This window comes from Pseudomonas sp. NPDC087615 (assembly GCF_044743445.1).
Taxonomy (GTDB): domain Bacteria; phylum Pseudomonadota; class Gammaproteobacteria; order Pseudomonadales; family Pseudomonadaceae; genus Aquipseudomonas; species Aquipseudomonas baetica_A.
In genome coordinates, this window is the sequence record NZ_JBIUWM010000041.1 from 1 (window position 1) to 50,645 (window position 50,645).

45 protein-coding genes and 2 pseudogenes are annotated in these 50,645 nt (G+C 58.9%); 23 read left to right on the forward strand and 24 right to left on the reverse strand.

Features of this window, described 5'->3' with window-relative positions:
- Positions 1-198: 198 nt before the first annotated feature.
- The gene (gene tyrS / locus ACIOU6_RS19470; RefSeq protein ID WP_401138656.1) at positions 199-1,404 is read right to left on the reverse strand and encodes a tyrosine--tRNA ligase; all 1,206 of its coding nucleotides are present in this window, start codon (positions 1,402-1,404) and stop codon (positions 199-201) included.
- A gap of 212 nt (positions 1,405-1,616) precedes the next feature.
- On the opposite strand from tyrS, the gene ACIOU6_RS19475 reads away from it, so the two are divergent.
- Together ACIOU6_RS19475 and ACIOU6_RS19480 are read left to right on the forward strand one after the other, a co-directional pair.
- Positions 1,617-3,032 carry a peptidoglycan DD-metalloendopeptidase family protein gene (locus ACIOU6_RS19475; protein ID WP_401138657.1) on the forward strand — a complete coding sequence of 472 codons (1,416 nt, stop codon included), beginning with the start codon at positions 1,617-1,619 and terminating at the stop codon, positions 3,030-3,032.
- Between the two features lie 3 nt (positions 3,033-3,035).
- The gene (locus tag ACIOU6_RS19480) at positions 3,036-4,127 is read left to right on the forward strand and encodes an anhydro-N-acetylmuramic acid kinase (protein ID WP_221734394.1); all 1,092 of its coding nucleotides are present in this window, start codon (positions 3,036-3,038) and stop codon (positions 4,125-4,127) included.
- 74 nt (positions 4,128-4,201) lie between these two features.
- Here ACIOU6_RS19480 and erpA read toward each other — a convergent pair whose 3' ends face one another.
- On the reverse strand, positions 4,202-4,552 hold the full coding sequence (erpA, locus tag ACIOU6_RS19485; protein ID WP_060541601.1) for an iron-sulfur cluster insertion protein ErpA: 351 nt from the start codon (positions 4,550-4,552) through the stop codon (positions 4,202-4,204).
- A 167-nt stretch (positions 4,553-4,719) separates the two neighbouring features.
- A complete protein-coding gene (argC, locus tag ACIOU6_RS19490) occupies positions 4,720-5,754 on the reverse strand; it encodes an N-acetyl-gamma-glutamyl-phosphate reductase (protein WP_221731073.1) in 1,035 nt (344 codons plus the stop codon).
- A 135-nt stretch (positions 5,755-5,889) separates the two neighbouring features.
- Between argC and hemJ the strand changes: the two genes are divergently transcribed.
- The 6 genes and pseudogenes from hemJ to coq7 all read left to right on the forward strand — a co-directional run bounded on the left by hemJ (position 5,890) and on the right by coq7 (position 10,466).
- Positions 5,890-6,318 (forward strand): protoporphyrinogen oxidase HemJ, encoded by a 429-nt coding sequence (gene hemJ, locus ACIOU6_RS19495; RefSeq protein ID WP_221731074.1) that lies wholly within the window; start codon positions 5,890-5,892, stop codon positions 6,316-6,318.
- Positions 6,319-6,351: 33 nt separating this feature from the next.
- Positions 6,352-7,320 (forward strand): nitronate monooxygenase family protein, encoded by a 969-nt coding sequence (locus ACIOU6_RS19500; protein ID WP_221731075.1) that lies wholly within the window; start codon positions 6,352-6,354, stop codon positions 7,318-7,320.
- Positions 7,321-7,398: 78 nt separating this feature from the next.
- Positions 7,399-8,350: pseudogene (locus ACIOU6_RS19505) on the forward strand (DUF805 domain-containing protein).
- Positions 8,351-8,411: 61 nt separating this feature from the next.
- A complete protein-coding gene (locus ACIOU6_RS19510) occupies positions 8,412-9,200 on the forward strand; it encodes an SDR family oxidoreductase (protein WP_221731077.1) in 789 nt (262 codons plus the stop codon).
- Positions 9,201-9,280: 80 nt separating this feature from the next.
- Positions 9,281-9,619 (forward strand): histidine triad nucleotide-binding protein, encoded by a 339-nt coding sequence (locus tag ACIOU6_RS19515; protein ID WP_401138658.1) that lies wholly within the window; start codon positions 9,281-9,283, stop codon positions 9,617-9,619.
- Positions 9,620-9,818: 199 nt separating this feature from the next.
- Positions 9,819-10,466, forward strand: a complete 648-nt coding sequence (gene coq7 / locus ACIOU6_RS19520) for a 2-polyprenyl-3-methyl-6-methoxy-1,4-benzoquinone monooxygenase (RefSeq protein WP_221731078.1) — start codon at positions 9,819-9,821, stop codon at positions 10,464-10,466.
- 215 nt (positions 10,467-10,681) lie between these two features.
- Here coq7 and ACIOU6_RS19525 read toward each other — a convergent pair whose 3' ends face one another.
- Entirely contained in the window at positions 10,682-11,104 is a 423-nt protein-coding gene (locus ACIOU6_RS19525; protein ID WP_221731079.1) for an OsmC family protein, read from the reverse strand.
- A 235-nt stretch (positions 11,105-11,339) separates the two neighbouring features.
- Here ACIOU6_RS19525 and crp point away from each other — a divergent pair, with 235 nt between their 5' ends.
- Positions 11,340-11,984, forward strand: coding sequence for a cAMP-activated global transcriptional regulator CRP (crp, locus tag ACIOU6_RS19530; protein WP_339433325.1), 645 nt, complete (start codon positions 11,340-11,342; stop codon positions 11,982-11,984).
- Here crp and ACIOU6_RS19535 read toward each other — a convergent pair.
- The 4 genes from ACIOU6_RS19535 to ACIOU6_RS19550 all read right to left on the reverse strand — a co-directional run bounded on the left by ACIOU6_RS19535 (position 11,981) and on the right by ACIOU6_RS19550 (position 15,270).
- The gene (locus tag ACIOU6_RS19535) at positions 11,981-12,688 is read right to left on the reverse strand and encodes a lipoyl protein ligase domain-containing protein (RefSeq protein ID WP_401138659.1); all 708 of its coding nucleotides are present in this window, start codon (positions 12,686-12,688) and stop codon (positions 11,981-11,983) included. The genes crp and ACIOU6_RS19535 overlap by 4 nt on opposite strands.
- A 96-nt stretch (positions 12,689-12,784) precedes the next feature.
- On the reverse strand, positions 12,785-13,621 hold the full coding sequence (gene trpC / locus ACIOU6_RS19540) for an indole-3-glycerol phosphate synthase TrpC (RefSeq protein WP_221731082.1): 837 nt from the start codon (positions 13,619-13,621) through the stop codon (positions 12,785-12,787).
- Positions 13,618-14,667 (reverse strand): anthranilate phosphoribosyltransferase, encoded by a 1,050-nt coding sequence (gene trpD, locus ACIOU6_RS19545; RefSeq protein ID WP_123532375.1) that lies wholly within the window; start codon positions 14,665-14,667, stop codon positions 13,618-13,620. Before trpD ends, trpC begins: the two co-directional genes overlap by 4 nt.
- Before the next feature lie 9 nt (positions 14,668-14,676).
- Complete coding sequence (locus ACIOU6_RS19550) at positions 14,677-15,270, reverse strand: aminodeoxychorismate/anthranilate synthase component II (protein WP_221731083.1); 594 nt, start codon at positions 15,268-15,270, stop codon at positions 14,677-14,679.
- A 407-nt stretch (positions 15,271-15,677) separates the two neighbouring features.
- On the opposite strand from ACIOU6_RS19550, the gene estP reads away from it, so the two are divergent.
- Entirely contained in the window at positions 15,678-17,585 is a 1,908-nt protein-coding gene (estP, locus tag ACIOU6_RS19555) for an esterase EstP (RefSeq protein WP_401138660.1), read from the forward strand.
- A 109-nt stretch (positions 17,586-17,694) separates the two neighbouring features.
- On the opposite strand, the gene trpE is transcribed toward estP, so the two are convergent.
- The 10 genes from trpE to ACIOU6_RS19605 form a co-directional block, all read right to left on the reverse strand.
- Positions 17,695-19,176, reverse strand: coding sequence for an anthranilate synthase component I (trpE, locus tag ACIOU6_RS19560; protein ID WP_401138661.1), 1,482 nt, complete (start codon positions 19,174-19,176; stop codon positions 17,695-17,697).
- A gap of 70 nt (positions 19,177-19,246) precedes the next feature.
- Positions 19,247-20,065, reverse strand: coding sequence for a phosphoglycolate phosphatase (locus ACIOU6_RS19565; protein ID WP_221731086.1), 819 nt, complete (start codon positions 20,063-20,065; stop codon positions 19,247-19,249).
- Positions 20,062-20,736, reverse strand: a complete 675-nt coding sequence (gene rpe / locus ACIOU6_RS19570; protein ID WP_401138662.1) for a ribulose-phosphate 3-epimerase — start codon at positions 20,734-20,736, stop codon at positions 20,062-20,064. The genes ACIOU6_RS19565 and rpe overlap by 4 nt, the downstream gene beginning before the upstream one ends.
- Before the next feature lie 80 nt (positions 20,737-20,816).
- Positions 20,817-21,965: an iron-containing alcohol dehydrogenase gene (locus ACIOU6_RS19575; RefSeq protein WP_221731087.1), complete on the reverse strand. Its 1,149-nt coding sequence runs from the start codon at positions 21,963-21,965 to the stop codon at positions 20,817-20,819.
- A gap of 161 nt (positions 21,966-22,126) precedes the next feature.
- Positions 22,127-22,951 carry an ABC transporter permease gene (locus tag ACIOU6_RS19580; RefSeq protein WP_221731088.1) on the reverse strand — a complete coding sequence of 275 codons (825 nt, stop codon included), beginning with the start codon at positions 22,949-22,951 and terminating at the stop codon, positions 22,127-22,129.
- A 12-nt stretch (positions 22,952-22,963) separates the two neighbouring features.
- Positions 22,964-24,211, reverse strand: coding sequence for an ABC transporter permease (locus ACIOU6_RS19585; protein WP_401138663.1), 1,248 nt, complete (start codon positions 24,209-24,211; stop codon positions 22,964-22,966).
- 196 nt (positions 24,212-24,407) lie between these two features.
- Positions 24,408-25,451 (reverse strand): ABC transporter substrate-binding protein, encoded by a 1,044-nt coding sequence (locus ACIOU6_RS19590; protein ID WP_221731090.1) that lies wholly within the window; start codon positions 25,449-25,451, stop codon positions 24,408-24,410.
- A 48-nt stretch (positions 25,452-25,499) separates the two neighbouring features.
- Positions 25,500-26,624: an ABC transporter ATP-binding protein gene (locus ACIOU6_RS19595; RefSeq protein WP_221731091.1), complete on the reverse strand. Its 1,125-nt coding sequence runs from the start codon at positions 26,622-26,624 to the stop codon at positions 25,500-25,502.
- Between the two features lie 354 nt (positions 26,625-26,978).
- On the reverse strand, positions 26,979-27,608 hold the full coding sequence (locus ACIOU6_RS19600; RefSeq protein WP_008085218.1) for a response regulator transcription factor: 630 nt from the start codon (positions 27,606-27,608) through the stop codon (positions 26,979-26,981).
- Positions 27,609-27,626: 18 nt separating this feature from the next.
- Positions 27,627-30,023 carry a PAS domain S-box protein gene (locus tag ACIOU6_RS19605; protein WP_401138664.1) on the reverse strand — a complete coding sequence of 799 codons (2,397 nt, stop codon included), beginning with the start codon at positions 30,021-30,023 and terminating at the stop codon, positions 27,627-27,629.
- Positions 30,024-30,096: 73 nt separating this feature from the next.
- On the opposite strand from ACIOU6_RS19605, the gene ACIOU6_RS19610 reads away from it, so the two are divergent.
- The gene (locus ACIOU6_RS19610; RefSeq protein WP_401138665.1) at positions 30,097-31,086 is read left to right on the forward strand and encodes an alpha/beta hydrolase family protein; all 990 of its coding nucleotides are present in this window, start codon (positions 30,097-30,099) and stop codon (positions 31,084-31,086) included.
- 134 nt (positions 31,087-31,220) lie between these two features.
- Here the strand turns inward: ACIOU6_RS19610 and ACIOU6_RS19615 are convergent, their stop codons facing one another.
- Genes ACIOU6_RS19615 through ACIOU6_RS19625 form a run of 3 tightly spaced genes read right to left on the reverse strand, consistent with a single transcriptional unit; the run spans position 31,221 to position 33,677 of the window.
- The gene (locus ACIOU6_RS19615) at positions 31,221-31,988 is read right to left on the reverse strand and encodes a TerB family tellurite resistance protein (protein WP_401138666.1); all 768 of its coding nucleotides are present in this window, start codon (positions 31,986-31,988) and stop codon (positions 31,221-31,223) included.
- A 1-nt stretch (position 31,989) separates the two neighbouring features.
- Positions 31,990-32,661 (reverse strand): N-acetylmuramate alpha-1-phosphate uridylyltransferase MurU, encoded by a 672-nt coding sequence (gene murU, locus ACIOU6_RS19620; RefSeq protein ID WP_401138667.1) that lies wholly within the window; start codon positions 32,659-32,661, stop codon positions 31,990-31,992.
- Positions 32,658-33,677, reverse strand: coding sequence for an aminoglycoside phosphotransferase family protein (locus tag ACIOU6_RS19625; RefSeq protein WP_401138668.1), 1,020 nt, complete (start codon positions 33,675-33,677; stop codon positions 32,658-32,660). Before ACIOU6_RS19625 ends, murU begins: the two co-directional genes overlap by 4 nt.
- A gap of 130 nt (positions 33,678-33,807) precedes the next feature.
- Here ACIOU6_RS19625 and ACIOU6_RS19630 point away from each other — a divergent pair, with 130 nt between their 5' ends.
- The 11 genes from ACIOU6_RS19630 (at position 33,808) to ACIOU6_RS19680 (ending at position 47,907) form a co-directional block, all read left to right on the forward strand.
- Entirely contained in the window at positions 33,808-36,609 is a 2,802-nt protein-coding gene (locus tag ACIOU6_RS19630; RefSeq protein WP_401138669.1) for an LPS-assembly protein LptD, read from the forward strand.
- Positions 36,590-37,906: a peptidylprolyl isomerase SurA gene (surA, locus tag ACIOU6_RS19635; protein ID WP_401138670.1), complete on the forward strand. Its 1,317-nt coding sequence runs from the start codon at positions 36,590-36,592 to the stop codon at positions 37,904-37,906. Before ACIOU6_RS19630 ends, surA begins: the two co-directional genes overlap by 20 nt.
- Positions 37,903-38,892, forward strand: coding sequence for a 4-hydroxythreonine-4-phosphate dehydrogenase PdxA (gene pdxA / locus ACIOU6_RS19640; RefSeq protein ID WP_221731099.1), 990 nt, complete (start codon positions 37,903-37,905; stop codon positions 38,890-38,892). The genes surA and pdxA overlap by 4 nt, the downstream gene beginning before the upstream one ends.
- On the forward strand, positions 38,889-39,707 hold the full coding sequence (rsmA, locus tag ACIOU6_RS19645; RefSeq protein WP_401138671.1) for a 16S rRNA (adenine(1518)-N(6)/adenine(1519)-N(6))-dimethyltransferase RsmA: 819 nt from the start codon (positions 38,889-38,891) through the stop codon (positions 39,705-39,707). Before pdxA ends, rsmA begins: the two co-directional genes overlap by 4 nt.
- Positions 39,708-39,820: 113 nt before the next feature.
- Entirely contained in the window at positions 39,821-40,201 is a 381-nt protein-coding gene (gene apaG, locus ACIOU6_RS19650; RefSeq protein WP_221731101.1) for a Co2+/Mg2+ efflux protein ApaG, read from the forward strand.
- The gene (locus ACIOU6_RS19655; protein ID WP_401138672.1) at positions 40,201-41,082 is read left to right on the forward strand and encodes a symmetrical bis(5'-nucleosyl)-tetraphosphatase; all 882 of its coding nucleotides are present in this window, start codon (positions 40,201-40,203) and stop codon (positions 41,080-41,082) included. Before apaG ends, ACIOU6_RS19655 begins: the two co-directional genes overlap by 1 nt.
- A 33-nt stretch (positions 41,083-41,115) precedes the next feature.
- Complete coding sequence (glpE, locus tag ACIOU6_RS19660; protein ID WP_221731103.1) at positions 41,116-41,445, forward strand: thiosulfate sulfurtransferase GlpE; 330 nt, start codon at positions 41,116-41,118, stop codon at positions 41,443-41,445.
- Positions 41,446-41,739: 294 nt separating this feature from the next.
- Positions 41,740-43,662, forward strand: coding sequence for a PrkA family serine protein kinase (locus ACIOU6_RS19665; RefSeq protein WP_221731104.1), 1,923 nt, complete (start codon positions 41,740-41,742; stop codon positions 43,660-43,662).
- Positions 43,663-43,783: 121 nt separating this feature from the next.
- A complete protein-coding gene (locus ACIOU6_RS19670; protein ID WP_221731105.1) occupies positions 43,784-45,055 on the forward strand; it encodes a YeaH/YhbH family protein in 1,272 nt (423 codons plus the stop codon).
- Positions 45,052-46,614, forward strand: a complete 1,563-nt coding sequence (locus ACIOU6_RS19675) for a SpoVR family protein (RefSeq protein ID WP_221731106.1) — start codon at positions 45,052-45,054, stop codon at positions 46,612-46,614. Before ACIOU6_RS19670 ends, ACIOU6_RS19675 begins: the two co-directional genes overlap by 4 nt.
- A 63-nt stretch (positions 46,615-46,677) precedes the next feature.
- Entirely contained in the window at positions 46,678-47,907 is a 1,230-nt protein-coding gene (locus ACIOU6_RS19680) for a multifunctional CCA addition/repair protein (protein ID WP_401138673.1), read from the forward strand.
- Positions 47,908-47,990: 83 nt separating this feature from the next.
- On the opposite strand, the gene folK is transcribed toward ACIOU6_RS19680, so the two are convergent.
- Together folK and folB are read right to left on the reverse strand one after the other, a co-directional pair.
- Complete coding sequence (gene folK, locus ACIOU6_RS19685) at positions 47,991-48,509, reverse strand: 2-amino-4-hydroxy-6-hydroxymethyldihydropteridine diphosphokinase (RefSeq protein WP_401138674.1); 519 nt, start codon at positions 48,507-48,509, stop codon at positions 47,991-47,993.
- Positions 48,500-48,855, reverse strand: a pseudogene (gene folB / locus ACIOU6_RS19690) (dihydroneopterin aldolase). Before folB ends, folK begins: the two are co-directional and overlap by 10 nt.
- A gap of 74 nt (positions 48,856-48,929) precedes the next feature.
- On the opposite strand from folB, the gene plsY reads away from it, so the two are divergent.
- On the forward strand, positions 48,930-49,499 hold the full coding sequence (gene plsY, locus ACIOU6_RS19695; RefSeq protein WP_221731109.1) for a glycerol-3-phosphate 1-O-acyltransferase PlsY: 570 nt from the start codon (positions 48,930-48,932) through the stop codon (positions 49,497-49,499).
- Positions 49,500-49,522: 23 nt separating this feature from the next.
- On the opposite strand, the gene tsaD is transcribed toward plsY, so the two are convergent.
- A complete protein-coding gene (gene tsaD, locus ACIOU6_RS19700) occupies positions 49,523-50,548 on the reverse strand; it encodes a tRNA (adenosine(37)-N6)-threonylcarbamoyltransferase complex transferase subunit TsaD (RefSeq protein WP_401138675.1) in 1,026 nt (341 codons plus the stop codon).
- Positions 50,549-50,645 lie beyond the last annotated feature (97 nt).

The window sequence follows — 50,645 nt, forward strand, 5'->3', positions numbered from 1 at the left end:
GTCAGCGGGAGGCGAATTCTACAGCGTTACACGCTGCTGTCAACACCTCTTTTTCAACTTCTTTCTGGCTTCGATAACCTGAAGCAACCCACCGCCGAAAACATCATAACTCATTGAATCTCAAGGAGTTTTCCGTTTCGACTGCGCCGGAAGTGGGGCGAATTATAGACGTCTGGAATTCGCCGTCAACACCTATTTTCAATCCCCCTCAGATTTCAACGAAATACGCGCGAATGCCTTCTTACCAGCCTGACAAACGTGAGTCGCCCCCAGTACGTATACAAAGGAGCGATCAACCACCTCACCATCAACCCGCACACCACCAGAAGCCAGCAGATCTCGTGCAGCAGCGGAGTTCTTCACCAGGCCTGCCTTATTAAGGACAGCAGCAATCGGCATATCCTCAGCAGAAGCGAGCTTGATCTCCGGCAGATCATCCGGCAACTCGCCATCCTTCATACGATTACCCGCCGCACGGTGAGCATTCGCAGCTGCCTCTTCACCATGGAAGCGCGCAACGATCTCTTCAGCCAGTTTGATTTTGATATCGCGCGGATTGGCTCCAGCCTCTACATCAGCACGGAACGCACCAATCTCATCCATGGTACGGAAACTGAGCAACTCGAAGTAGCGCCACATAAGCGCATCTGGAATAGAAACCAGTTTGCCGTACATGACACCGGGCGCCTCCTGGATGCCGACGTAATTGCCCAGCGACTTGGACATTTTCTTCACGCCATCCAGCCCTTCCAGCAGCGGCATAGTCAGAATGCACTGAGCCTCTTGACCATAACCACGCTGTAGCTCACGCCCCATCAATAGATTGAACTTCTGATCGGTACCACCCAACTCGACATCCGCACGCAGAGCAACAGAGTCATAACCCTGAACCAACGGATAGAGAAACTCGTGAATCGCGATCGGCTGATTGGTGGTGTATCGCTTATCGAAGTCATCGCGCTCAAGCATGCGAGCAACGGTGTACTGCGAAGTCAGACGAATGAAATCTGCCGGCCCCATCTGATCCATCCAGGTGGAGTTGAACGCGACTTCGGTCTTCGCCGGATCAAGAATCTTGAACACCTGAGTTTTGTAAGTCTCGGCATTTTCCAGAACCTGCTCACGAGTCAGCGGCGGCCGCGTTGCGCTCTTGCCGCTCGGATCACCGATCATCCCGGTGAAGTCACCTATAAGGAAGATCACCTGATGCCCCAGCTCCTGGAACTGGCGCAGCTTATTAATAAGCACAGTGTGACCCAAGTGCAGATCGGGAGCGGTTGGATCGAAACCAGCCTTAATACGCAGCGGCTGGCCACGCTTGAGCTTCTCGATCAGCTCGGACTCGACCAACAGTTCTTCCGCACCACGTTTAATCAGCGCTAGCTGCTCTTCAACCGACTTCATAACAGACCCGCAAGGCTCAGATTCAAAGGGAACCAACCATACAAGATCGCGCACCAATTACAAGTTTTGCCCGGCGCACGGACACCAATCCACAGACGCAAGGTCTGTAGACTTGCTTCAGAGATGATTTGGTTATATTTTATACAGTTATTTCATCTTCATCATGTCATTCATCTTTTCCAATTCATCACTATTCAAAGTCAAAATTACTTATGACCACAGAACCGTCTAAAGCGCCGCCGCTTTACCCGAAGACCCACCTGCTCGCCGCAAGTGGAATCGCCGCCCTTCTCAGCCTGGCGCTCCTGGTATTTCCTTCCAGTGATGTTGAAGCCAAAAAGACAACGCTGAGCCTTGAACTGGAAAGTCCTGCTGATCAACTGGCACAAGATCAAGACGCCGCTGACGCGGCTCAAGCCACAAACGAGCCAGTAGCTTCGCCATTTGCACAGATAGAAAACAGTAGCGAAAACACTACTGAAGCCGCGTCCGCGACAGTTCAGGCCGACGAAAAACCAAAAGACCCCTGGCACCGCGAAATCGTCGTCGCCAAGGGCGATACGCTGTCCACATTGTTCGAAAAGGTGGGGCTGCCAGCTGCGGCCGTGCATGAAGTACTGGCCAGTGACAAGCAAGCCAAGCAATTCAGCCAGCTCAAACACGGCCAGAAACTCGAATTCGATCTGAACCCGGAAGGGCAACTGACCAGCCTTCACAGCAAGGTCAGTGATGTCGAAACCATCACCCTGACCAAGAATGACAAAGGTTATTCCTTCAACCGTGTTATCGCGAAACCAACCGTTCGCACTGCTTATGCCCACGGCGTCATCAACAGTTCGCTGTCGCAGTCGGCTGCGCGTGCTGGCCTGTCTCACAGCCTGACCATGGATATGGCCAATGTATTCGGCTATGACATCGACTTTGCGCAGGACATCCGCCAGGGTGATGATTTCGACGTTATCTACGAGCAGAAAGTGGTTAACGGCAAAGCTGTCGGCAACGGTCCGATCCTGTCCGCGCGGTTCACTAACCGAGGCAAGACCTATACCGCTGTTCGTTACACCAACAAACAGGGCAACAGCAGTTATTACACGGCTGACGGCAACAGCATGCGCAAGGCGTTTATCCGTACCCCGGTGGACTTCGCCCGCATCAGCTCGAAGTTCTCCATGGGCCGTAAACATCCTATCCTCAACAAGATCCGTGCTCATAAAGGTGTCGATTACGCAGCACCACGCGGCACACCAATCAAGGCTGCCGGTGACGGCAAAGTGCTGTTGGCCGGTCGTCGCGGCGGCTACGGCAACACAGTGATCATCCAGCACGGTAATACTTACCGTACGCTTTACGGGCACATGCAAGGCTTCGCCAAAGGCGTGAAAACCGGCGGTACCGTCAAGCAGGGCCAAGTGATCGGCTACATCGGCACCACCGGCCTTTCCACCGGTCCGCACTTGCACTATGAATTCCAGGTCAACGGCGTTCACGTCGATCCACTGGGACAAAAGCTGCCAATGGCCGATCCGATCGCCAAATCCGAGCGCTCTCGTTTCATGGCTCAGAGCCAGCCGCTGATGGCACGCATGGATAAAGAGAAGGCCACAATGCTGGCTTCGAGCAAGCGTTAAGCCATGGCCCTGTATATCGGTGTGATGTCTGGAACCAGTCTCGATGGCCTGGACATCGCGCTGATCGAACATACCCCGGCGATCAAACTGATCGCCACGCATTACATCCCTATGCCTGAGTCCCTGCGCGCCGAGCTACTTGGCTTATGCGCCAGCGGCCCTGACGAGATCGCCCGCTCTGCGATTGCACAGCAGAACTGGGTAAAACTCGCCGCTCAGGGCATTCACACCCTCCTTGATCAGCAGAAGCTCCAACCTCAAGCCATACGCGCGATAGGCAGTCACGGCCAGACCATTCGCCATGAGCCCGCACGCGGCTTCACCGTACAGATCGGCAACCCGGCCCTGCTGACCGAGTTGACAGGTATCACAGTGGTCAGTGACTTCCGCAGCCGCGATGTCGCTGCCGGTGGCCAAGGCGCACCACTGGTACCAGCCTTCCATGAAGCTTTGTTCGAAGAGCGTAACGGCAACCAGGCTGTCTTGAATGTCGGCGGTTTCAGCAATCTCAGCCTGATCGAGCCGAACAAGCCTGTAGCCGGTTTCGATTGCGGCCCCGGAAATGTGCTGATGGACGCCTGGATTCAACAACAAGTCGGAGAAAACTACGATCGCAATGGTCAGTGGGCAGCCACCGGCACTGCAGAACCAAGCCTGCTCAAAGCACTGCTCAGCGACCCTTTCTTCGTGACCAAAGGGCCGAAAAGCACGGGGCGGGAAGTGTTCAATCTGCCTTGGCTGCAACAGCACCTCTCCCACCTACCGACGCTTGCTGCTGAAAACGTCCAGGCCACTTTGCTTGAGCTGACCGCGCTGACTATTGTTGAGTCGCTGCAAAGCGCTCAATCCGATACCAGAGAACTGTTGGTCTGCGGTGGCGGCGCGCACAATGCCACGCTTATGAAGCGACTGGCCGATCTGCTGCCGAAGGCGAAAGTCGCCAGCACCGCCACGCGCGGTGTAGACCCGGACTGGGTCGAAGCCATGGCTTTCGCTTGGCTGGCCCATTGCTGTCTAGAAGGCATTGCCGCCAACCGCCCAAGCGTCACCGGCGCCCGCGGCCTGCGAGTACTTGGCGCTATCTACCCCGCCTGACTCAATTTACAGAAAACAAAACGCCGCAGAACCGTGAGGCTCTGCGGCGTTTTGCTGTGTTCAGCGAAGTGCGATCAGATCGAGAACGAAGATCCGCAACCACAGGTCGTGGTGGCGTTCGGGTTTTTGATCACGAAGCGCGAACCTTCCAGACCTTCCTGGTAGTCCACTTCGGCACCCGCGAGGTACTGGAAGCTCATCGGGTCAACCACCAGACTCACGCCTTCACGCTCGACGATGGTGTCGTCCTCTGCCACCTCTTCATCGAAGGTGAAACCGTATTGAAACCCTGAACAACCGCCGCCCGTAACGAATACGCGCAGCTTCAAGCGATCATTCCCCTCTTCATCGACCAGGCTCTTCACCTTGTGCGCGGCACCGTGGGTGAATTGCAAAGCCGTGGGGGTGAAGGATTCGACGCTCATGCTGACTATCTCCCGGCGTTACGCCGCCATAATGCGTGATGACGCGCATTATCCGCTTGTCCGAGAAAATCGGTCAACTATTGTTACGGTATATCAATCAAGCCGATCGGCGGTTCAGAATGCAAAAAGGCCCGTTCAACGGGCCTTTTTACTGTGCAACTGTAAGGTTACGGCAGCATACCGGCGTGGGACAGGCCGAAACGCTCGTCCAGCCCGAACAGGATGTTCATGTTCTGCACCGCCTGCCCCGACGCGCCTTTGACCAGGTTGTCGATCACCGACAAGACCACCACCAGATCGCCATCCTGCGGACGGTGAACCGCAATACGGCAAACGTTGGCGCCACGCACGCTGCGAGTTTCCGGATGACTGCCCGCTGGCATCACATCGACGAACGGTTCATCGGCATAACGCTTTTCGAACAGTGCCTGCAGATCCACCGAGCGATCGACCACGGTGGCGTATAACGTGGAATGAATGCCACGGATCATCGGGGTCAAGTGAGGAACGAAGGTCAGACCGACATCCTCGCCCGCCGCGCGACGCAGCCCCTGGCGAATTTCCGGCAGGTGACGGTGACCTTTCACCGCGTAGGCCTTCATGCTTTCCGACGTCTCGGAGTACAGCGAGCCTACAGCCGCGCCGCGACCTGCACCGCTGACACCGGACTTGCAGTCAGCGATCAAACGCGAGGTGTCGGCCAGACCGGCTTCAAGCAACGGCAGAAAACCCAACTGTGTTGCGGTTGGATAGCAACCCGGCACCGCGATCAGGCGTGCTTTCTTGATTTGCTCGCGATTGACTTCAGGCAAGCCATAGACAGCTTCATCCAGCAACTGCGGAGCACCGTGAGGCTGACCGTACCACTTTGCCCATTCTTCAGCGTCTTGAAGACGGAAGTCCGCGGACAGGTCGATGACCTTGGTGCCTGCGGCCAGCAATTCACCTGCCAGTGCGTGAGCCACACCGTGCGGTGTGGCGAAAAAAACCACATCGCAAGCGCCCAACGTTTTGATATCGGGCACGCTGAACGCCAGGCCGTCGTAGTGTCCGCGCAGGTTCGGGTACATGTCAGCCACGGGCAGACCGGCCTCGGATCGGGAAGTGATCACGACCACTTCTGCCTGCGGATGCTGTGCCAACAGACGCAGCAGTTCGACACCGGTGTAACCCGTGCCGCCGACGATACCGACCTTGACCATAAACCTGCCCTCAACGAACCCACTGGAAAGCCGTCGATAATAGGGGCCACGCGCGCCTGCGACAACCATCAAGGTGACGCGCGGACGCTCAAGCCTCTACTATCCGGCTTACCGTGAATGAGGGAATAACCCAAAATGCTCTATCTGTGGATCAAGGCTTTTCATATCGTCAGCGTCGTTTGCTGGTTTGCCGGGCTGTTTTACCTGCCGCGACTGTTCGTTTATCACGCGCAAAGTGAAGACACCGTCAGCAAGGAACGCTTCAGCGTCATGGAGCGCAAGCTGTATCGCGGCATCATGGGCCCGGCCATGATCGCTACGCTGATCTTTGGCGGCTGGCTGATCTATCTCAACCCGAGCATCTTCAGCATGGGCGGCTGGATACACGCCAAATTGACCCTGGTCGTCTTGCTGATCGGCTACCACCACATGTGCGGCGCGCAGGTAAAACGTTTCGCTCGTGGCGAGAACACCCGCAGCCATGTCTTTTATCGCTGGTTCAATGAAGTGCCGGTTCTGATATTGCTGGCTATCGTAATTCTGGTCGTGGTCAAGCCGTTCTAACTTCAACAAACACAACACTTTGGGGTACTTCCAATGTCGCTGCCCGCTCTGCTCGAACAAACTCTGCGCCTGCCAGTGGTAGCGGCGCCGATGTTTCTGATCTCCAACCCTGAACTGGTGATCGCCTGCTGTCGTAATGGCGTGGTCGGTAGCTTCCCGGCGCTGAACCAACGCGAAAGCAGCGGTTTCAAAGCCTGGCTGGAACAGATCGAAGCGGGATTGGCGACACTGAACAACCCGGCACCGTACGCAGTGAACCTTATTGTTCACAACAGCAACCCGCGCTTGCAGGCGGACCTGAATATTTGCGTCGAGCACAAAGTGCCCATCGTCATCACCAGCCTCGGCGCGGTCAAGGAACTGGTCGACGCCGTGCACAGCTATGGCGGTCTGGTCTTCCACGACGTTACCACCCGCCGTCATGCCGAGAAGGCTGCCCAGGCGGGTGTCGACGGTTTGATCGCAGTGGCGGCCGGCGCCGGCGGTCATGCCGGCACCTGGAGCCCGTTTGCACTGATTGCCGAGATCCGTGAGTTCTTCGACAAAACGTTGTTGCTTGCAGGATGCCTGAACCATGGGCATGAGATTCTCGCTGCACAGATGCTCGGCGCGGATTTGGCCTACTTCGGTACGCGATTTATCGGCACCACTGAAAGTCATGCACCTGACGCCTACAAGCAGATGCTGCTGACAGCCAAAGCGGCAGACATCATTCATACTCCAGCGGTTTCCGGGGTGCCGGCCAGTTTCATGCGTCAAAGCCTGGAGGCAGCCGGTTTCGACATGACCGCGCTACAAGGCAAGGGCGAAGTGAATTTCGGCGATAAGCTCAAACCGATCAGCGACGAAGCCAAAGCCTGGAAAACCGTGTGGTCTGCCGGTCAAGGTGTCGGACAGATTGATGATCTGCCAAGCGTGGATCAGTTGATCGCGCGCCTCGATGCTGAGTACCGCCAGGCCCAGGAGCGCGCAGCGCAGTTGCCGAAACGCTGGCCTCGCTGAGAAAATCGCGCCCGTCCCTTGTGGACAGGCCTTACACTAACGACCTTTCAATCTACTCGCGACAAGGATGCCTCGCCCATGAGCGACACCCGTTACAAGATCGTTTTCGACGGCGCTCTACAGCCCGGTGTTGATATCACCACTGCCAAACTCAATCTGGCGGATCTGTTCAAAACCGAAGTGACCGCCATCGAGCGTCTGTTCAATGGCAGTACAGTGGCACTCAAACGCGACCTGTCCCATGGCGATGCTCATGCTTATTTGCAAGCGTTGAGCAAAACCGGGATCGATGCACGGATCGAAACAGAAACAGCCATCGAGTTGAACCTGTCGGACGTCCACGAACAATCTGCTGGCGTGGCAGAACCGGACTCACCCTATGCACCACCGCGCGCCAGCGTAGGCGAAAGCCTACCGCCATTCGCCACGCTCAAGCCATTCAGCGTCGAAGGCAGGATCGGACGCTTGCGCTTTCTGGCCTGGACAATGGTACTCAGCCTGGTGACGATGCCCATCGTCGGCGTGTTCGCCCTGATCGCCCTGGGGCTTGTCAGCGGCGACTCCACCACCGGACTGATCATCGGCGGCATCTTTGCCTTTTTCCTGTTTCTGGGATTCATGATTGTCAGCATCCTGTTCACCGTTCAACGTCTGCACGACATCGGCTGGTCAGGCTGGCTGTGGTTACTGAACCTTGTACCGTTCGTGGGCAGTTTCTTCCCGCTGGTGATTATGGCCGTCCCCGGCGATACCGTCGCCAATCGCTATGGTCCTCCACCGCCACCAAACACCACCGCAGTGAAAGTGCTCTGCTCCCTGTGGATCGTGTTTGTCGCCCTGATATTCGCGGGCGCAATACTCGGTGGAATCTCGGCAGTTCAGCAGGAATACGAAAGCACCCTGGAAAGCAGCTACGAAAGCGGCTCTGTGACCACCGACGAAATCGATGTCGAAGTCGAGCCGGCCGCAAATTCCGCTGACGAGGCAGCCGAAGCGGCGCAGGCCCCCTGTAGACTCTGCGAACGAATGAGCAGCGCTCCCCGCCGTGACACCCGCGTCGCTGGCGCGGAGTTGTTGCGATGGAGAATTGCATGACCCGTTACGCTCTGATCACTGGCGCCTCCAGCGGTATCGGCTTGGCCATGGCCGAAGCACTGGCGCGGCGCGGCCGCAGCCTGATTCTGGTGGCACGACAGCGTGATCAGTTGGAAAGCATTGCGATCGAACTGACCCAGCGCTTCGGCGTCGAGGTGCTGTTCCGCGCCTGCGATCTGGGCGAGCCGTTGCGCCTGTCCGGTTTTTTGCTGGAACTGGAAGAAGGTGACCGACAGATCGATCTGTTGGTGAACTGCGCTGGCATCGGCACCTGTGGCCCCTTTTTGGCTCAGGACTGGATGACCGAACAAGATCTGATCGAGGTCAACATCCTCGCCCTCACCCGCTTGTGCCATGCGATCGGCAACAGCATGGCACTGCAGGGTGGGGGGCAGATTCTCAACGTCGCCTCGATTGCCGCGTTCAATCCTGGTCCATGGATGAGCACGTACTACGCCAGCAAGGCCTATGTCCTGCATTTTTCCGAAGCGCTGCGCGTGGAGCTCAAGCAGAGCGCAGTAAAAGTTTCGGTTCTGTGCCCTGGCCCGACCCGCACAGCCTTTTTCCGCACCGCGCAGCTCAACAACGAAAAACTCAACGACAGCAAAATGCTGATGAGCCCCGAGGAAGTCGCGCTATACACCGTGCGTGCACTGGAAAAAAACCGCGCGATCATCATTCCAGGACGGCGCAATCGCTGGTTCGCGTTTCTGCCGCGACTCGGTTCGCGCTGGCTCAACCGCACCCTCGTCGGTATGGTCAACAAGGCTTACTGCCCACGCTGAACTGTCCTACGGCAAAAAACTGGGCGGGTCCATTCCCCATGAGTACACTCAGGCCAACCCACACAACGGAGAAAACAGCAGTGGATAGTCTGTTCACCAAGATCATCAACCGGGAAATCCCGGCGAAGATCATTTACGAGGACGACCAGGTTCTGGCGTTCCACGACATCGCCCCTCAGGCACCGGTGCATTTTCTGGTGATCCCGAAGAAACCGGTGCGCACCCTCAATGATCTGACTGAAGACGACAAGGCACTGGCCGGGCACATCCTGTTCACTGCTCAGCGCCTGGCGCTGGAGTTGGGTTGCGAAGAAGGCTTTCGCGTGGTGATGAACTGCAATGAAAAAGGTGGGCAGACCGTCTATCACATTCATATGCACGTACTGGGTCAGCGCCAGATGAACTGGCCTCCGGGCTAAGGCACAATCCCTTCCACTGCGGGGGCGGGCTTGCTCGTGAAGATGTCAGCACATTCGGAGCATCTTCGGCTGACACACCGTTTTCGCGAACAAACTCCGCTCCCACAAAGAAACATGCCCCCATGGCATATGACCCAGCGCAAACCTTCCCTGGCCGATTCGGTTAAACTGGCCATCGAGATTCTTCCCGGAGGTCAGCATGACTACCCAACGTCACTACTCGCCGATTGACCGTCTTCTGCTGCAAGCCGATGCCGCGATGCGTACATTACTGCCATTCAGTGGCCAGCCGTACCGCCCGTCACCGGCCATCCTGCAGCCGGAAACACAAATGAGCGACGAAGACACTCGCCATGTCGCCGGCCTGATGCGCATCAACCATACCGGTGAAGTCTGTGCCCAGGCGCTGTATCAGGGCCAGGCCCTGACCGCCAAATTGCCGCAAGTGCGCGAAGCCATGGAGCACGCCGCGGAAGAAGAGATTGATCACCTGGTGTGGTGCGAACAACGCATTCAGCAACTGGGGAGCCATACCAGCGTGCTCAATCCGCTGTTTTATGGCATGTCGTTCGGCATCGGCGCTGTCGCTGGCTTGATCAGCGACAAGGTCAGCCTGGGGTTTGTTGCGGCCACCGAACATCAGGTGTGCAAACACTTGAATGAGCATCTGGAGCAACTGCCAAATGGGGATGAAAAGTCCCGGGCAATTCTGCAGCAGATGCGTATCGATGAAGAGCATCATGCCGAGAGTGCACTGGAGGCTGGCGGTTTCCGCTTTCCGGCACCGGTTAAGTTCGGGATGAGTCTTTTGGCGAAGGTGATGACCAAGAGCACCTACCGGATCTGAAGACTGTATCCGTACCAGAGGGTTTCATCGCAGGTAAGCCAGCTCCCACAAGCTCTTTACTCCTGCCATAAAAAGGCGACTACCGCTAAGTAGTCGCCTTTTTTGTGTCTCGCCGCCGGCTGACCGATCACGGCCCTGAAAAAGCGGCGCATCATGCAGACGTCAGCGGGGGATCGCCAGAGTCGGCACTGCTTTTATGATAGTTGAATGTCAGTTCAACCGAGTTCGACGATTTCGTAATCGTGGGTGATAGCAACGCCAGCGGCGCCGAGCATGATCGAAGCCGAGCAATATTTTTCGGCAGACAGTTCGATGGCGCGCTTGACCTGGGCTTCTTTCAGGCCACGGCCCTTGACCACGAAGTGCATGTGGATCTTGGTGAACACCTTCGGATCTTCAGTCGCACGCTCGGCTTCAAGGAAGGCTTCGCAGCTTTCAACGTTCTGACGGGACTTCTTCAGAATGCTGACCACGTCGAAGTTGCTGCAACCGCCGACGCCCAGCAGGAGCATTTCCATCGGACGAACCCCCAGATTACGACCACCGGCGTCCGGAGGACCGTCCATGACCACAACATGCCCACTACCGGATTCGCCGAGAAACATGGCTTCGCCAGCCCATTGGATGCGTGCCTTCATCGCCCAGACTCCACTGTAAAAAAAGGGGCGCCAGCTTATCACAGGGCTTTGCTCTGACAGCGAGCAGCGTTCATAGGACGAATGCTCCAGTAGCGTAGGTAATTTCTCGAATTTGCGCGGAAGTGTCTGGTAAGCTGGCGCCAATTCGCTGGCGCTCAGCCAGTTGTGTAGCGACCATCTTCAGCGCCTCATAAAAAAATTAAACATAACCGTGCAGTTTTTTCGGGATACAACCATGGTTGCTATTACCCCCACACCCAAAATCAAGAACCTCGACAAGCTGTTGACGCATTGTCAACGCCGTCGGCATGCGGCCAAGAGCAACATCATTTGTGCTGGCGATCGTTCGGACACGTTGTACTTCATCATCAAGGGGTCGGTGACGATCCTGATCGAGGATGACGACGGCCGCGAGATGATCATTGCGTACCTGAACGCGGGGGACTTCTTCGGCGAACTGGGACTGTTTGAACAGGCCGGCCAGGAACAGCAGCGCAGTGCCTGGGTGCGGGCCAAGGTCGAGTGCGAAACGGCGGAAATCAGCTACGCGAAGTTCCGCGAATTGTCGCAGCAGGATCCGGACATTCTTTACGTCCTCAGCGGACAAATCGCACAACGCCTGCGCAATACCACGCGCAAGGTCGGCGATCTGGCGTTCTTCGACGTCACGGGACGAGTGGCACGCTGCCTGTTGGAGTTGTGCAAGCAACCCGACGCGATGACCCACCCGGACGGCATGCAGATCAAGGTGACCCGTCAGGAAATCGGCCGGATCGTCGGTTGTTCGCGGGAAATGGTCGGTCGCGTGCTCAAGGATCTTGAGGAACGCAACCTGGTCGACGTGAAAGGCAAGACGATGGTGGTCTTCGGTACTCGTTAGAGACCGACGCTGTAGATCTGCGCCAGCATTAAACGAAAGAGCTCATCGAGTCGCGCCAACGCCTGTGGCGCGCTGAATTTCTCGTGCAAGGCGATATGGCTTTCGGCACGCACTCGCGGTTCCAGGCCACAGGCTTGGTTGAAACGATTGACCGCCGCGACCATCGATTCGCGTTCGTTCTCCATCAGCATCGCACCGTGCACCAGGCCCACCGGACGCTGTCCGCCCTGACTCTGGCGCCAGCGCTGGGCGGTGCCAACCATTTTTCGGCCGTCGAGGTTAACGTTGAAACGTCCGTCACAGAACGCTCCTTCGATTTCACCCAAGGACGATGTGCCGCCCAACTCATCAAGCAACTGACAGATCGGATCGCACAAGCGGCGGTAGCCGGTTTCGATGCGGTTCAGATCGCCTTCGTTGCGGGGTGGCGCGTAGACCAGTGCAATGTTGATCGTCGCGGCAGATTGCGGGACGGGTTCGCCGCCAGTTTCGCGCAGGAGCACCGGCCAGCCGGCGGCAGCGGAGACTTCGCAGGCGTGTTCGAAACCGGGGAGACGATTGAGGCGGCGAGGCATGACCAGCGCGTGGTCGCTGGGTTGCCAGATCAGAAGGCCGAATTCCGCATCACCGGCGCAGACTGAGGCGAGCAAGTCCTGCTCGGCTTGCAGGCCGGCTTCAATGGTCAGGGCGGTTGGCTGCGACATGCATGGCTCCGACAGACTTGAAGTCTTTAGAGAATTTGAGGGCCTCTTCGCGAGCAAGCCCGGCCCCAAAGGGGACGCGGGCGCCTGCAAAAAAGATCAGTCGAGGGTCGAGCCGCTGACCGCAGCCCCACGTTCCGGGAAGAACAGACGCTGCAATTCAACACCCGGGCTTTCGGCGCGCATGAACGCTTCGCCGACCAGGAACGCGTAAACGTCGCTGATTTCCATCAGTTCGACATCTGCACGGTTGAGGATGCCGCTCTCGGTAATCACCAGACGATCGCGCGGAATACGCGGCAGCAGGTCGAGGGTGGTTTCCAGACTGACGTCGAAAGTGTGCAGATTACGGTTGTTGACCCCGACCAGTGGCGTATCGAGAGTTTTCAACGCACGTTCCAGCTCATCACCGTCGTGCACTTCCACCAAGACATCAAGACCAACGCCTTTGGCCACCGACGCCAACTCGGCCATTTTCACGTCATCCAGCGCGGAAACGATCAACAGCACGCAGTCGGCGCCCAGCGCACGGGCTTCGACGATCTGGTACGGATCGATCATGAAGTCCTTGCGGATCACCGGCAGTTTGCACGCGGCGCGAGCCTGTTGCAGGTACGCATCGGCGCCTTGGAAGTAATCGATATCGGTCAGTACGGAAAGACAGGTCGCCCCACCCTTCTCGTAACTTTTGGCAATGTCGGCCGGAACGAAGTTTTCGCGGATCACGCCTTTGCTCGGTGAAGCCTTTTTGATCTCGGCAATGACCGCCGGTTGTTTGGTCTTGGCCTGTGCCAGCAACGCCTGGGCGAAACCACGGGGCGCATCGGCCGCTTTGGCCAGGCTTTCCAGCTCGCTCAGGCTCACACGAGCGCTACGCTCGGCGATTTCCTGAACTTTGCGCGCCAGAATGTTTTCCAGAACCGTCGGTACACTCATCCTTCATTCTCCACTTTGAATACCGCGGTAAAGGCACCCAGCTCCTCAAGTTTTTCCCGAGCGAGGCCGGTGTGCAGAGCGTCGTGCGCCAGCTCCACGCCTTGTTTCAAACTGCTGGCCACGTCGGCGGCGTAGAGTGCCGCGCCGGCGTTGAGCACAATCATTTCGGCGGCTTTCTGGCCGTTCTCGGTTTTGCGCTTGCCCAGCGCATCGCGGATCAGCGCCAGCGACGCCTCCGGGCCGTCGACCGACAGGCCGTGCAAGCTCTGGCTCTTCATGCCCAAGTCCTCGGGTTCGACCCAATACTCGGTGATCTCGTTGTTTTTCAGTTCGGCGACAAAGGTCGGTGCAGCGAGGCTGAATTCGTCCAGACCATCCTTCGAATGCACCACCAGCACATGCTTGCTGCCCAAGCGTTGCAAGACTTCCGCCAACGGTCGGCACAACGCCGGGTTGAACACACCCACCACCTGATGTTTAACACCGGCCGGATTCGTAAGCGGGCCAAGCATGTTGAACAGCGTACGCAGGCCGAGATCGCGGCGTGGGCCGGCGGCATACTTCATGGCTTTGTGATGGGTCTGGGCAAACATGAAACCGATGCCGACGTTGTCGATGCAACGGGCGACCTGAACCGGCGTCAGGTTGAGGTAGATACCGGCGGCTTCCAGCAAGTCGGCGCTGCCGCTCTTGCCCGACACCGCGCGGTTGCCGTGTTTGGCCACGGTGCAACCCGCTGCCGCAACAACAAAAGAAGACGCGGTCGATACGTTGAAAATGTTGGCACCGTCACCGCCGGTACCGACCACATCGACCACGCCGTCGAGGGTCTTGAGTTCGACCTGATCGGCCAGCTCACGCATCACCGATACGGCGCCGACGATTTCATCGATGCTTTCGCTCTTCATGCGCATGGCCATCATGAAAGCGCCGATCTGCGCGTCAGTGCATTGGCCGGTCATGATTTCGCGCATCACGTCGCGCATTTCATCGGTGCTGAGGTCGAGGTGATCGACGATACGGCTCAGGGCTGTCTTGATATTCATGGGAAGTCCTTAGCGCGTGCCGCCGGTTTGTTTGAGGAAGTTGGCAAACAGTTCATGGCCCTGCTCAGTCAGGATCGACTCGGGGTGGAACTGTACGCCTTCAATGTTCAGGGTCTTGTGACGCAGGCCCATGATTTCGTCGACAGAGCCGTCATCGTGTTGCGTCCACGCCGTCAGCTCCAGGCAATCGGGCAAGGTTTCGTGCTTGACGATCAGCGAGTGGTATCGGGTGACGGTCAGGGGATGGTTGAGACCTGCGAAAACGCCCTTGTCCTCGTGGAATACCGGACTAGTCTTACCGTGCATCACTTGGCGGGCACGCACCACATTCCCGCCAAAGGCCTGACCGATGGACTGGTGGCCGAGGCAGACGCCGAGAATGGGCAGCTTGCCGGCAAAGTGCTTGATGGCCTCGATGGAGATGCCGGCTTCGGTCGGCGTGCAAGGCCCCGGAGAAACCACGATGCGCTCTGGCTTGAGCGCTTCGATTTCGGCAATGGTCAATTCGTCGTTGCGCACGACTTTGACTTCGGCACCCAGCTCGCCGAGGTACTGCACAACGTTGTAAGTAAAGGAGTCGTAGTTGTCGATCATCAGCAACATGGCGTTTCGAACCTCTTGAATTCTGACTTGAAGACAGCCTTCAGATGACTTGCCCGCAGGGCGCTGCACGATGTCGGACGCACAGATGGCGTCGGCAAAGCGGCATTTCGAACGGGCAAGGAAGGCAAAGCGATACAAATCCGGCCGGGCCGGCAGAAAAGATTCAGGCGCGCCAACGCCAACGGGCGTGTGCCTTGATGACTTGATCCAGAAGTTTGCTGGTGATCAACACGGGGAAGGTCTCGTTCATACGTTCCGGCACAGTAACTTAGCTGGGCAGAGCGTGCAATATGGCGGGGCTTGCAGGGCATAAAACTATGGAGGGGTTCGCGATCGATGGCAAAAGGCCGGAAGTTTTTGGTACTGTCGTTTCGTTCACCTACAACAATAAATAAACGGACTTGCTCATGATCAAACAGACGTTGTTTGTACCGCTGGCCGGTTGCTTGCTCGCCCTGGCCTGCGCCCAGGCGTATGCAGCACCCAATCCTTACTCAAGCTTCATCGTCTTTGGCGACAGCCTCAACGATGCCGGGACATTCACCGACACCGGCGGCCCGGCGGGCGCCACCCAGCGCTACACCAACCGCACTGGCCCGGTTTATCTGGATGGCAGCGGTGAATTGCGCTCGCTGAACTCCACGCAACTGCTGGGCGGACGCCTCGGGTTTACGGCGGATCAAACAGCCTCTTCCAGTTCAGCTGAACGCGCCAATGCAGGCCTGCCGGACGGCAACAACTGGGCGGTGGGGGGTTATCGAACTGACCAGATCCTCGACTCGATCACCACGCAATCTGCCACGGGGGAACGTACCCGCGCCGGCTACTTGCCATCGAACGGCTTGCGCGCCGACCCGAATGCGCTGTACTACATTTCCGGCGGTGGCAATGACTTCCTGCAAGGTCGAATTCTCAGCCTGCCTCAGGCTAACGCGGGTGCCGACCGATTGGCTGACAGCGTACAAGCCCTGCAAACGGCCGGCGCCAAATACGTGATGGTCTGGCTGTTGCCTGATGTCGGTTTGACCCCGGCCATCAACGGTACGCCTTTTCAGGCGCTCAGCAGTCAACTCGCCAGCCAGTTCAACAGCCAACTGGTGACACGTTTAAAGGACATCAACGCTGAAATCATTCCGTTGAATATTCCAGTGCTCCTGTCGGAAGCTTTCGCAGATCCCGGACGTTTTGGCCTGGCCACCGACCAGAACCTGACCGCGACCTGTTTCAGCGGCAGCAGTTGCACGGAGAACGCCCGCTACGGCATCAACAGTGCGACGCCGGATCCGAGCAAGCTGATCTACAACGACGGCGTACACCCGACCGAGGCCGGGCAGAAGCTGATCTCTGATTACGCCTATTCGCTGTTGGCCGCACCGTGGGAGCTGACACTGCTGCCGGAAATGGCCCACGCCACGCTGCGTGCGCACCAGGATGAACTGCGTACTCAATGGAAAGCGGATTGGGAGAACTGGCAACCCGTCGGTCAGTGGCGCGCCATTGTCTCCGCCGGCGGCCAGCATCTGGATGTCGACAGCCAAAGCAGCGGCGCCAGCGCCGACGGCAGTGGTTACAACCTCAACGTGGGGGGCAGCTATCGCCTCAATGATGCTTGGCGCGTGGGCGTAGCGGCAGGTTTCTACCGGCAGAATCTGGAGGCAGGCCACAACGATTCGGACTACAAACTCAACAGCTATCTGGCGACAGCCTTCGCCCAGTTCCAGCAAAATCGCTGGTGGGCTGACGCCGCGCTGACCGGTGGCAAACTCGACTACGACAACCTCAAGCGCAAGTTCGATCTGGGCGTCAGTGAAGGTGCGGAGAAAGGTGATACCGACGGCCACCTGTGGGCGTTCAGTACCCGCATCGGATACGACATTGCCCAACCGGGCAGTGAATGGCATTTGTCGCCGTTCGTCAGCGCCGACTACGCCAGCGTGGATGTCGATGGTTACTCAGAGAAAAGCAACCGGGCCACAGCACTGACCTTCGATGACCAGGCGCGTGATTCGAAACGTCTGGGCCTCGGTATTCAGGGCAAGTACAACATCACCCCACAAACCCAGGTGTTTGGTGAATACGCCCACGAACGTGAGTACGAGGATGACGTGCAGAAGGTCAACATCGCGCTCAATACCCTGCCGGCCAACGACTTCAAACTCGAAGGCTACACACCGCAGAGTCATTTGAACCGTTTGAGCCTGGGCGTCAGCCATAAACTGACGGCAGATCTGGCGCTGCGTGGCGGTTATACGTTGCGCAAGGACGATGACTTTACCCAGCAAGGGGTTAACGTCGGAGTCGTGCTGGACTTCTAAATCCCGCGCATAAAAAAGCGGTGCCCTCGCAGGCGCCGCTTTTTTATTGCCGAACACAAAGCCCACTGTGGGAGCGAGCCTGCTCGCTCCCACAGGGTTTTGTGTTGGCTCAGCTTTCCGGGGTTTGTTCGGCCAGTGCCACGGCACGGAACATCGCCCGGCGCTTGTTCAGGGTTTCTTCCCATTCCAGCGCCGGCACCGAGTCGGCGACGATGCCGCCACCGGCCTGTACGTGCAATTCGCCGTTTTTGATCACCGCGGTACGGATCGCAATCGCGGTGTCCATGTTGCCGTTCCAGGCGAAGTAACCCACCGCGCCGCCATACACACCACGCTTGACCGGTTCGAGTTCGTCGATGATTTCCATCGCACGAATCTTCGGTGCCCCGGACAAGGTGCCCGCCGGCAGAATCGCCCGTAGCGCGTCCATCGCCGTCAGCCCGGATTTCAACTGGCCGGTGACGTTGGAAACAATGTGCATCACGTTGGAATAACGCTCGATGACCATCTTCTCGGTGAGTTTCACCGAACCGATTTCCGAGACACGTCCGGTGTCGTTACGACCCAGATCGATCAGCATCAAGTGCTCGGCGATCTCTTTATCGTCGGACAGCAAGTCTTCTTCCAGCGCCAGATCGGCTTCTTCTGTCGCGCCACGCGGGCGAGTACCGGCAATCGGACGCACCGTGATCAGGTTGTCCTCGACCCGCACCAGCACTTCCGGCGAACTGCCGACGACGTGGAAGTCGCCGAAGTTGAAGAAGTACATGTACGGCGTCGGGTTGAAGCAGCGCAAGGCGCGATACAGATCGATCGGTGCCGCCTTGAAGTCGATCGACATGCGCTGCGACGGCACGACCTGCATGCAGTCACCGGCCAGGATGTATTGCTTGATGGTGTCGACGGCTTTTTCGTAATCGTTCTGGGTGAAACTGGAGCGGAACACCGGGTCAGCGGACTGTTGTTTGCTGAAGTCCAGGCCGCGACGCGGGGTGATCGGCTGGCGCAGTTTTTCCAGCAGTCCCTGCAATTGCGCCTGACCTTGCTCGTAGGCATCCGCCTGCGCAGGGTCGGCCAATACGATGGCGTGCATCTTGCCGGCGAGGTTGTCGAACACCACGACCGCATCGGACACCATCAACAGAATGTCTGGCACGCCCAGCGGATCCGGGTTCGGGCACTTGCCCAGACGTTTCTCGACATAACGCACGCAGTCGTAACCGAAATAACCGACCAGACCGCCGTTAAATCGCGGCAGGCCAGCAATGGTCGGTACGTTGTAGCGGGCCTTGAAGGTTTCGACGAAGGCCAGCGGATCTTCAACGTCGTGGCTTTCAGTCTCGACGCCATCAACGGTGATGCTGACGTGATGATCGTAAACCCGCAGCACGGTGCGGCACGGGAGGCCGATGATCGAGTAACGACCCCATTTCTCGCCGCCCTGCACGGACTCGAGCAGGTAGGAGTTGGGTTGGTCAGCCAGTTTCAGGTAGATCGACAGCGGCGTGTCGAAGTCGGCCAGGGTTTCGCAGGCCAACGGAATGCGGTTATAGCCATCAGCGGCCAAGCGCAGGAATTCTTCGCGAATCATAAGATGCCTCGTGGTGTGAGGTGCTGTCAGTCAGGTGTGCAAACGCGCCGGCAGGCCGGCCAGAAACAAGTCAGGCGCGCCAACGCCAGCGGGCCAGGGCCTTGATGACTTTCATCCAGAGTTTGCGGGTGACCACCACGATGGCGTTTCCAGAAGGGGATTGAGAAGCGTCGGGCAACGTTATCTCAGCGGCCGGATCCAGGCAACCGGGAATTAGCTTGCGCAGGTCGTCGATCACCAGTGCCGGGGATTCCTCGGCAATCGGCCGCCCATGGTTGTAGCCGTAACTCAGCGCCACACATTTGACCCCCGCCGCTTTCGCGGCCAGCACGTCGCTGCGCGAGTCGCCGACAAACAGCGATTGCGAGGCCGGGATGTTGGCCATTTTCATCACGAAGAACAGCGCGGCCGGGTCGGGTTTTTTCTGCGGCAAGGTATCGCCGCCGATGATCCATTTGAAATAGCGGCCGATTTTCATCTGGTCCAACAGCGGCGCGACGAAACGCTCCGGCTTGTTGGTGATCAACGCCATGGCCACGCCTTGCTTTTGCAGCCACTTGAGCGTGTCGCGCACGCCGGGATAGACCACAGTCAGCTCATGGCTGGCGCCGTAGGCCTGCATGAAAATTTCCAGCGCTTGCTCGGCTTCGACGTCATCCACAGAGGCATGATCGATACCGCCGGCCAGCGCACGACGCACCAATACCGGTGCGCCATTGCCAACCCACTCGCGCACCGACTCAATGCCCGCTGGCTGGCGGCCGAGGGTGAGCAGCATGTTGTCCACCGCCGCTGCCAGGTCGGGAACCGAGTCGATCAGCGTGCCATCCAGATCGAACATCACCAACCGTGGCAGTTTGCCCGGGAACAGCTGCTCAAAACCGCTCATGGGCGAGCCAGCGCCAGTTCGGAACGCATCTTGTCGATGACTTCCTGATAGTTCGGTGCATTGAAGATCGCCGAGCCGGCCACAAAGGTGTCGGCGCCAGCGGCGGCGATCTCACGGATGTTGTTGACGTTGACGCCGCCGTCGATTTCCAGACGGATGTCACGCCCCGACGCATCGATGATCGCCCGTGCTTCGCGCAGTTTGTCGAGGGTGCCGGGAATGAACTTCTGCCCGCCAAAGCCTGGGTTGACGCTCATCAGCAGAACCATGTCGACCTTGTCGATCACGTACTTGAGCACGTCCAGCGGGGTCGCCGGGTTGAACACCAGACCGGATTTGCAGCCGCCCTCGCGGATCAGTTGCAACGAGCGATCGACGTGCAGCGTGGCTTCCGGGTGGAAGGTGATGTAGGTGGCGCCGGCCTCGATGAAGTCGCCAACGATGCGATCCACCGGGCTGACCATCAGGTGCGCGTCAATCGGCGCAGTGACGCCGTACTTGCGCAATGCCGCGCAAACCATCGGGCCGATGGTCAGGTTGGGCACGTAGTGGTTGTCCATGACATCGAAGTGAACGAACTCGGCACCAGCGGCGAGGACGTTGTCCACTTCTTCGCCGAGGCGGGCGAAGTCGGCGGAAAGAATCGACGGAGCAATTACGAAGGGCTGCATGACGCACCTTTACTGAGCTAAATCACGATGGCGCGCATTGTATACCTCAAGTTTCCGCGCGCGCACCGTGACGGCGATGATCAGTAGGCGGCGCGGTAGATCTTCTCGATATCGATGGCGCTGAGTTTACGTGGGTTGTTGCGCATCAGACGTTCAATGCCTGCGGCCTCCAACGCCATGGCCGGGATCGCGTCTTGCGGTACACCGAAACTGCGCAACCCGGCGGGAATCTCCACCGCTGCACACAAGTCGGTCATGGCCTGCACGGCTTTATCCGCTGCCTCAATGGCACTCAGATGAGCGGTCTTCACCCCCATGGCTTCGGCAATATCCTGCATCCGCTCGACGCAGGCCATCTTGTTCCAGGTCATGACATAGGGCAGCAGTAGCGCATTGCTGACACCATGGGCAATGTTGAAACGCCCGCCCAGCGGATAGGCCAGCGCATGCACCGCACCGACCCCGGCGTTACCGAATGCCATGCCGGCCATCAGGCTGGCGGTGGCCATGTCTTCCCGCGCTTGCAGGTTGGCGCCGTTGGCGTAGGCCTTGGGCAGGGCCTTGGCGATCAGTTTGATCGCGCCGAGGGCCAGGGAGTCGGTGATCGGCGAGGCGTTGACCGACAGATAGGACTCAATGGCATGCACCAACGCATCGACGCCACTGGCGGCGGTGACACTGCGTGGGCAGGTCAGGGTCATCTGCGGACTGACCAGCGCGACGTCCGGTAATAGATAGTCGCTGACGATGCCTTTCTTCAACTGCGCAACCTTGTCCGAAAGAATGGCGACGTTGGTCACTTCCGAGCCGGTGCCGGCAGTGGTCGGGATGGCGATCAGCGGCGGCCCTTTGCGTGGCACCTGTTCGACGCCGAACAGATCCTCCAGCGCGCCGTGATAACCGGCATACGCGGCAACGCTTTTGGCGATGTCGATAGCACTGCCGCCGCCCAGACCGATCAAGCCGTCATGCCCGCCTTCGCGGTACGCACGCATGCAGTCTTCGACAATGGCGATTTCCGGATCCGGCAGCACGCGGTCGAAAATCTCGTACTCGCGCCCACCCAGTTGCACCAGCGCCAGCTCAACGGTGCCGGATTTGACCAGCGCGGCGTCGGTGACGATCAGCGGGTTGTCGATGTCGAGGCGGGTGAGTTCCGCCGCCAATTGCTCGATGGCGCCGGCGCCGGTGATCAGTTTGTGAGCGATTTTGAACTGAGAAAGACTCATGGTGCGCAGCCTCTTATAGATAGGGGAGCTGGGCACAAGATTAGCTGGGGATTTGAGGTTGTCTGCTATTCAGGTCATGAATAACCCAAGACTTCGCACACAACACAAATCCCTTGTGGGAGGGGGCTTGCTCCCTCCCACAGTTTTGATCGTTTACGGCTTCAGACCTGAGCGGTGCGCAATTTTTCGCTGCGGCCGCGTAGCCATTCAAGGGTCAGCAGCAGGATCACCGAGAAGGCGATCAGCAAGGTCGCGGCGGCCGCAATCGTCGGGCTGAGGTTCTCCCGAATCCCGCTGAACATCTGCCGAGGCAACGTGGCCTGTTCAGGCCCGGCCAGAAACAGCGTCACCACCACTTCGTCGAACGACGTGGCGAACGCAAACAACGCCCCGGAAATCACCCCTGGCGCAATCAGCGGCAAGGTCACACGACGGAACGCGGTCAACGGCGACGCACCGAGGCTGGCGGCAGCACGCACCAGATTGTGGTTAAACCCCTGCAACGTTGCCGACACGGTGATGATCACAAATGGCACACCGAGTACCGCATGCACGACGATCAGCGAGAAGAAGCTGTTGCCCAGGCCCAGCGGCGCAAAGAACAGATAACTGGCCACACCAATGATCACCACCGGCACGACCATCGGCGAAATCACCAGCGCCATGACCAGCGGTTTGCCGGGGAAGTCGCCACGGGTCAGGCCGATCGCTGCCAGCGTGCCGAAGACCATGGCCAGCGCCGTTGCGGCCGGGGCCACGATGATGCTGTTGCGAAGCGCCCGCATCCATTCCGCCGAGGCGAAGAAGTCCTGATACCAGTGCAGCGAAAAACCTTGTAGCGGGTACACCAGAAAACTGCCCGAGTTGAACGACAGCGGCACGATCACCAGCACCGGCAGGATCAGGAACAGCAGAATCAAGCCGCAGAGGATCCGCAAGCTGTAGAACCACACCCGTTCGATGGGCGACATGTAAGGACTCAGCATCTCAAATTCCCCTTAGCTCAGGCGCAGGCGACTGGCGCCCACCAGCCAGCTGTAAATCAGATAAAGCACCACGGTTGCCAGCAGCAGCAAGCCGCCCAGCGCGGTGGCCATGCCCCAGTTGATGCTGGTGTTGGTGTAGAACGCGACGAAGTAGCTGACCATCTGATCGTTCGGGCTGCCGAGCAGCGCCGGGGTGATGTAGTAGCCGATGGCGAGGATGAACACCAACAGGCAACCAGCGCCGATACCGGCGTAGGTCTGTGGGAGGTACACCCGCCAAAAACTGGCGAACGGATGGCAGCCCAGCGAGATCGCGGCACGCATGTAGGTTGGCGAGATGCCTTTCATCACGCTGTAGATCGGCAGAATCATGAACGGCAGCAGGATATGCACCATCGAGATGTAAACGCCGGTGCGGTTGAACACCAACTCCAGCGGTTTATCGATGATGCCCATCGCCATCAGGGCGCCGTTGATCAGACCACCCGATTGCAGCAACACGATCCAGGCGGCGACGCGCACCAGAATCGAGGTCCAGAACGGCAACAGCACCAAAATCATCAGCAGGTTGCTTTGGCGCGATGGCAGGTTCGCCAACAGGTAAGCCAGTGGATAGGCGAGCAGCAGGCAGATCACGGTGATGACCAGGCCCATCCAGAACGTACGGGCGAAGATGTCGAGGTAGATCGCCTGATCGGGGGTGGCCGGGGCGATCTCGCCGAGGTCGTCGATGCGGTGGTCGACCGCCGCCAGCAGGTAATACGGGGTGATGCTACTGGTGTTGCGCTTGACCGCTTGCCAGTAGGCCGGGTCGCCCCAGCGCTCGTCGAGTGTTTCCAGGGCGACTTTATAAGACGCCGGCTCGCTGGCAAATGGCAGCGCCCGGGCCGTTTTGGTCAGCAGGCTGCGATAGCCGGCCAACTCCATGTTCAAGCGCTTGGACAAATCGCCCAGCGTCGAGTTTTTCCGGGCTTCGGCGAGGTCGTCGCTGGCAGCCTTGTAGACCGGTTCGGCGGGTAGACCGCGACCGTCCCAACTGGCGATGGCCGTCACGGTGCGCGGCATGCCGCCGACCACTTCCGGGTTGCCGACGCTTTTGTAGAGCAGCGCCACGATCGGCACCAGGAACACCAACAACAGAAACAACACCAGCGGCGCAATCAACGCCTGGGCCTTCCAGCGGTTGACCCGCTCGGCGTGCTTGAGCTTCTGCTTCAAGGTGGGGCTGGCGCCCTCGTTCAGGGGAACGGCGATGGCCATGACGTACTCCGCAAATCTTTGATCGTTACAGAGGTGGCGAACCACCTCGATCGATTGATGCACACAGATCCAAATGTGGGGGCGACGGTGCGACGATTCGACTTGCTCGCGAAGGCGGCGTGTCAGTCACATCAATGTTGAATGTACTGGCGCTTTCGCGAGCAAGCCTGCTCCCACAGGAGGGCGAGCCCTCGGGTTACTTCGCCGCCCAGGCGTTGAAACGCTGCTCAAGCTGCTCGCCGTTATCAGCCCAGAAGCTGACGTCGATCTGCACCTGGTTGGCGATATTTTCCGGGGTGGTCGGCATGTCTTTCAGAACATCCTTGGACAGCAGCGGTACGGCTTGGGTGTTGGCCGGGCCGTAGGCGATGTTTTCCGAGTACGTCTTCTGCTGCTGCGGCTGCACCGAGTAGGCGATGAACTTCTTCGCCGCTTCGGCACGCTTGGCGTCCAGACCTTTCGGGATGGCCCATGCGTCGAAGTCGTAGATGCCGCCGTTCCAGACCACTTGGAGGTTGGACTCTTTCTGCACGGCAGCGATGCGACCGTTGTAGGCCGAGCTCATGACCACGTCGCCGGAAGCAAGGTATTGCGGCGGTTGAGCGCCGGCTTCCCACCACTGAATGCTGGGTTTGAGCTCATCGAGTTTCTTGAACGCGCGATCCTGACCATCCTTGCCGGCCAGCACTTTGTAGACGTCCTTCGGCGCAACGCCATCGGCCATCAAGGCGAATTCGAGGGTGTACTTGGCACCTTTACGCAGGCCACGCTTGCCCGGGAATTTCTTGGTGTCCCAGAAATCAGCCCAACTGGTTGGCGCGGTTTTCAGCTTGTCGGCGTTGTACGCCAGTACGGTCGACCAAACGAAGAAACCCACGCCGCAAGGCTGGATCGCCCCTTTGACGTAGTCTTCGCTCTTGCCGAACAACGCTGGGTCCAGTGGCTCGAACATGTCTTCGTCGCAACCACGGGACAGTTCTGGCGATTCAACCTCGACCAGGTCCCACGACACGCTCTTGGTATCGACCATGGCTTTGACCTTGGCCATTTCGCCGTTGTACTCGCCGGCAATGATCTTGCCGTTGCCCGCCGCTTCCCACGGTGCATAGAAGGCTTTGACTTGCGCCGCCTTGTTCGCCCCGCCAAACGACACCACGGTCAAATCCGGGCCAGCGGCCATTGCGCTTGCCGCACCCATCAGGCCCAGGGTCAGGGCGGTGAACTTCAGGGATCTCAACATTTATTGTTCTCTCCACGTGCAGGGTTGGTGTTGGTAGTGCCGGGGCGATCAGTTCGCCTCTAAAAGAGGATCAAGCGCGCGTACGTGCTCGACCTGCCAGCCAAGCGGAACCACGTCACCGACAGCGAGCCCGGGATCGAGCTCGGCAATCGGTTGTTTCACGAAGAAGTCGGTCTTACCGCAGACTTCCAGGCGTACTCGGACGTGGTCGCCCAGATAGATGAATTCCGCCACCCTCCCTGAGAAGCGGTTGACGCATTGATCGCTCGAACCGTTGAGGCTGACGCGCTCCGGACGGATCGACAGAGTCACCGGTTCGCCGGTCTGGCCGACGTTGACCGCCAGCGCCTCGACCTTCTCGCCACGACCGAGTTCGACCACGCAACGCTCGCCGTTCTGGCTGAGCAAGCGGCCATTGAGGCGGTTGTTCTCGCCAATGAAGTTGGCGACAAAGGTGTTCTTCGGCTCTTCGTAGAGGGTGCGTGGCGGCGCGATCTGCTGAATTTCGCCCTGATGGAATACCGCAACGCGGTCGGACATGGTCAGGGCTTCGCCCTGGTCGTGGGTCACGTAGACCACGGTCACGCCGAGCCGCTGGTGCAGGTGCTTGATTTCCATCTGCATGTGTTCACGCAGTTGCTTGTCGAGGGCGCCCAGTGGTTCGTCCATCAGCACCAGTTGCGGTTCGAACACCAACGCGCGAGCCAGTGCCACACGCTGTTGCTGACCACCGGACAACTGTGCCGGATAGCGTGAGGCGAAAGCGTCGAGCTGAACCATGCTCAGGACTTTCTTGACCTTGTCGCCGACGTCGCTCTTGTTCAGGCCGCGCACGGTCAGCGGGAACGCAAGGTTCTCGGCCACGGTCATGTGCGGGAACAGTGCGTAGTTCTGGAACACCATGCCGATGTCGCGCTTGTGCGGCGGTACGTTGTTGATCGCACGCCCGTCCAGAAGGATTTCCCCGGCGGTCGGTGTTTCGAAACCGGCGAGCATCATCAGGCTGGTGGTCTTGCCGGAGCCGGACGGCCCGAGCAGGGTCAGGAACTCGCCTTTGCGAATGTCCACGTTGAGGTCTTTGACGATCAGGTTCTCGCCGTCGTAGCTCTTCTGCACTCCACGAAAGCTGACCAGCACATCACTGGCCCCTGCGTTTGAATCGACCTGGCTCATACCCGCACCTTTGTTGTTGATGACTGCTTGTGGGTTAAGCCTAGTGGCTGCTGACAGGCACGCAAATCGGGGCGCAGGAGAGAATCGCCTCAGCCGGATGGAAGGTTGGGGGTAGGGATTGCCCTACAAGGATGGCGCGTTTGGACAAGGCAGCCGCGAGCGACAAGCTGCGAGCCAACAGAGCAGGCATTAGCCGCTGTCGCTAACAGATATGCCCACGATCCGGAACACGGTGGAGATTCCATGTGGGAGGGGGCTTGCTCCCGAATGCAGTGGGTCATCCAACTTAGTTGGCGACTGATGCACCGCATTCGGGAGCAAGCCCCCTCCCACCGTTTTTGATTGCGTTGATCTTCAGAGGAGTTTGTGTTCCATCGCGTATTTGACCAGTTCGGCCAGCGAGGTGATGTTGAGCTTCTGCATCAACCGTGCCTTGTGGGTGCTGATGGTTTTGCTGCTCAGGGCCAGTTGCTGGGCGATGTCGTTGACGTTGGCGCCTTGCGCCAGCCGCTCGAACACCGAGAACTCGCGCTCCGACAACAAAGAATGCAATGGTCGCGCATCAGTCAGGCCGACCTCGAAGACCATCCGATCAGCCAGATCCGGATCGATGTAGCGCCCGCCCGCCGCGACTTTGCGAATGGCGGTCAGCAACAGCGCCGGATCGCTGTCCTTGGTCGCGTAGCCGGCCGCTCCGACCTTCAATGCCCGCGCCGCCATTTGTGCTTCGTCGTGCATCGACAACACCAGAATGGCCGGCGGATTGTTCAGCGCACGGATTCGCGGGATCGCCTCAAGGCCGTTGACCCCAGGCATGGAGATGTCCAGCAACACCACTTCGCACGGCACATGACGCAGGGTTTCAAGCAGTTGCTCACCATTGCTCGCCTCCCCCACCACTTGCAGGTCCTTGGCCAGGCCAATCAATTGCTTGATGCCTTCTCGGACAATGGTGTGGTCTTCGGCTACCAGTACACGGATCACGTTCTTCTCCAGATTCAGTCAAACCTCATCCACCGGCACCCATACATTCAGACTGGTGCCCTCCCCCGGCTCACTCTCAAGCACCAAGCGCCCGCCCATGATCAGCACCCGCTCACGCATGCCGACCAGACCAAACGACGTCATCCTGCCCGTAGCGGCGACAAAGCCTACGCCATCATCGCTGACCGTCAGACACAATTCGTCGCCTTCCAGCGCCAGCGTCAGCTCCACAGTATGCGCCTGAGCATGACGCATCACGTTGGTCAACGCTTCCTGCAGGATGCGGAACAAGCCAATCGCCTTGGCATCGCTCAGCGCCGGCAGATTATCCGGCACCTGCACCAGACACGGAATTTGCGTGCGCGCTTCGAATCGGCGGGCCTGCCATTCAATCGCCGAAGCGATCCCGGCATCCAGAATCGGCGGCCGTAGCGCCGTCGCCACATCGCGCACCAACTGGAACAATTGGGCGATCAGGCGTTTCATGCTGTTCAATCGCTCATTCAGCCCTGGGTCCAGTTGCGCGTAAGCCAGTTCGCACATCGATGTTTCGAGTTTGAGCACCGTCAGCATCTGCCCCAATTCATCGTGAACCTCACGAGCAATTCGCGCCTTCTCTTCTTCGCGGACACTTTCAAGGTGCGCCGACAGTTCACGCAGTTGCTCACGCGATGCCGCCAGTTCCAGTTCGATGCGTTTGCTCTCGGTGATGTCCCAGACGATGCCGTCCCAGACATAGGCGCCATCCTCCAACTGACGGGTGATCGCCTTGATCTCGGCCCAACGCTGCTCGCCCTGGCGCGTGAGGATTCGCCCCTGCCACGACCAATCGCTGTCGGTATCCAGCGCGTGATCCTGCGTGCGGTGATAACCGGCCTTGTCGTCCGGGTGCACCAGACTGCGCAGGCCCATGTCGCGATGTGCAATAGCCGCCGGCGCATAGCCAACCAGACTTTCGCTGCCCTCGCTGATATAGGCAAAGTCGATCTGCCCGGTCACTGGCGCCCGCTCCAGACGGAACACCAGCCCCGGTACATTGGCGGCGATACCCTGCAGCCTTGCCTCACTTTCCTGCAACGCCGCCAACGCGCGACGGCGATCCGTGACATCGGTGAGGTAAACCACCAGATATTCACTCTCGCGAAAACGCAGAAAGCTCAGCGATACGTCAGCCGGCAGGATGCTGCCATCGGCGCGCACGCAACTGGTTTCGAAGCTCAGCGGGCCTTCTTCACTGGTCCGCGCGCGCTTCCACAGGCTGAGCCAGCGATCCATATGCAGACCCGGTTCGAAGTCGATCAGCGGTCGTTCGATGAGTGCGCCAGACGGATAGCCGAGCATGTTTTCCGCCGCGCGGTTGGCATAGCGAACATGACTGTCCCAGTTGACCCAAAGGATGCCGACGGTACTTTGATCGATGGAAAACTGCGTCAGGCGCAACGCCTCTTCGCTGGCTGCGCGCAGGGCGATGTCTTCCCGTGCGGCGAGCAGACGTTGCTCAAGGCTCTGTTGTTGGCGCCGCTGCCAGAACACAATCGCCGCGCAACTGAGCAGCATCACCGCGAACAACAGACTGAGGTTCTGCCAGAACCCCGGCGACTCCGTCAGTCGCGGGTATTTGGGTTGCAGCCATTGATTGTGCAGGCGCTCCAGATCCTTGGCCGGGATTGCGTTCAAGGCACTCTGGACAATGCCCGCCAGTTCCGGCCAATCGCGACGTGAGGCGACTCGCAACAATTGCGGCAGGCCCACATCACCGACCACCACCAGTTCGGCGAACTCGGGCTCGGCCGACAACCGACCGAGTTGCGCTTCATCAACCACCGCGTAAGACGCCTGCTGACTCAGCAGCAATTGCAACGCCTGACGCTCCAGCGGCACGCCTTGCAGATTCAGATGGGGATAGTTGCTGCGCAGATAGTCGGCGGTGGCACTCGGCATGCGGATGGCGACGCGAGTCTGGCTGTCGATTTTTTCCAGATCCACTGCTGCGCTGGACTTTTGATCGCTGACCACCAGTTGCGGGACACGCATGTATGGATCGGAAAACTTCCACAGACGCAGGGCACTCGGCGTCTGGGTCAGGCCCGGGGCGATGTCGATCTCGCCCTCGCGCAAAGCGGTTTCCAATTGCGCCAGATCCTGAAAGTTGCGCCAGCTCAATTCGATATTGAGTGCGCGGGCCAACCACTTCATCAACTCGACGTTGGCCCCGGACAGGCGCTGCAGGCGTCGGTCGTATTGCGCAAAGGGCGCCTGCAACACCAGACCGACACGCAGTTCATGGTGTTGCGCCAACCATTGCTGCTGGCCCTCTGACAATTGCGCAACGTGTGCCGGTGGCGCAGGCGCCGCCCAGCCCATCAAGGGAAACCACAAACAGCCGATAACCCACAGGCAGCAAAATCGCTTCATTGAAGCCTCATACACTGACAAATTCTGACCAACCCATTAGGCTGCCGGGATACTTTCTGGCCTGGAATAACCGATGCCCTCTGTCTACCGCCTGGCAATGCCAGCATTGTGCCTGTCGCTGATCCTGCCTTGTGCGTTTTCCGTCGAAGCGGCCGATCCGGCGCCTGCCACCAATTCGGCCCAACCCGCAGAAGAAAACCCCGTCGAACGTCAGCCACTGCTTGAGCGTAGTCAGGAAGAGGCGGCGGCACTGGAACGTATAGTCCCGACGCAAGAACAGCAACAGTTGCAGGCTGGCAGCGATACCTTCCTTGCCCTGTGGAAACCGGCCAATACCGCCGAACCCAAAGGCGCGGTGATTATCATCCCCGGCGCGGGCGAAACGGCTGACTGGCCTCAGGCAATCGGCCCGTTACGGCAAAAATTGCCGGACGTCGAATGGAGCAGCCTGAGCATCACCCTGCCCGACCTGCAAAGCGATGTCATCGCACCGCGCGTGATCGAAGCCGCAGCGGCACCCAAAGCCGCCGAAAGTGGCAGCAAGGATGCCACCACTGCGCAACCGATCGAACAAGCGGCTGGCGGTGAAGCGGAGGTGGCAGACCAGGTGGTGGCCGAAACGACGGAAGAACAAGCCAAAGCGGATGCCGAACGCATCTTCGCGCGCATTGACGCGGCAATTGCCTACGCCGAACAGCAGAGCGCACGCCGTATCGTGGTGCTCGGTCACGGCACGGGTGCCTACTGGGCAGCGCGTTATTTGAGCGAGAAGCAAACGGCGCAAGTCGAGAGGTTTGTCATGGTCGACGCGCAGGTTCCGACCAAGGCCAAACCGCCACTGGCGGAACTCACGCCAATGCTGAAGTTGCCGACCGCTGATATTTTCTACATGGACAAACCGCTGGACCGCCATGCGGCGCTGGAGCGGATGCAGGCGAGCAAACGCTTGAAAACGTCGGTGTTCAGCCAAGTCGCACTCAAGGCATTGCCGGACAACAAGGCTGAGCAGGAACAGTTGTTCCGCCGGGTGCGTGGTTGGTTGAATCCGCAGAACCCGGACTGATCCAGCGCCGAGTTGCCCCATTCGCGAGCAAGCCCGCTCCCACACTTGATTGCATTCCAACTGAAGAAACGCGATCGAATGTGGGAGCGAGCCTGCGCGCGAAGACGCCGGTGCTGACAACACCTATCTAGCGCCTAACGAAATTCCCGCCGTTCCCGAATCAACGTGTAGGCGTTGTGCAAATCGCGGGTTTTCTCGGTCGCTTCACGCACCTGTGCCGGTGTCGCACCGCTGCCGGCAATCTTGTCCGGATGATGACGACTGAGCAAACGTCGATAAGCCCGTTTGATCTGCGCCGGCTCGCTGGACACCGAAACACCCAGCAGACGCATCGCTTCCTGATAACTCACCGCTGCACTGACGATCGGCCGCTTGCCGGGCTCGTAATCACTGGCCAGCGCCTGCACCTGATGCGTCGTCCAGCCCAGCCATTTACCCCACTGCGCCAGCAACTCCCGCTCACTGACGCCAGCTCGACCGTCGGCCCAGACCATCCGCCAACACGCACGCAACACGCCTTCGGCCGCGTGCGGCTGCGCACTCAAACGCCGCAGATAGCCACGCAGACGATCACCACCGGACTTGCCGCGATTGAACGCCGCAATCGCCCGACGCATTGCCGGGTCGCTCATTTCCAGCGCTCGCATCTCGTTGCGCGCCTGCTGGATATGCCCGTCAGTGACCCGGCCATCACTCTTGGCCAGACGCCCGAGCAACACAAACAACAATTCGTCGTTGCGCAACACCGACCGACCACCGAGCTTTTCCCGCAGATGCCCCCAGCTCTGCAAGTGCAGGCGCCGATCCAGCGCCTGCCCCAACAACGCCCCAAGCATGGCCCCCGGAATGCTGGCGATAGCAAAACCCGCTCCGGCTCCAATCAGAGTCCCTGGCCACAACATATCAGCGACTCGCTTCTATCAAGGCTTTAGCTTCGGCCAGACGCTCGTGCGTGCCGACATCAACCCAATGGCCCTTGAGTCGCTCGCCAGTGACCTGGCCTTCAGACATGGCTTCGCGCAACAACGGCGCCAGTTTGAAGGCGCCGTGCGCACAACCATCGAACAATTGAGGATGGAGCACGGCGATGCCGCTGTAAGTCAGCGTCGCGGCGTCCGCCTGGCCATCAATCACTTGTCCGTCAACCAGTGAGAAATCACCGGCCGGGTGATGCGCCGGATTGTCCGCCAGCACCAGATGCGCCAAACCGGTGATCGGTTGGTGCAGCACGCTGAAGTCGTAATCGGTCCAGATGTCACCGTTGACCACCAGAAACGCGTCGTCACCAAGCAACGGTAGCGCCCGGAAAATACCGCCGCCGGTTTCCAGCGGCTCACCTTCCGGCGAGTACTGAATGCTCACACCAAACTGCGAGCCATCGCCCAGGTAATCCTCGATCTGCTGACCGAGCCAGGCGTGATTGATCACGATCTCGTTGAATCCGGCTGCCGCGAGGGCGCGCAGGTGATATTCGATCAACGGGACGCCGCCGGCACGCACCAGCGGTTTGGGCGTGGTCAGGGTCAGCGGGCGCATGCGCTCACCTTTGCCTGCCGCCAGAATCATTGCCTTCATGCCGTCGCTCCACCACGCAGGCTGGTGAACAGCGCTTGCAGTTCCGCCAGCTCAGGACGACGAGCGATCACCGCCTCTATATAAGAGAAGAAGCGCGGTACATCGGCCAGATAACGCGGTTTGCCGTCGCGATGGCAGATGCGCGCGAAGATGCCGATGACTTTCAGGTGACGCTGCACACCCATCAGGTCGCTGGCGCGCAGGAAGTCATCAAGATTTGGCTGCACCGGGATGTTCAGCGCCGAGGCTTGCTGCCAGTAACGTTCCAGCCATCCGCGTACGCGCTCTTCAGGCCAACTGAGGAAGGCGTCCTTGAACAGACAGGTCACGTCGTAGGTCACGGGGCCATACACCGCGTCCTGGAAATCCAGCACACCGGGATTTGGCTCGCTGAGCATCAGATTGCGCGGCATGTAGTCGCGGTGCACCAGCACTTTTGGCTGGGCCAGGGCGCTATTGATCAACAGATCGCTGACCCGTTGCCACTGTTGTTGCTGAGTCGCATCGAACTCGACACCGAGTTCACGCTTCACGTACCACTCAGGGAACAGTTCCAGCTCGCGGCGCAGTAAAGCAACGTCATAACTGGGCAACGGCGCAACCATCGGCAACTGCTGAAAAGCCAGTAATGCTTGCAGGGCATCGTTGAACAATGCGTCGGCATTTTCAGTGTCGATCACGTCCAGATAGGTCTTGTTGCCCAGGTCATTGAGCAAAAGAAATCCGCGTTTGAGGTCTTCTGCATAAATTTTCGGCACATTTATTCCGGATTTCGCCAGCAAAAAGGCGATATCCACGAACGGTTTGCAGTTTTCCTGGGGCGGTGGCGCGTCCATGACGACGAAGCTGCGACCCGCGCCCTCCCAACGGAAGTAACGGCGAAAACTCGCGTCGCTACTGGCCGCGGTCAACGTGGCCGGGGGCACGGCGCCCCAACCCTGATCTGTAAAAAGGTTTGCCAACTGCTCATCGAGCCAAAGTTTCAGGTGTTGCAAGCGTACATCTTGGTCAGGCATTGCAAGGGTCTCCGACGGCGCTAGCCGTCAAGCGGGTCATGCTTTATTATCCAGCATCTTTTTCAGACCATCGAGAGGCGTGCGGCCCACACCGCTGGCAGATGGCACGCAGGAAGACCGGACTAATAAGATGGCATTGAAATCCCCCGCGTTTCGTAAAAAATTTCCGTTGTTGGTAACCGGCAGTCTGCTGGCTATGCAACCTCTGGCCAGTCAATTCGTTGTCGCCGCCGAGCAGTATGACTGCTCTGTATCGGCTACGGGTGCCTGGGACTGTTCGCCCAAGACGCCGGCCGCTGCATTGCCGCCGCGTCCGGTGCATGACGGCAGTGCCGTCAGCTCCACCGGCGAAGCCCCGGCACAGAACGGTTCGACCACCGACACTGGCGCCAAGCCCGTGCTGGTCACCGAAGCCAAGGGCCGCGGTTTGAAATCCCGTAGCGAAGACTTCAGTCACCTCGACTGGGTTCCGCGCGAGAAGCTCACCGCCGCCCAATTGGCCGAGACCGGTCCATATTGCTCTGGTGCTTATATCGAGCCGATTCGTCCTGGCATGAATGACAAGACGAATAAGAGCGATGCTCCGACCTTTATCGGCGCAAAAGCCTCTCGCTATAACACCGATGATCAAGTCGGTACGCTGGCCGGTGATGTGGTCCTGCGTCAGGGCAGCATGCAGGTCGAGTCCGACGAGGCCAGCCTGTATCAGGCCGAGAGCCGCGCCGAGCTCAGTGGCGACGTGCGTATCCGTGACAACGGCGCGCTGATCGTCGGCGACCACGCCGATGTGCAGCTCGACACTGGCGAAGCCAAGGTCGACAACGCCGAATACGTGATGCACAAATCGCGCATTCGCGGTAACGCGCTGTACGCCAAGCGTGCCGAAAACGCGATCATCCGCTTGAAGGACGGCACGTACACCACGTGCGAACCGAACAGCAACGCCTGGCAGCTCAAGGGCAACAACATCACCCTGAACCCGGCCACCGGCTTCGGTACCGCGACCAACGTGACGTTGCGCGTAAAAGACATTCCGATCCTGTACACGCCGTACATCTACTTCCCGATCGATGACCGTCGCCAGTCGGGCTTCCTGCCGCCGACCATCGGCACCGGCAGCGACACTGGCTTCATGCTGGTAACGCCGTACTACTTCAACCTGGCGCCTAACTACGACGCCACGCTGTATCCGCGCTACATGAGCAAGCGTGGCATGTTGGTGGAAGGTGAGTTCCGTTATCTGACCAAGTCCAGCGAAGGCCAGTTCGGCGCTGCGTACCTGAACGATGACGACACCGAACGCAGCAAGCAGACCGATTACGAAAAAACCCGATACATGTACAACTGGCAGCACAAGGGCGGTCTCGACTCCCGCGTGCTCACTGAAGTTGACTACACCAAGATCAGCGATCCCTATTACTTCCAGGATCTGCAAACCGATCAGATTGGTGTGAAATCCGGCGACTACGTGAATCAGCAGGGCGCGGTTACCTATCGTGGTGACAGCTATACCGCGCGGTTGAACGCTCAGGCGTATCAGTTGGCAACCGTTTCGAACATCACGCCGTATGATCGTTTGCCGCAGATCACCTTCAATGGTCAGCTGCCGTATCACCCGCAAGGTTTGAATTTCGATTACGAGACCGAGCTTGTTCGGTTTGATCGTGATCTGAAAAGCGGGACGTTCACTCAGGAAGACGGGGTTACGACAGAGCCTCGACTGGACAACAACATTCAAGGTCTGGCCCGTGCAAACGGCGACCGTCTGAATCTGAAGCCCGGTGTAAGTCTGCCAATGAACTGGACCTATGGCTTCTTAAAGCCATCGCTCAAGTATCAGTACACCCAGTATCAATTGGATCTGGACGGTACTGGTAAATCCCAGATTGCTGCAATGTCGCCGGAAAATCAGAACCTCTACGGTAAATTCGGTAGCAACCAGAACCGCGGCGTGCCAATCACCAGCATCGACAGCGGCCTGTACTTCGACCGCAACACGTCGTTCTTTGGCAAGAACTACCGCCAGACCCTGGAACCGCGCCTGTTCTACCTCTACGTTCCTGAGGAAGATCAGAAGGACATCCCGGTGTTCGACACCAGCGAATACACCTTCAACTACGCGTCGCTATTCCGTGACAACCGTTTCTCCGGCTCCGACCGTGTCGGCGACGAGAACAAGCTGTCGCTGGGCGTAACCAGCCGCTGGATCGAAGACAATGGTTTCGAGCGTCAACGCATCAGCGTCGGCCAGGCCCTGTACTTCAAGGATCGCGAAGTCCAATTGCCGGGCATCGATGCAAAAACCCGTGATGACGCGAAATCCAACGTTTCGCCATATGCACTGGAATACGAATACCGCTGGAACCGTGATTGGCGCACCACGGCCGATTACAACTGGGATCCGGACAGCCGCAGCCCACGTTCCGGCAGTGCGATGTTCCACTACCAGCCTGAAGACAACCCGAACAAGGTCATCAACGCCGGCTATCGCTATCGCAATGACCAGGTTCGCTACGACCAGAACACCGGTAAATGGTCGGTGGGTGGTGGTGACTACGGCACTCCAGGCCAGCCTGGCTACGTGAAGGACTACTACAAAATCAAGCAGCACGACTTCTCGGTGATCTGGCCGATCGTGCCGCAGTGGAACGCCATCAGCCGCTGGCAGTATGACTACAACCGTAACCGTACCCTGGAAGCCTTCGGTGGTTTCGAGTACGACAACTGCTGCTGGAAACTGCGCCTGATCAACCGTTACTGGGTTGCCTATGACGAGTTCAGTCAGGAAGCACCGCAAAACGAAAAAGGCGACCATGGCGTCTTCCTCCAAATTGTTCTGAAGGGACTCGGTGGCCTCACTGGCGCCAAGGTAGAGAGCTTCCTCGACAAAGGCATTCAAGGTTATCGTGAACGTGAAGACCAAGCTTTCTGATTGTCTGCGCCCGCTTGTGCTGGGCGCGCTGTTCCTGGGTACTGCGGCGAATGCTGCAGTACAGCCCATCGATAAAGTGGTAGCGATCGTCGACAGCGACGTGGTCATGCAGAGCCAACTGGATCAGCGTGTCCACGAAGTTCAGCAGACCATCGCCAAGCGTGGGGGCGGTTTGCCGCCCCCAGGCGTACTGGATCAACAGGTGCTTGAGCGCCTGATCGTTGAGAACCTGCAATTGCAGATCGGCGAACGCTCCGGCATCCGCATTACCGATGAAGAACTGAACCAGGCTGTTGGCACCATTGCCCAGCGCAACAACATGACGGTGGATCAATTCCGTGCCGCTCTGGCTCACGACGGCCTGTCTTACGACGACGCCCGTGACCAGATCCGTCGCGAAATGATCATCAGCCGTGTACGTCAGCGCCGTGTAGCAGAACGCATTCAGGTGTCGGAACAGGAAGTGAAGAACTTCCTCGCTTCCGACCTGGGCAAGATGCAATTGTCCGAAGAACTGCACCTGGCCAACATCCTGATTCCGACCCCGGAAAGCGCCAACTCTGAAGCGATTCAGAATGCCGCGCGTCAGGCCATGGAGATTTACCAGCAGCTCAAGCAAGGCGCCGACTTCGGTCAATTGGCCGTCGCCAAATCCGCCAGCGACAACGCCCTGGAGGGCGGCGACATGGGCTGGCGTAAAGCCGCGCAGTTGCCACCTCCGTTTGATCGCGAGTTGAGCAGCATGGCCGTGGGCGACGTGACTCAGCCTGCACGCACGCCAGGTGGTTTCATCATCCTGAAGTTGCTGGCCAAGCGTGGTGGCGAGACTCAAACCCGTGATGAAGTGCATGTGCGCCACATCCTGGTCAAGCCAAGCCCGATCCGCGACGAAGCCAAGACCAAGGCCTTGGTTCAATCGCTGTACGAGCGGATTCTGGCCGGTGAAGATTTCGCCACCCTGGCGAAAAGCTACTCCGAAGACCCGGGTTCGGCCCTCAACGGCGGCGACCTGAACTGGATCGACCCGAACGTACTGGTTCCGGAATTCCGCGAAGTAATGGCCAAGACCCCTCAAGGTCAGCTGTCCAAGCCATTCAAGACCCAATACGGCTGGCACGTTCTGGAAGTCCTTGGCCGTCGCGCCACTGACAGCACTGAACAAGCCCGCGAGCAGCAAGCCATGACGGTATTGCGTAATCGCAAATACGACGAAGAGCTGCAAACCTGGCTGCGTCAGATCCGTGACGAAGCGTACGTAGAGATCAAACTTCCTGGTGCAGACCAGGCAGCGCAGTGAAACCCAAGCGTTTCGCGCTGACACCCGGCGAACCAGCCGGCATCGGTCCCGACCTGTGCCTGCTGCTCGCCTCGCAAGCCCAGCCACACCCCCTGATTGCCATCACCAGCCGTGACCTGCTCCTTGAGCGGGCCGCGCAACTGGGGCTGGCCGTCAATCTGCTGGATGTTGCGCCCGGTCAATGGCCGGATGCGCCCGCACCTGAAAATAGCCTTTACGTCTGGGATACGCCGCTCAGCGCCCCCGTGGTGACCGGGCAACTGGACAAGGCCAACGCAGCCTTCGTCCTCGAAACCCTGACCCGCGCCGGCAAGGGCTGCCTGAACGGTGATTTCGCCGGGATGATCACCGCGCCAGTGCACAAAGGCGTGATCAACGAATCGGGCATCGCGTTTTCCGGGCACACCGAATTCCTCGCTGACCTGACCCATACCGCACAAGTCGTGATGATGCTCGCCACTCGCGGTTTGCGTGTGGCACTGGTCACGACGCACCTGCCCCTGCGCGAGGTTGCCGACGCGATCACGCCGCAACGGCTGGAGCGGGTCACGCGGATTTTGCATGCCGACCTGCAAGACAAATTCGGCATCGCCCAACCACGCATCCTGGTATGCGGGCTCAACCCGCATGCCGGTGAAGGCGGACACCTGGGCCATGAAGAAATCGACATTATCGAACCCACATTAGAGCGCCTGCGCGGCGAGGGCATGGACCTTCGTGGCCCGCTGCCTGCCGACACTCTGTTTACCCCCAAATATCTGGAGCACTGCGACGCAGTGCTGGCGATGTACCACGACCAGGGCTTGCCCGTGCTGAAGTACAAAGGCTTCGGCGCCGCCGTCAACGTGACCCTCGGCCTGCCGATCATCCGCACGTCGGTCGACCACGGCACCGCCCTGGATCTGGCCGGCAGCGGCAAGATCGATACCGGCAGCCTGCAAGTCGCCCTGGAAACCGCCTACCAGATGGCCGAGACCCGTTTATGACCGAGCAATTCCAACACAAGGCGCGCAAACGCTTTGGCCAGAACTTCCTGCACGATGCCGGCGTTATCGACCGCATCCTGCGCTCCATCAGCGCCAAGTCCGAAGACCGCCTGCTGGAAATCGGCCCGGGCCAGGGCGCGCTGACCGCCGGCCTGCTCAACTCCGGCGCACAACTTGACGTCGTGGAGCTGGACAAGGACCTGATCCCGATCCTCAACCAGCAGTTCGCCGGCAAGAGCAACTTCAACCTGCATCAAGGCGATGCGCTGAAGTTCGACTTCAATACGCTCAACGCCGCGCCGAACAGCCTGCGCGTAGTCGGCAACCTGCCTTACAACATCTCTACGCCACTGATTTTCCACCTGCTGAGCAACGCCGGCATCATTCGCGATATGCACTTCATGCTGCAAAAGGAAGTTGTCGAGCGCCTGGCAGCGGGTCCTGGTGGCGGTGATTGGGGTCGCCTGTCGATCATGGTTCAGTACCACTGCCGCGTGGAACACCTGTTCAACGTCGGCCCGGGAGCGTTCAACCCACCGCCGAAAGTCGACTCGGCTATCGTCCGTCTGGTCCCGCACGCGGTACTGCCGCACCCGGCCAAGGATCATCGCCTGCTGGAGCGCGTTGTGCGCGAAGCCTTCAACCAGCGCCGCAAGACCCTGCGCAACACGCTCAAGCAATTGATGACGTCTGCCGAGATCGAAGCCGCCGGTGTCGATGGCAGCCTGCGCCCCGAGCAACTGGATCTGGCCGCCTTCGTGCGCCTGGCCGACAAGCTCAGCGAGCAAGTCCCAGAGACGCCCGCCGCCGACTGACAAGTGATGAACGCTATCGGGCAGGACGCCACTCTGGTTTACTGCCCGATACTTGCATAGACTGATTCCCCATCAGCTACGCCCCGCGTTCCGCTTCGTTTAAGGCCTTTTGCATGTCCGATTCCCGTTACCAGGTCGATGTCAGCGTGGTTACCCACTATCTGGCAGACCAATCGCAACCCGAGCACGACCGCTTTGCCTTCGCCTACACCATCACCGTACAGAACAACGGCGACAAGCCTGCGCGACTGATGTCGCGACACTGGGTCATCACCGACGGAGACGGACACGTCGAAGAAGTGCGCGGAGCAGGTGTCGTGGGTCAGCAACCACTGATCGATGCAGGCGAAAGCCACACTTACAGCAGCGGCACGGTAATGACCACCAAGGTTGGCACCATGCAAGGCACCTACGAAATGGTCGCCGACGACGGCAAGCATTTCGACGCGATCATCAAACCCTTTCGTCTCGCCGTTCCCGGAGCGCTGCACTGATGGCGACGTATGCCGTCGGCGACCTGCAGGGCTGCCTCGAACCGCTCAAGTGCCTGCTCAAGCAGGTCGCGTTCGATCCGGCGATCGATCGGCTGTGGCTGGCAGGTGACCTGGTCAACCGCGGCCCACAGTCGCTGCAAACCCTGCGATTTCTATATGGCATGCGCGAGTCACTGGTCTGTGTGCTCGGCAATCATGACCTGCACCTGCTGGCCGCCGCGAAAAACATCGAACGCCTGAAGAAATCCGATACCCTGCGCGAGATTCTCGACGCACCCGACGCTGCCGACTTGCTTGAGTGGCTGCGCCAGCAAAAGCTCATGCACTACGACGAACAACGTGACGTCGCCATGGTGCACGCCGGCATACCGCCGCAGTGGTCGCTGCGCAAAGCCTTGAAGCTGGCCGCCGAAGCCGAAGCGGCGCTGCGTGACGATAATCTGCTGCCGCTTTATCTCGACGGCATGTACGGCAACGAGCCGGCAAAATGGGACAGCGACCTGCAAGGCGTGCCTCGCCTGCGCGTGATCACCAACTATTTCACCCGCATGCGTTTCTGCACCGCCGAAGGCAAACTTGACCTCAAGAGCAAGGAAGGCCTCGATACCGCACCGCCGGGCTATAAACCGTGGTTCCTGCACAAGGAGCGCAAGACCCGCGGCTTGCGGATCATCTTCGGTCACTGGGCCGCCCTCGAAGGCCAGGTCAGCGAACCGGGCATCGCAGCGCTCGACACCGGTTGCGTGTGGGGTGGCAGCCTGACCCTGATGAACGTCGACAGCGGTGAACGCCTGTCATGCAAATGCGACGAACACGGCGGCGTCCTGCCGTCAGTCGCACCACTTACCCCCGACACCTCGCCAGTCAGCACACCACGCTAGACTGCGTATTCAGCCGAGCTACAGGAACCCGCCATGAGCGAATTCAAACGAATCCCCCCAGAACAGGCCCAGGCCCTGCGCGAGAAAGGCGCCGTCGTGATCGATGTCCGCGACCCGCAAACCTACGCCGCGCTGCACATTGCCGGCTCCCAACATGTGGACAACCATTCCATCGCTGATTTCATCCGCAGCGCCGACCTCGACGCACCGCTGGTGGTGGTCTGTTATCACGGCAATTCCAGCCAGAGCGCAGCAGCGTACCTGATCAGCCAGGGCTTCTCCGACGTCTACAGCATGGACGGCGGATTCGAGCTATGGCGTACGACTTATCCTGCAGAAACCGCTCAAAGCACCGCGCAGTAATTTTTTTGTCAGGCGCGAGCCCCGGCTGCCGCGGGCCCGCGCGGGGCAGACGAACGGTCTGCCACACATAATTACGTATCTCGCCTTTACCTCCCGAATTCCCAACTATCCTTAAGCCCAGGCCATCCAAAACAGGGGAGAGCCGGTACACCGGCGCACGGGTCATCGGGAGTGACTTTCAAGGTTGTCGACCGCGAAAGTGTTCTGGGGGGTAAACAAGCAGCCACGACGGCCGCTTGCCAGCATCGACTGAGTGATCCGGCGTCGGCTCCACGTATCGAGCGAGGTGACGTCATGAGTATCTTTAGCCACTTCCAACAACGCTTCGAGTCCACACGCCAGGAAGAACTCTCGCTGCAGGAGTACCTGGAGCTGTGCAAAACGGATCGCAGCACCTATGTTTCCGCCGCCGAGCGCCTGTTAATGGCTATTGGCGAACCGGAACTGCTCGACACCTCGACCAATTCGAGGCTGTCACGCATCTTCTCCAACAAGGTAATCCGTCGCTATCCGGCCTTTGAAGACTTCCACGGGATGGAAGAATGCATCGACCAGATCGTCTCGTATTTCCGCCATGCCGCCCAAGGCCTGGAAGAGAAGAAACAGATCCTCTATCTGCTCGGCCCAGTCGGTGGCGGTAAATCGTCCCTGGCCGAGAAGCTGAAACAGTTGATGGAAAAAGTACCCTTCTATGCGATCAAGGGCTCGCCGGTATTCGAGTCTCCGCTGGGCCTGTTCAACGCCACCGAAGATGGCGCGATCCTCGAAGAGGACTTCGGCATCCCTCGTCGCTACCTGAACACCATCATGTCGCCATGGGCGACCAAACGCCTGGCCGAATTCGGCGGCGACATCAGCCAGTTCCGCGTGGTCAAGCTGTACCCGTCGATCCTGAACCAGATCGCCGTGGCCAAAACCGAACCGGGTGACGAGAACAACCAGGACATTTCCGCGCTGGTCGGCAAGGTCGACATCCGTAAACTCGAGGAATACCCACAGAACGACGCCGACGCCTACAGCTATTCCGGTGCGCTGTGCCGGGCCAACCAGGGCCTGATGGAATTCGTCGAAATGTTCAAGGCACCAATCAAGGTGCTCCACCCGTTGCTGACCGCCACACAGGAAGGCAACTACAACAGTACCGAAGGTCTGGGCGCGATTCCGTTCACCGGGATTCTGCTCGCCCACTCCAACGAGTCGGAATGGCATACCTTCCGCAACAACAAGAACAACGAGGCGTTCATCGACCGGATCTACATCGTCAAGGTGCCGTACTGCCTGCGAGTCAGCGATGAAGTAAAAATCTACGACAAGCTGCTGTTCAACAGCTCGCTGGCCAAGGCCCACTGCGCGCCCGACACCCTGAAGATGCTGGCGCAGTTCACCGTGCTGTCACGCCTCAAGGAGCCGGAAAACTCCAACATCTATTCGAAGATGCGCGTTTACGACGGCGAAAACCTCAAGGACACCGACCCAAAAGCCAAATCGATTCAGGAGTACCGCGACTCGGCCGGCGTCGATGAGGGGATGAACGGCCTGTCGACCCGCTTCGCGTTCAAGATCCTGTCGAAAGTCTTCAACTTCGATCCGCATGAAATCGCCGCCAACCCGGTGCACCTGCTCTATGTGCTGGAACAGCAGATCGAACAGGAGCAGTTCCAGGCCGAGACGCGCGAGCGCTATCTGCGCTACCTGAAGGAATACCTGGCACCGCGCTACATCGAATTCATCGGCAAGGAGATTCAGACCGCGTACCTGGAATCCTACAGCGAGTATGGCCAGAACATTTTCGACCGCTACGTGCTGTACGCAGACTTCTGGATTCAGGATCAGGAATACCGCGATCCGGAGACCGGCGAGATTCTCAACCGCGTGGCCCTGAACGAAGAACTGGAGAAAATCGAAAAACCGGCCGGCATCAGCAATCCGAAGGATTTCCGCAACGAGATCGTCAACTTCGTACTGCGCGCACGGGCCAACAACAACGGCAAGAACCCGACCTGGCTTAGCTACGAAAAACTGCGGGTGGTCATCGAGAAGAAAATGTTCTCGAACACCGAAGACCTGCTGCCGGTCATCAGCTTCAACGCCAAGGCCAGCAAGGAGGATCAACAAAAGCACAACGACTTCGTTACACGAATGGTCGAACGTGGCTACACCGACAAACAGGTACGGCTACTTTCCGAATGGTACCTACGGGTCCGGAAGTCGCAGTGAAGCAGTTGCAAGCTTCTAGCTGCAAGCTGCAAGAGAAAAGCGGGTGAGCCCCGATATCGGGAACTGACGGCGCATCGCTTGCAGCTTGAGGCTTACGACTTCAAGCTCCCCGGAGGGGCCTATGAGCTATGTAATCGACCGACGTCTCAATGGCAAGAACAAGAGCACGGTGAACCGTCAGCGCTTTCTGCGACGTTACCGTGACCACATCAAGAAGGCTGTCGAAGAGGCGGTCAGCCGGCGCTCCATTACCGATATGGAGCACGGCGAGCAGATCAGCATTCCCGGTCGCGACATCGATGAACCGGTACTTCACCATGGTCGCGGCGGCAAGCAGACGGTTGTTCATCCCGGCAACAAGGAATTCACCGCCGGCGAACACATCGCTCGCCCACCGGGAGGCGGCGGCGGACGTGGACCGGGCAAGGCCGGCAACTCTGGCGAGGGCATGGACGAGTTCGTCTTCCAGATCACTCAGGAAGAATTCCTCGAATTCATGTTCGAAGACCTCGAACTGCCCAACCTGGTCAAACGTAATCTGACCGGTACTGACACGTTCAAGACCGTTCGCGCGGGGATCAGTAACGAAGGTAATCCCTCACGCATCAACATCATCCGCACCCTGCGCTCAGCTCATGCGCGGCGCATCGCCCTGTCCGGCAGCAGCCGCGCAAAACTGCGTGAAGCCAAAGAAGAACTGGCGCGCCTCAAGCGCGAAGAGCCAGACAACTTCGGCGATATTCAGGAAATCGAGACAGAAATCGAGAAACTCAGCGCGCGCATCCATCGCGTGCCGTTTCTCGACACCTTTGACCTTAAATACAACTTGCTGGTCAAGCAGCCGAATCCGAGCTCCAAAGCGGTGATGTTCTGCCTGATGGACGTTTCCGGCTCCATGACCCAGGCGACCAAGGATATCGCCAAGCGCTTTTTCATCCTGCTGTATCTGTTTTTGAAACGAAACTACGACAAGATCGACGTAGTGTTCATCCGCCACCACACCAGCGCCCGTGAAGTCGACGAAGAGGAGTTTTTCTACTCCCGGGAAACCGGCGGCACCATCGTCTCCAGCGCCTTGAAAATGATGCAGGAGATCATGGCCGAGCGCTATCCGAGCAACGAGTGGAACATCTACGCAGCTCAGGCTTCCGACGGCGATAACTGGAACGACGACTCGCCGATCTGCCGCGACATCCTGATTAACCAGATCATGCCGTTTGTGCAGTACTACACTTATGTGGAAATCACCCCGCGCGAACATCAGGCCTTGTGGTACGAATACGAACGTATCGCCGAAGCCTTCTCTGACACATTTGCCCAACAGCAACTGGTCTCGGCCGGGGATATCTATCCGGTCTTCCGTGAACTCTTCCAGCGCAGGTTAGTGACATGACCGCCAAAGAGCAGAAGCGCCAACCCATTTCCACTGGCTCCGAATGGACATTCGAGCTGATCCAGACCTACGACCGCGAAATCGCCCGTATCGCGGCCGGCTATGCGCTGGATACCTACCCCAACCAGATCGAAGTGATCACCGCCGAGCAAATGATGGATGCGTACGCCTCGGTCGGCATGCCGCTGGGTTACCACCACTGGTCCTACGGCAAACACTTTCTCAGCACCGAAAAATCATACAGCCGCGGGCAGATGGGGCTGGCCTACGAGATCGTCATCAATTCCGATCCGTGCATCGCCTATCTGATGGAGGAAAACACCATTTGCATGCAGGCGCTGGTGGTGGCCCACGCCTGCTATGGCCACAACAGCTTCTTCAAGGGCAACTACCTGTTCCGCACCTGGACCGACGCCAGTTCAATCATCGATTATCTGGTGTTTGCCAAGCAGTACATCATGCAATGTGAAGAACGCCACGGCATTGATGCGGTGGAGGACCTGCTCGACTCCTGCCACGCCCTGATGAACTACGGCGTCGACCGCTACAAGCGCCCTTATCCGATTTCCGCCGAAGAAGAACGCCGGCGGCAGAAGGATCGCGAAGAACATCTGCAGAAGCAGATCAACGATCTGTGGCGCACCATTCCAAAAGGCGCGGACAAGTACAGCGACAAGGATAACGCCCGCTTCCCGGCCGAGCCGCAGGAAAACATCCTCTACTTCATCGAGAAACACGCGCCGTTGCTGGAGCCGTGGCAGCGAGAGATCGTGCGGATCGTGCGCAAGATCGCCCAGTATTTCTATCCGCAACGCCAGACTCAGGTAATGAACGAGGGCTGGGCGACGTTCTGGCACTACACATTGATGAACGACCTGTACGACGAGGGCCTGGTCACCGATGGCTTCATGATGGAATTTCTCACATCGCATACCAGCGTGGTATTCCAGCCAGGCTTCGACAGCCCCTACTACAACGGCATCAACCCCTACGCACTCGGCTTTGCCATGTACCGTGACATTCGCCGCATGTGCGAAGAACCCACGGAAGAAGACCGCCACTGGTTCCCTGAGATCGCCGGGACTGATTGGTTGTCGTCCATCAAGTTCGCCATGAGCAGCTTCAAGGACGAAAGCTTCATCCTTCAGTACCTGTCACCGAAGGTGATCCGCGATCTCAAGCTGTTCAGCATCCTCGATGACGATCAAAAGGACGATCTATTGGTGCCGGCGATTCATGACGAAACCGGTTACCGGATCATTCGAGAAACCCTGGCTGCGCAGTACAACCTCGGCAATCGTGAACCGAACGTGCAGATATACAGCATCGATCGTCGCGGCGACCGCTCGCTGACCCTGCGCCACCAGCAACACGATCGCAAACCGCTGGGCGACTCCACTGACGAGGTGCTCAAGCACTTGCATCGCTTGTGGGGCTTCGACATTCATCTGGAAACCCTGCAAGGCGACCAGATCATGAAAACCCATCACGTACCGCCACGCAGTGAACACAGCGAAGGGGATTACGGTCGACTCGACCTGGCCGTCATTCATCTTTGATCCGCTAGCGGCCTCCGAAAGTCCGACGCAAGGGTTATCCTGTCGGGCTAACGGAGGTTTTTTATGCAGATTTTCAAGGTTGGCGGTGCAGTACGTGATCGCTTGCTGGGCAAACCGGTCACCGATGTCGATTGGGTGGTCGTTGGCGCTACTACGGAAGAAATGCTCGCCAAGGGTTATCGCCCGGTTGGCGCAGATTTCCCGGTGTTTCTTCACCCAAAAAGCGGCGAGGAATACGCCCTGGCCCGCACTGAGCGCAAAAGCGGTCGTGGCTACGGCGGTTTTACTTTTCACGCCAGCCCCGAAGTCACACTTGAAGAAGACCTGATCCGCCGTGACCTGACCATCAACGCCATGGCCGAGGACGATCAGCAAAATCTGACCGATCCTTACCATGGCCAGCGCGATCTGGAGGCTCGAGTTCTGCGCCACGTTTCTCCGGCGTTCGCCGAAGATCCACTCCGTGTACTGCGCGTTGCACGCTTCGCTGCCCGATACGCCGAACTGGGTTTCAGCGTTGCGCCCGAGACCCTGGAGCTGATGAGTCAGCTCAGCGATTCCGGCGAACTGGAGGCGCTGACGGCTGAACGCAGCTGGAAAGAAATCTCCCGGGCACTGATGGAAAATCAGCCACAGGTGTTCATTGAGGTGCTGCGCGAATGCGGCGCTTTGAAGGTGCTGATGCCGGAAGTCAACGCGCTGTTTGGCGTACCGCAACCGGAAATTCATCACCCGGAAATCGATAGCGGCATTCACACGTTGAGCGTGCTGGAGCAATCAGCGCTGCACAAGCAACCACTGACCGTGCGCTGGGCCTGCCTGCTGCACGACCTCGGCAAAGGCCTGACCCCTGAAGAAGAATGGCCGCGGCACATTGCCCACGAGCACAAAGGGCTGAAGTTGATCAAAGCCGTCAACGCGCGGTTCAAGGCGCCGAAAGATTGCCAGGAACTGGCCCTGCTGGTTGGCCAGTATCACACCCATGGCCACCGCGCCCTGGAGTTGAAAGCATCGACATTGCTGGAGTTACTGCAGAGTTTTGACGTGTATCGCCGACCGCAGCGTTTTGAGGAGTTCATTGCCGCCTGCGAGATGGATGCGCGAGGCCGTAAAGGGCTGGAGCAGCGCAGTTATCCACAGGCCGATTACCTGCGTGGCGCCGCAACGGTGGCGCGAGGTGTGGCGGTGCAACCGTTGCTCGAGAAGGGATTCAAGGGCCCGGAACTGGGCGAGGCGCTCAAGCGCGAGCGGCTCAAGGCTTTGAAGGCTTACAAGCAAGCTTCGGCCTGCTGAAAAGCTTCGCGAGCAAGCCAGCGCTCACAGGGAACATGCGCTCCAATGCGGGCGCTGACTTGCTCGCGAAGGTGTCAGTCAGGTCAACACAGAACTGAAGGGGTCAATTGCTCACCCCGCCACTCAAACCTCACGGGCGCCAACACCTGATCAATCTGTGCCTCAGCCCACAACGTCGCGAAGCTTTTTCCCACACCCGGATGCACGCGATCCGGGGCAATCAACGACAACGGCCACAACACGAAGGCATTTTTCAAGATTTCGGTTCGGGGCAGCACCAGCCCGTCGAAATTGCCCGCCAGATCGCCGTACAGCAGTACGTCGATATCCAGCGGCAAACCCCTGCGATCCGGGGCATAACGGCCGTTATCGGCCTCAATGAATTTCAACCGGCGATCCAGCTCCATCAACGGCAAATCGGTAAACGCCGAGACCACGAAATTGAAGAACGGCCCGCTCTTGATTCCCACCGGCTGGCTCTCGAACACCGCCGAACAGCGGATATCCACCAGAAACGTGGCCAGCGCATCAAGACCGGCGCGCAAATGGGTTTCGCGCTCGATATTGCTACCGAGCCCGAGATAGACCTGAGTCAGCGACATCCGCGCTCGATCTCCACGCCCACTCCGCCTTTGGCGGCCGGTACAGCGCCAGGCTTGGTCAGCTTCAGACGCACCCAAGTGATCTTGAATTCAGTCATAAGCACTTCGACCAGACGCTCGGCAAAGGTCTCGACCAATTGGAACTGCGCCTGCTCGGCAAACGCCTGAATGCGCGTGGAAACGCTGGCGTAGTCGAGCGCCAGGGTCAGGTCGTCACCGGCGGCGGCCGGGCGATTGTCCCAGGCGAAGCTCAGATCAAGACGCAGGCACTGTCGGATGCCGCGCTCCCAGTCGTAGGCACCGATGACGGTGTCAACTTCCAGGCCTCGATAAATACTCTGTCCAAGCACTTTTCTCCGCTGCACGACAAGGGCGCAATGCGCCGTTAGAATCAGGGCGTCCTCGCCCGGAATAGTTAGCATGTTTTGGTTACTGGCGACTCTCGCCTACCTGCTCGGCTCGCTGTCCTTCGCCATTTTGCTCAGCCGCCTGACCGGAAACCCGGATCCGCGAATGAGTGGCTCGGGTAATGCCGGCGCCACCAACATGCTGCGCCTGGCCGGTCGCAAACTGGCGATCCTGACCCTGCTGGGTGATCTGTGCAAAGGCCTGCTGCCGGTGCTGATCGCGTCGGTAGCAGGCCTATCGCTGCAAGACCAGGCCTGGATCGGCGTGTGTGCCGTGATCGGTCACCTGTTCCCGCTGTATTTCCGTTTTCGCGGCGGCAAAGGTGTCGCCACCGCTGCCGGCATGCTGCTGGGCCTGTATCCGCCCGCGGCCCTGCTGGCGGTGTGCGCCTGGCTGCTGACGTTCTACCTGACCCGTACCAGCTCGCTGGCAGCCCTGATTGCGACACCGCTGACCCTGCCGTTACTTGCCTGGCAAGAACCGGAGGCGCTGTTGCCGATGAGCGCATTGACACTGCTCATCGTCTGGCGCCACCGCGGCAATCTACGCGACCTGTTTGCCGGGCGCGAACGGCATTTCTAAATACCGTTCATGAGCGACGCTCATTACAACGCCGACAACTGCTCCATCGGCCAGCGCGCCTGCACGCTGATAGCCAGGCTTTCCTGCTGACCAGCCTGTAAACGCTGGCAACCGGCAAACGCGATCATCGCGCCATTGTCGGTGCAGAACTCGGGACGGGCGTAAAACACATCGCCCCTCATATCGCCGAGCATTTTCTCCAGCGAAACTCGCAATGCCTTGTTGGCGCTGACGCCACCGGCGATGACCAGACGCTTCATGCCGGCCTGTTTCAGGGCACGCTTGCACTTGATGGTCAAAGTCTCCACCACGGCCTGCTGGAACGCCAGCGCGATGTCGCAACGGGCTTGTTCGTTGTCGTCCCCGACGCTGACGCATTGCTGCCAGGTATTGAGGGCGAAGGTTTTCAGACCACTGAAGCTGAAATCAAGCCCTGGGCGATCGCACATCGGACGCGGAAAGGTAAAACGTCCTGCAACGCCCTTCTCCGCCAGCTTGGCGATTTCCGGCCCGCCCGGGTAATTGAGACCCATCATTTTCGCGGTTTTGTCGAAAGCTTCGCCGGCGGCGTCATCAAGGGTCTCGCCGAGCAGGCTGTATTGGCCAATGCCATCGACCTGAACCAGCTGCGTATGACCACCGGAGACCAACAAAGCGACGAACGGGAATTGCGGCGGTTTCGGCTCCAGCATCGGCGCCAGCAAATGGCCTTCCATGTGGTGCACACCCAGCGCCGGAATGCCCCAGGCAAAGGCCAGCGCTTGTGCGCAAGAAGCGCCGACCAGTAGCGCACCCACCAGGCCAGGACCCGCGGTATAAGCGATCGCATCGATCTCGGTGGGCACGCAGTCAGCCTCGGCCAACACCTGACGAATCAAGGGCAGCATGCGTTTGACGTGATCACGCGAGGCCAGCTCAGGTACCACACCGCCATAGGCACGATGCAAGTCGATCTGACTGAACAATGCGTCGGCCAGCAAGCCGCGTTCACTGTCATATAATGCGACGCCGGTTTCGTCGCAGGAGGTTTCTAATCCCAGTACTAGCATGGGTTTGCGCCTTGTTTAGGCTGAATTCGAAGGCGCGCATAATAGTCGCCGCGTGATGCCCCGACCAGCGGTTTTCGATCAGAGGCTTTGCATTCCA

What these genes read in the sequence shown, in the direction of transcription:
- tyrS (WP_401138656.1), bottom strand. Translation starts at nt 1,404, where the DNA reads ATGAAGTCGGTTGAAGAGCAGCTAGCGCTGATTAAACGTGGTGCGGAA.
- ACIOU6_RS19475 (WP_401138657.1), top strand. Translation starts at nt 1,617, where the DNA reads ATGACCACAGAACCGTCTAAAGCGCCGCCGCTTTACCCGAAGACCCAC.
- ACIOU6_RS19480 (WP_221734394.1), top strand. Translation starts at nt 3,036, where the DNA reads ATGGCCCTGTATATCGGTGTGATGTCTGGAACCAGTCTCGATGGCCTG.
- erpA (WP_060541601.1), bottom strand. Translation starts at nt 4,552, where the DNA reads ATGAGCGTCGAATCCTTCACCCCCACGGCTTTGCAATTCACCCACGGT.
- argC (WP_221731073.1), bottom strand. Translation starts at nt 5,754, where the DNA reads ATGGTCAAGGTCGGTATCGTCGGCGGCACGGGTTACACCGGTGTCGAA.
- hemJ (WP_221731074.1), top strand. Translation starts at nt 5,890, where the DNA reads ATGCTCTATCTGTGGATCAAGGCTTTTCATATCGTCAGCGTCGTTTGC.
- ACIOU6_RS19500 (WP_221731075.1), top strand. Translation starts at nt 6,352, where the DNA reads ATGTCGCTGCCCGCTCTGCTCGAACAAACTCTGCGCCTGCCAGTGGTA.
- ACIOU6_RS19510 (WP_221731077.1), top strand. Translation starts at nt 8,412, where the DNA reads ATGACCCGTTACGCTCTGATCACTGGCGCCTCCAGCGGTATCGGCTTG.
- coq7 (WP_221731078.1), top strand. Translation starts at nt 9,819, where the DNA reads ATGACTACCCAACGTCACTACTCGCCGATTGACCGTCTTCTGCTGCAA.
- ACIOU6_RS19525 (WP_221731079.1), bottom strand. Translation starts at nt 11,104, where the DNA reads ATGAAGGCACGCATCCAATGGGCTGGCGAAGCCATGTTTCTCGGCGAA.
- crp (WP_339433325.1), top strand. Translation starts at nt 11,340, where the DNA reads ATGGTTGCTATTACCCCCACACCCAAAATCAAGAACCTCGACAAGCTG.
- ACIOU6_RS19535 (WP_401138659.1), bottom strand. Translation starts at nt 12,688, where the DNA reads ATGTCGCAGCCAACCGCCCTGACCATTGAAGCCGGCCTGCAAGCCGAG.
- trpC (WP_221731082.1), bottom strand. Translation starts at nt 13,621, where the DNA reads ATGAGTGTACCGACGGTTCTGGAAAACATTCTGGCGCGCAAAGTTCAG.
- trpD (WP_123532375.1), bottom strand. Translation starts at nt 14,667, where the DNA reads ATGAATATCAAGACAGCCCTGAGCCGTATCGTCGATCACCTCGACCTC.
- ACIOU6_RS19550 (WP_221731083.1), bottom strand. Translation starts at nt 15,270, where the DNA reads ATGTTGCTGATGATCGACAACTACGACTCCTTTACTTACAACGTTGTG.
- estP (WP_401138660.1), top strand. Translation starts at nt 15,678, where the DNA reads ATGATCAAACAGACGTTGTTTGTACCGCTGGCCGGTTGCTTGCTCGCC.
- trpE (WP_401138661.1), bottom strand. Translation starts at nt 19,176, where the DNA reads ATGATTCGCGAAGAATTCCTGCGCTTGGCCGCTGATGGCTATAACCGC.
- ACIOU6_RS19565 (WP_221731086.1), bottom strand. Translation starts at nt 20,065, where the DNA reads ATGAGCGGTTTTGAGCAGCTGTTCCCGGGCAAACTGCCACGGTTGGTG.
- rpe (WP_401138662.1), bottom strand. Translation starts at nt 20,736, where the DNA reads ATGCAGCCCTTCGTAATTGCTCCGTCGATTCTTTCCGCCGACTTCGCC.
- ACIOU6_RS19575 (WP_221731087.1), bottom strand. Translation starts at nt 21,965, where the DNA reads ATGAGTCTTTCTCAGTTCAAAATCGCTCACAAACTGATCACCGGCGCC.
- ACIOU6_RS19580 (WP_221731088.1), bottom strand. Translation starts at nt 22,951, where the DNA reads ATGCTGAGTCCTTACATGTCGCCCATCGAACGGGTGTGGTTCTACAGC.
- ACIOU6_RS19585 (WP_401138663.1), bottom strand. Translation starts at nt 24,211, where the DNA reads ATGGCCATCGCCGTTCCCCTGAACGAGGGCGCCAGCCCCACCTTGAAG.
- ACIOU6_RS19590 (WP_221731090.1), bottom strand. Translation starts at nt 25,451, where the DNA reads ATGTTGAGATCCCTGAAGTTCACCGCCCTGACCCTGGGCCTGATGGGT.
- ACIOU6_RS19595 (WP_221731091.1), bottom strand. Translation starts at nt 26,624, where the DNA reads ATGAGCCAGGTCGATTCAAACGCAGGGGCCAGTGATGTGCTGGTCAGC.
- ACIOU6_RS19605 (WP_401138664.1), bottom strand. Translation starts at nt 30,023, where the DNA reads ATGAAGCGATTTTGCTGCCTGTGGGTTATCGGCTGTTTGTGGTTTCCC.
- ACIOU6_RS19610 (WP_401138665.1), top strand. Translation starts at nt 30,097, where the DNA reads ATGCCCTCTGTCTACCGCCTGGCAATGCCAGCATTGTGCCTGTCGCTG.
- ACIOU6_RS19615 (WP_401138666.1), bottom strand. Translation starts at nt 31,988, where the DNA reads ATGTTGTGGCCAGGGACTCTGATTGGAGCCGGAGCGGGTTTTGCTATC.
- murU (WP_401138667.1), bottom strand. Translation starts at nt 32,661, where the DNA reads ATGAAGGCAATGATTCTGGCGGCAGGCAAAGGTGAGCGCATGCGCCCG.
- ACIOU6_RS19625 (WP_401138668.1), bottom strand. Translation starts at nt 33,677, where the DNA reads ATGCCTGACCAAGATGTACGCTTGCAACACCTGAAACTTTGGCTCGAT.
- ACIOU6_RS19630 (WP_401138669.1), top strand. Translation starts at nt 33,808, where the DNA reads ATGGCATTGAAATCCCCCGCGTTTCGTAAAAAATTTCCGTTGTTGGTA.
- rsmA (WP_401138671.1), top strand. Translation starts at nt 38,889, where the DNA reads ATGACCGAGCAATTCCAACACAAGGCGCGCAAACGCTTTGGCCAGAAC.
- apaG (WP_221731101.1), top strand. Translation starts at nt 39,821, where the DNA reads ATGTCCGATTCCCGTTACCAGGTCGATGTCAGCGTGGTTACCCACTAT.
- ACIOU6_RS19655 (WP_401138672.1), top strand. Translation starts at nt 40,201, where the DNA reads ATGGCGACGTATGCCGTCGGCGACCTGCAGGGCTGCCTCGAACCGCTC.
- glpE (WP_221731103.1), top strand. Translation starts at nt 41,116, where the DNA reads ATGAGCGAATTCAAACGAATCCCCCCAGAACAGGCCCAGGCCCTGCGC.
- ACIOU6_RS19665 (WP_221731104.1), top strand. Translation starts at nt 41,740, where the DNA reads ATGAGTATCTTTAGCCACTTCCAACAACGCTTCGAGTCCACACGCCAG.
- ACIOU6_RS19670 (WP_221731105.1), top strand. Translation starts at nt 43,784, where the DNA reads ATGAGCTATGTAATCGACCGACGTCTCAATGGCAAGAACAAGAGCACG.
- ACIOU6_RS19675 (WP_221731106.1), top strand. Translation starts at nt 45,052, where the DNA reads ATGACCGCCAAAGAGCAGAAGCGCCAACCCATTTCCACTGGCTCCGAA.
- ACIOU6_RS19680 (WP_401138673.1), top strand. Translation starts at nt 46,678, where the DNA reads ATGCAGATTTTCAAGGTTGGCGGTGCAGTACGTGATCGCTTGCTGGGC.
- folK (WP_401138674.1), bottom strand. Translation starts at nt 48,509, where the DNA reads ATGTCGCTGACTCAGGTCTATCTCGGGCTCGGTAGCAATATCGAGCGC.
- plsY (WP_221731109.1), top strand. Translation starts at nt 48,930, where the DNA reads ATGTTTTGGTTACTGGCGACTCTCGCCTACCTGCTCGGCTCGCTGTCC.
- tsaD (WP_401138675.1), bottom strand. Translation starts at nt 50,548, where the DNA reads ATGCTAGTACTGGGATTAGAAACCTCCTGCGACGAAACCGGCGTCGCA.